Source organism: Bacteroidetes bacterium GWF2_43_63 (assembly GCA_001769275.1).
Classification (GTDB): Bacteria; Bacteroidota; Bacteroidia; order Bacteroidales; family DTU049; genus GWF2-43-63.
This window is the reverse complement of the sequence record MEOQ01000050.1, coordinates 113,866-159,143: the sequence shown is the minus strand read 5'-3', so window position 1 is coordinate 159,143 and position 45,278 is coordinate 113,866. Positions and strand designations below refer to the sequence as shown.

At 42.7% G+C, this 45,278-nt stretch carries 37 protein-coding genes (1 of these 37 running past the window's edge); 23 read left to right on the top strand and 14 right to left on the bottom strand.

The window, feature by feature from the left end; genetic code table 11:
* The first annotated feature begins 892 nt into the window (after window positions 1-892).
* The 6 genes from A2W93_14750 to A2W93_14725 all read left to right on the top strand — a co-directional run bounded on the left by A2W93_14750 (window position 893) and on the right by A2W93_14725 (window position 9,174).
* Window positions 893-1,708 (top strand): 3-methyl-2-oxobutanoate hydroxymethyltransferase, encoded by an 816-nt coding sequence (locus tag A2W93_14750; protein OFY52598.1) that lies wholly within the window; start codon window positions 893-895, stop codon window positions 1,706-1,708.
* A gap of 172 nt (window positions 1,709-1,880) precedes the next feature.
* Window positions 1,881-2,585 carry an RNA pseudouridine synthase gene (locus A2W93_14745; protein OFY52597.1) on the top strand — a complete coding sequence of 235 codons (705 nt, stop codon included), beginning with the start codon at window positions 1,881-1,883 and terminating at the stop codon, window positions 2,583-2,585.
* A gap of 362 nt (window positions 2,586-2,947) precedes the next feature.
* Window positions 2,948-4,378 (top strand): fucose permease, encoded by a 1,431-nt coding sequence (locus tag A2W93_14740; GenBank protein ID OFY52596.1) that lies wholly within the window; start codon window positions 2,948-2,950, stop codon window positions 4,376-4,378.
* Window positions 4,375-5,322, top strand: a complete 948-nt coding sequence (locus A2W93_14735) for a glucokinase (GenBank protein OFY52595.1) — start codon at window positions 4,375-4,377, stop codon at window positions 5,320-5,322. Before A2W93_14740 ends, A2W93_14735 begins: the two co-directional genes overlap by 4 nt.
* 143 nt (window positions 5,323-5,465) lie before the next feature.
* Window positions 5,466-8,381 carry a hypothetical protein gene (locus tag A2W93_14730; GenBank protein OFY52594.1) on the top strand — a complete coding sequence of 972 codons (2,916 nt, stop codon included), beginning with the start codon at window positions 5,466-5,468 and terminating at the stop codon, window positions 8,379-8,381.
* A gap of 169 nt (window positions 8,382-8,550) precedes the next feature.
* On the top strand, window positions 8,551-9,174 hold the full coding sequence (locus A2W93_14725) for a zinc transporter ZitB (GenBank protein ID OFY52593.1): 624 nt from the start codon (window positions 8,551-8,553) through the stop codon (window positions 9,172-9,174).
* 81 nt (window positions 9,175-9,255) lie between these two features.
* Here the strand turns inward: A2W93_14725 and A2W93_14720 are convergent, their stop codons facing one another.
* Window positions 9,256-9,720, bottom strand: coding sequence for a hypothetical protein (locus A2W93_14720; GenBank protein OFY52592.1), 465 nt, complete (start codon window positions 9,718-9,720; stop codon window positions 9,256-9,258).
* A 96-nt stretch (window positions 9,721-9,816) separates the two neighbouring features.
* On the opposite strand from A2W93_14720, the gene A2W93_14715 reads away from it, so the two are divergent.
* Genes A2W93_14715 through A2W93_14695 form a run of 5 tightly spaced genes read left to right on the top strand, consistent with a single transcriptional unit; the run spans window position 9,817 to window position 16,461 of the window.
* A complete protein-coding gene (locus tag A2W93_14715) occupies window positions 9,817-10,608 on the top strand; it encodes an AMP nucleosidase (GenBank protein OFY52591.1) in 792 nt (263 codons plus the stop codon).
* Window positions 10,605-11,612, top strand: a complete 1,008-nt coding sequence (locus A2W93_14710; protein OFY52590.1) for a DNA polymerase III subunit delta — start codon at window positions 10,605-10,607, stop codon at window positions 11,610-11,612. The genes A2W93_14715 and A2W93_14710 overlap by 4 nt, the downstream gene beginning before the upstream one ends.
* Window positions 11,609-12,727, top strand: coding sequence for a hypothetical protein (locus A2W93_14705; protein OFY52589.1), 1,119 nt, complete (start codon window positions 11,609-11,611; stop codon window positions 12,725-12,727). Before A2W93_14710 ends, A2W93_14705 begins: the two co-directional genes overlap by 4 nt.
* 29 nt (window positions 12,728-12,756) lie before the next feature.
* Window positions 12,757-15,081, top strand: a complete 2,325-nt coding sequence (locus tag A2W93_14700) for a hypothetical protein (protein OFY52665.1) — start codon at window positions 12,757-12,759, stop codon at window positions 15,079-15,081.
* Window positions 15,082-15,090: 9 nt separating this feature from the next.
* A complete protein-coding gene (locus A2W93_14695) occupies window positions 15,091-16,461 on the top strand; it encodes a tetrahydrofolate synthase (GenBank protein ID OFY52588.1) in 1,371 nt (456 codons plus the stop codon).
* A gap of 566 nt (window positions 16,462-17,027) precedes the next feature.
* Here A2W93_14695 and A2W93_14690 read toward each other — a convergent pair.
* The 4 genes from A2W93_14690 to A2W93_14675 form a co-directional block, all read right to left on the bottom strand.
* The gene (locus tag A2W93_14690; GenBank protein ID OFY52587.1) at window positions 17,028-18,026 is read right to left on the bottom strand and encodes an ornithine carbamoyltransferase; all 999 of its coding nucleotides are present in this window, start codon (window positions 18,024-18,026) and stop codon (window positions 17,028-17,030) included.
* 9 nt (window positions 18,027-18,035) lie between these two features.
* A complete protein-coding gene (locus tag A2W93_14685; GenBank protein ID OFY52586.1) occupies window positions 18,036-18,917 on the bottom strand; it encodes a hypothetical protein in 882 nt (293 codons plus the stop codon).
* Window positions 18,918-18,934: 17 nt separating this feature from the next.
* Window positions 18,935-19,537 (bottom strand): hypothetical protein, encoded by a 603-nt coding sequence (locus A2W93_14680; protein ID OFY52664.1) that lies wholly within the window; start codon window positions 19,535-19,537, stop codon window positions 18,935-18,937.
* 214 nt (window positions 19,538-19,751) lie between these two features.
* Window positions 19,752-20,693, bottom strand: coding sequence for a carbamate kinase (locus tag A2W93_14675; protein ID OFY52585.1), 942 nt, complete (start codon window positions 20,691-20,693; stop codon window positions 19,752-19,754).
* A gap of 62 nt (window positions 20,694-20,755) precedes the next feature.
* Between A2W93_14675 and A2W93_14670 the strand changes: the two genes are divergently transcribed.
* Window positions 20,756-22,045 carry a tRNA (N(6)-L-threonylcarbamoyladenosine(37)-C(2))-methylthiotransferase MtaB gene (locus A2W93_14670; GenBank protein ID OFY52584.1) on the top strand — a complete coding sequence of 430 codons (1,290 nt, stop codon included), beginning with the start codon at window positions 20,756-20,758 and terminating at the stop codon, window positions 22,043-22,045.
* Here the strand turns inward: A2W93_14670 and A2W93_14665 are convergent.
* Window positions 22,038-23,054 (bottom strand): hypothetical protein, encoded by a 1,017-nt coding sequence (locus A2W93_14665; GenBank protein ID OFY52583.1) that lies wholly within the window; start codon window positions 23,052-23,054, stop codon window positions 22,038-22,040. The two genes, A2W93_14670 and A2W93_14665, sit on opposite strands and share 8 nt — an antisense overlap.
* A gap of 90 nt (window positions 23,055-23,144) precedes the next feature.
* On the opposite strand from A2W93_14665, the gene A2W93_14660 reads away from it, so the two are divergent.
* Window positions 23,145-23,939 (top strand): hypothetical protein, encoded by a 795-nt coding sequence (locus A2W93_14660; protein OFY52582.1) that lies wholly within the window; start codon window positions 23,145-23,147, stop codon window positions 23,937-23,939.
* A 152-nt stretch (window positions 23,940-24,091) separates the two neighbouring features.
* Here the strand turns inward: A2W93_14660 and A2W93_14655 are convergent, their stop codons facing one another.
* Window positions 24,092-25,870 carry a hypothetical protein gene (locus A2W93_14655; GenBank protein ID OFY52581.1) on the bottom strand — a complete coding sequence of 593 codons (1,779 nt, stop codon included), beginning with the start codon at window positions 25,868-25,870 and terminating at the stop codon, window positions 24,092-24,094.
* A 41-nt stretch (window positions 25,871-25,911) separates the two neighbouring features.
* Window positions 25,912-27,441 carry a glutamine-hydrolyzing GMP synthase gene (locus A2W93_14650; protein ID OFY52580.1) on the bottom strand — a complete coding sequence of 510 codons (1,530 nt, stop codon included), beginning with the start codon at window positions 27,439-27,441 and terminating at the stop codon, window positions 25,912-25,914.
* A gap of 152 nt (window positions 27,442-27,593) precedes the next feature.
* Here A2W93_14650 and A2W93_14645 point away from each other — a divergent pair, with 152 nt between their 5' ends.
* Window positions 27,594-28,295, top strand: coding sequence for a hypothetical protein (locus tag A2W93_14645; protein OFY52579.1), 702 nt, complete (start codon window positions 27,594-27,596; stop codon window positions 28,293-28,295).
* Here the strand turns inward: A2W93_14645 and A2W93_14640 are convergent.
* Both A2W93_14640 and A2W93_14635 read right to left on the bottom strand, forming a co-directional pair.
* Window positions 28,280-28,759 carry a hypothetical protein gene (locus tag A2W93_14640; GenBank protein ID OFY52578.1) on the bottom strand — a complete coding sequence of 160 codons (480 nt, stop codon included), beginning with the start codon at window positions 28,757-28,759 and terminating at the stop codon, window positions 28,280-28,282. The genes A2W93_14645 and A2W93_14640 overlap by 16 nt on opposite strands.
* Before the next feature lie 99 nt (window positions 28,760-28,858).
* Window positions 28,859-29,449: a hypothetical protein gene (locus A2W93_14635; protein ID OFY52577.1), complete on the bottom strand. Its 591-nt coding sequence runs from the start codon at window positions 29,447-29,449 to the stop codon at window positions 28,859-28,861.
* Between the two features lie 231 nt (window positions 29,450-29,680).
* Between A2W93_14635 and A2W93_14630 the strand changes: the two genes are divergently transcribed.
* The 3 genes from A2W93_14630 (at window position 29,681) to A2W93_14620 (ending at window position 33,626) form a co-directional block, all read left to right on the top strand.
* A complete protein-coding gene (locus A2W93_14630; GenBank protein ID OFY52576.1) occupies window positions 29,681-30,874 on the top strand; it encodes a selenium metabolism hydrolase in 1,194 nt (397 codons plus the stop codon).
* 18 nt (window positions 30,875-30,892) lie between these two features.
* Entirely contained in the window at window positions 30,893-32,080 is a 1,188-nt protein-coding gene (locus A2W93_14625) for a knotted carbamoyltransferase YgeW (GenBank protein ID OFY52575.1), read from the top strand.
* Between the two features lie 289 nt (window positions 32,081-32,369).
* Complete coding sequence (locus tag A2W93_14620; GenBank protein OFY52574.1) at window positions 32,370-33,626, top strand: hypothetical protein; 1,257 nt, start codon at window positions 32,370-32,372, stop codon at window positions 33,624-33,626.
* A 185-nt stretch (window positions 33,627-33,811) separates the two neighbouring features.
* On the opposite strand, the gene A2W93_14615 is transcribed toward A2W93_14620, so the two are convergent.
* The 4 genes from A2W93_14615 to A2W93_14600 form a co-directional block, all read right to left on the bottom strand.
* Window positions 33,812-36,253, bottom strand: a complete 2,442-nt coding sequence (locus A2W93_14615) for a hypothetical protein (protein ID OFY52663.1) — start codon at window positions 36,251-36,253, stop codon at window positions 33,812-33,814.
* 83 nt (window positions 36,254-36,336) lie between these two features.
* Window positions 36,337-37,278, bottom strand: coding sequence for a phosphoribosylaminoimidazolesuccinocarboxamide synthase (locus A2W93_14610; protein ID OFY52573.1), 942 nt, complete (start codon window positions 37,276-37,278; stop codon window positions 36,337-36,339).
* 7 nt (window positions 37,279-37,285) lie between these two features.
* Window positions 37,286-37,813: a hypothetical protein gene (locus tag A2W93_14605; protein OFY52572.1), complete on the bottom strand. Its 528-nt coding sequence runs from the start codon at window positions 37,811-37,813 to the stop codon at window positions 37,286-37,288.
* Window positions 37,779-38,747, bottom strand: a complete 969-nt coding sequence (locus A2W93_14600) for a phosphate starvation-inducible protein PhoH (protein ID OFY52571.1) — start codon at window positions 38,745-38,747, stop codon at window positions 37,779-37,781. The genes A2W93_14605 and A2W93_14600 overlap by 35 nt, the downstream gene beginning before the upstream one ends.
* Before the next feature lie 18 nt (window positions 38,748-38,765).
* Between A2W93_14600 and A2W93_14595 the strand changes: the two genes are divergently transcribed.
* From A2W93_14595 to A2W93_14570, 6 genes are all read left to right on the top strand, one after another.
* The gene (locus tag A2W93_14595) at window positions 38,766-39,584 is read left to right on the top strand and encodes a hypothetical protein (GenBank protein ID OFY52570.1); all 819 of its coding nucleotides are present in this window, start codon (window positions 38,766-38,768) and stop codon (window positions 39,582-39,584) included.
* Between the two features lie 311 nt (window positions 39,585-39,895).
* Window positions 39,896-40,627 (top strand): gliding motility-associated ABC transporter permease subunit GldF, encoded by a 732-nt coding sequence (locus A2W93_14590; protein ID OFY52569.1) that lies wholly within the window; start codon window positions 39,896-39,898, stop codon window positions 40,625-40,627.
* A gap of 5 nt (window positions 40,628-40,632) precedes the next feature.
* Window positions 40,633-42,348 carry a gliding motility-associated ABC transporter substrate-binding protein GldG gene (locus tag A2W93_14585; GenBank protein ID OFY52568.1) on the top strand — a complete coding sequence of 572 codons (1,716 nt, stop codon included), beginning with the start codon at window positions 40,633-40,635 and terminating at the stop codon, window positions 42,346-42,348.
* Window positions 42,345-43,445, top strand: coding sequence for a hypothetical protein (locus tag A2W93_14580; GenBank protein ID OFY52567.1), 1,101 nt, complete (start codon window positions 42,345-42,347; stop codon window positions 43,443-43,445). Before A2W93_14585 ends, A2W93_14580 begins: the two co-directional genes overlap by 4 nt.
* Before the next feature lie 63 nt (window positions 43,446-43,508).
* Complete coding sequence (locus A2W93_14575) at window positions 43,509-44,633, top strand: DNA polymerase III subunit beta (GenBank protein OFY52566.1); 1,125 nt, start codon at window positions 43,509-43,511, stop codon at window positions 44,631-44,633.
* Window positions 44,634-44,724: 91 nt separating this feature from the next.
* Window positions 44,725-45,278 carry the 5' portion of a hypothetical protein gene (locus A2W93_14570; protein OFY52565.1) on the top strand. Its footprint extends 106 nt past the window's final position, so 554 of the gene's 660 nt are visible here — the first part of the coding sequence; its start codon is at window positions 44,725-44,727; its stop codon lies beyond the right edge, outside the window.

The following is a 45,278-nucleotide window of genomic DNA, read 5'->3' as shown; positions in this document are numbered from 1 at the left end:
TTGTCCCTAACGGGACATTTGCGGATTACAATGTTTCTAATACACCAATATTTTGTCCCTAACGGGACATTTGCGGATTACAATGTTTCTAATGCACCAATATTTTGTCCCTAACGGGACATTTGCGGATTATAATGTTTCTGATGCACCAATATTTTGTCCCTAACTGGACATTTGCGGATTATAATGTTTCTGATGCACCAATATTTTGTCCCTAACTGGACATTCTTGGTTTATAACTCTATTGATGCACCTGTATTTTGTGGATAGCAGGACATCCATTGTTTATATTGTTCTTGATGTACCAAAAAAATTTGCATGCCGGGACATCGATACATTATAATGCTATTGTACCTATTTTTCGTCCCCAACTGAAATTCTTGAATACAATTGCTGATTCATATTTTTTATCCCCAATAGGATAATCACCTGTTCAATAATACCTTTGCCCTGTTGTAACTCATTCGTTTCTGACAGAAATAGCTTTTAAATGAGTTCACAAACATGAAAATAATACATCACGAATTTTTGATTTCTGCAGAAATAAATTTTATCTTTGTCACAACAAATCCAAAAACATCAAGCTATGTCAAAGGAAAAAACACTTAAGGAAAAATCGGTGAAAAAAGCTCCGACAAAGACTTTAAAAGAAAAACGTCTCGATAAAGCTGCCAAGAAAAAAGATAAAGCCAGCAGAGATCAATAGTTCAAAACTTTTAATTAAGACTATCGGTTTGCCGAACTGAATTTTCAGAAAATTGCCAGATGAATAGAAGCAGTTTTCTGATTGAAATTGTGTTTTGCTATTTTAATCATATATCATCGCCCTGGAATATCGGGCTGTATTTGTATTTCTTATAATCTCTATCTTTGTTGCATTAAATAAATTGAAATGACTGATTTCAGAACATTGCCAAAAATAACGACCCATGTGCTGCAGGAAATGAAGCTCAAGGGTGAGAAAATCGCCATGCTGACAGCTTATGATTTCTCTATGGCGAAAATCATTGATAAAGCCGGCATCGATATTATTCTCGTGGGCGATTCAGCCTCGAACGTCATGGCTGGAAACGAAACAACATTGCCAATCACGCTTGAGCAGATGATTTATCACGCCATGTCGGTGGTGCGTGGAGTAGATCGCGCGCTGATTGTCGTTGATTTACCTTTCGGGACCTATCAGGGTGATTCGAAGGAAGCTTTGCAATCGGCCATTCGCATTATGAAAGAAGCCGGTGCCAGCGCCATAAAAATGGAGGGCGGCAAAGAAATTATCGAAAGTGTGAAGCGTATTCTGTCGGCTGGAATTCCTGTTATGGGACATCTTGGGCTCACACCGCAATCCATCTATAAGTTTGGCACTTATTCGGTCCGTGCTCAGGAAGAGGAAGAAGCAAAGAAACTAAGAGAAGATGCTTTATTGCTCGAAAAAGCCGGATGCTTCGGAATTGTTTTGGAAAAGATTCCGGCTAAATTGGCTCAGGAAGTTAGTCAGAGTCTTAAAATTCCAACCATCGGCATCGGAGCCGGCCACCATTGCGACGGTCAGGTGCTGGTGCTGCATGATATGCTTGGAATCAATCAGGACTTTTCTCCACGTTTTTTGCGTCGCTATCACAACCTTTTTGCTGAAATAACCGGTGCGGTAACCAATTATATTCATGACGTTAAAACTGAAGATTTTCCGAGCGATAAAGAGCAATACTAATATGCTGATGTGCTGATGTGGTATTGTGCTGATAATTTGAAAATTTGTAACGTCTGTATTGTGTAACAATTGTAACGTGTAACGTTTGTAACAAAATGATGTGGAAATATGGAGATGTGAAAATGTGTCAAGAGAAATTTAATCTGAAAATTTGTAACGTGTAACGAAGATAATGTCTGAAAACAAATCAATAAAATCCCGCATTCTTTACGAAGACAATCATGTAATGGTGATAATCAAGCAGCATGGCGAGATTTCGCAGGGTGATAAGACCGGAGACGAGACGTTGCCCGATCTTTTAAAAGAATATATTAAAGAAAAATATAACAAGCCCGGCGAAGTGTTTTTGGGCGTAATACACCGGCTCGACAGGCCTGTAGGTGGCGTGATGGTTTTTGCCCGCACTTCGAAAGCACTTGAACGGCTGAATGAATCGTTCCGCGAAGGAATGGCCAGAAAAACATATTTGGCTGTCACAAGCGCTAAACCTGCGCCGGAAGAAGGAGAACTGATAAATAATCTTGAGCGGAACGAAAAACTGAATAAGTCATTTATTGTTGACAACCCGTCAAAATCCAGCAAAGAAGCCGTTCTGCGTTATCGCTGGTTGGGAAGCTCAGATCACTATTCGCTGGTTGAAATAGATTTACTTACCGGAAGGCATCATCAGATCCGCGCGCAGCTGGCTCATATTGGTTGTGTTATTAAAGGCGATCTGAAATACGGAGCAAAGCGCTCAAACCCCGATGGGAACTTGTCGTTGCTGTCGTGGAGACTTACCTTTCCGCATCCAGTTTCAAAGAAAATGCTCACCTTCTCAGCTCCCCTGCCCGAAGTGCAGCCCTGGATTGAGCTTGCAAAGTACATTGAGGCATAGCCCTCGATGGGTTTTACCACCTGGAGAAGGTCTCAAAACGACAGCATTGTTACGACATTCCACCGTTCTGGCAAACTTTTGAGTTGACGAATGACTTGCATGCCGGAACATGGAACCGTCGTAACACAGCAAAATCAACGGTTCCATGTCCTACAGCTCCTTCGTCGCTTTCGGACGGTGGAATGTTGTTTTTGCAGAAAGGTTCTTTTTGAGACAGCCTTCTGTCTAGTACCCTTCGAGGACTATGAAGCCGTTCCATTTCATCAAAAAATCATCCTTTCGTCATATAAGAATTCATTTTGATAAAAAAGGACTGTCTGCCCTTTATTTAATATCCTATTTTTGTCAATAAATTCCCTTGTATGAACAATACAACATCTTCAAAACAAAAAGTGATTTTCGCGCTGGTGACCACCCTGTTTTTTCTTTGGGGTTTTATCACCTGCATGAATGATATTTTGATTCCGTATTTAAAAAAGGTTTTTGAACTAAATTATGCGCAGGCCATGCTTGTACAAATGGCATTCTTTGGAGCCTATTTCATCGGATCACTGTTGTATTTCATCATTTCTTCTGCATTTGGCGATCCAATAAATAAAATCGGCTATCGCAAAGGAATTGTTGCGGGATTACTACTGTCGGCGATCGGTTGTTTATTGTTCTATCCGGCCGCCAACATGCATCTGTACGGATTTTTCCTGGCTGCCTTATTTGTGCTCGGTCTCGGATTTACAATTCTGCAGATTGCTGCCAATCCTTATGTTGCCATTCTGGGAAGTCCTGAAACAGCTTCGAGCCGGCTGAATCTTTCGCAGGGTTTTAATTCCTTCGGAACGACCATTGCACCTATCGTTGGCGGCTATCTCGTTTTTCATTTGTTTGCGCAATGGGGCACTCCCCTTTTGACAAACAGCGGAGCGCAAGTGCTCACCGAAGGTGGAACCACAGTTTCTGCATCCAGTGTACAGCTTCCTTATTTGATATTTGCCGGAGTTTTTATTCTGATGGCATTGGTATTTGCATTCTCTCACCTGCCCCGCATCGAAGCCGAAGAAGTGAAAAGTGATGGCGGCAGCGCGCTGAAATACAGGCATCTCGTTCTTGGAATTATTGCTATTTTCTTTTATGTAGGCAGCGAAGTGGCCATTGGCAGCACCATAATCAACTATCTGAACGACCTGGCGGGTTATGCCGAAATGGAAGCAAAACTATTTCTTGCTTTTTATTGGGGTGGCGCCATGATAGGCCGTTTCATCGGAGCCATCTCGCTAAACGGAATGCCAAATAGTATTAAAAAGTATTTTTGGATGGCTCTGGCAGCTATTCTTGGATTCCTTGTCATATACACCGCTGGCTATCTCGAAAGCGGACTCGACATTCAAAGAGTACTCTGGTTCTTCGCACTCATGGCTGTGAATTTTGGAGCCTTCATGCTTGGCTGCTCGAAACCCGCACGAACACTTGGAATTTTCTGTCTTTTTATAATAACGTTATTGCTGATCACAGTATTTAGCACTGGCGAATTGGCTCTGTGGGCTATTATCGGTATAGGCCTGTTCAATTCAATCATGTGGTCAAATATTTTTACGCTGGCTATTGACAAACTTGGAAAATACACAAGTCAGGGCTCATCGCTGCTTGTGATGGCAATTCTCGGAGGCGCTCTCATACCGCCATTTTTGGGAATTGTGGCCGATCAGACCGGACTTCAAATGTCGTATCTGATTCTCATTATTCCTTATGCTTATCTGGCTTATTATGGTTTCAAAGGATATAAACCCCGTTCATTATGATTGAAAATAAATTGGTTTGCGGAATTGATATAGGAGGCACCAATACCACTGCAGGACTGGTTACTCCCAGCGGAGAAATAGTGCTGAGAAAAAACATGCCCACCGTCGGTCTTGATACTGCTGAAGAATTTATTGACGCAGTTTCTGCCATGGTACTAAGCATGGTAAGTGAGACAGGATGCGTACTTAAAGGGATCGGCATTGGCGCTCCAAACGGGAATTTCTACAATGGCACCATCGAATTCGCTCCGAATCTTCCATGGAAAGGGGTCATTCATTTTGCCGATCTTATAAAAAAACATTTTCCCGATGCTGAAGTATTGCTAACCAACGATGCCAACGCGGCCGCATGGGGCGAACGAATTTACGGCGCAGCCAAAGGTGAAAACGATTTTATAATGATCACCCTGGGAACCGGCGTTGGTAGCGGCATTGTAGCAAATGGTAATCTTATTTACGGTCACGATGGTTTTGCGGGTGAAATCGGACACACCATAGTTGATCCTTACGGACGGCAGTGTGGATGCGGTCGCAAAGGCTGTCTTGAAACTTACACCTCGGCATCTGGAATTGTAAAAACAGCTCTCAAATTAATCGCAGAGAACGGCCAAAACTCTGTTCTTAGCAAAATTCCGAAAGATCAACTATCATCTAAAACAATTGCTGAAGCAGCATTACAGGGCGACCATATTGCCGTTGAAGTTTTTGATAAAACCGCATGGCACCTTGGGTTGAAACTGGCCGATGCAGTAGCCCATACCAGTCCGTCGTCGATTTATATTTTCGGAGGCGTAGCCAAAGCTGGAGATTTGCTCATGCTGCCGTTGAAAAAATATTTCAATGAATTTCTGTTGCAGATTTACAAAAATAAAGTTGCACTAAAATGGTCAGCCCTGCCCGGCAATGATGCTGCTATTCTTGGCGCTGCTTCGCTTGTTCAATAAACCCAATGAATCATGAACACTGAACAAGGAATTACGAAGTAAGAAGTGAAGCTTGGATTGAAGTATCCTGCATTATTCTAATTTCTTTGTTCGCTCAAACTTGACTTTAACCTTGACCTCAACCTTGACCTAAAAATACTAAGATGAGACCAATATTCACAACGCTGCTTTTTCTGCTTACTGTCAGCACTTTTGCCCAAAACGATTATGTAAAATATGTCAATCCATTCATTGGAACCGGCGGCCACGGCCACACGTATCCGGGTGCGCAATATCCATTTGGCATGATGCAGCTGAGTCCCGATACCCGCAAAGAAGGCTGGGACGGCTGTTCGGGCTATCATTTCAGCGACTCCGTGATTTTTGGTTTCTCACACACACATTTAAGTGGTACAGGCGTATCGGACTACAGCGATCTGCTCATTATGCCCTACTCCGACAAAGCCGTTGAAGCATATCCGAACCTATCCAAACTGAATACTGCCGGCCGGTTTTCGCACCGGTACGAAGATGCATCTCCGGGATACTACGAAGTGCTGCTCGAAGAAAATCAAATCAATGTTGCCCTGACTGCCACCGCCCGCTGCGGGATGCATCAGTACAACTTTACGGAGAAAAATAAAAATAAAATTCTGATTGACCTGCAATACCGCGATGAAGTAACCTTTTCGAAAATCACATTTGAAAACGACAGCACCATCAGCGGTGTGCGCTACAGCAAGGCATGGGCGAACAATCAGAAATTTTATTTTGTTATTAAACTGTCTCAGCCGATAAGACATAGGTTTCTGTATCTCAACGACACATTGCAAACCGGCATCAATACTGCCATTGGAACAAACCTGAAAGCAGTCCTTTTTCTTTCCGATACATCTTCTTCTATCCTGCTGAAAGTTGGAATGTCAGCAACAGGCGTCGAAGATGCCCGAAATAATCTGAATCTTGAAATTCCAAATTGGAATTTCAAGAAGGTTTTGAATCAGGCAACCGAAGCGTGGAACAAGGAACTGGGGCGTATTGAATATTCAACTCCAAATCAAAACGACAAAATAATTTTTTACTCAGCGTTGTATCATTGCATGATTGTGCCGACTATTTTTACCAATGTTGACAACACCTATCTCGGGCGTGATTTTGAAAAACACACAGCTGAAGGATTTGACTACTATTCTGTTTTCTCGCTCTGGGACACTTATCGCGGATATCATCCGCTGATGAGCATAATCGACAGGAAGCGCACCCGCGATTACGTTCTTACATTTCTTGAACAATTCAATCAGTCCGGGTTGCTGCCTGTCTGGGAATTTGCAGCTAACGAGACTTTCTGCATGATCGGAAATCACAGCATTCCAGTTATTTCATTTGCAATCATGAATGACATCATCGTAAATCCCGACACTCAGAAACTGTTGCTGAATGCGATGGTGGAAACAGCAAATACGCCAAGGGGCGGAATCGGAGTGTACAAAGAATGTGGCTACATACCTTCAAATCGCGAATCGGAGAGCGTTTCGAAAACCCTTGAATTTGCGTATGATGACTGGTGTATTGCGCAGGTAGCTCAGAAACTTGGCAACGAACCGGTTTACATAGAATTTATAAAACGAGCCCAGTCGTACAAGAACATATTTAATCCGGAAAACGGCTTCCATGCTCCCAAAGCGAACGGTACATTTCTTTCGCCATTCGATCCGCGCGAAGTAACATTCAATTACACCGAAGCCAATGGCTGGCAATACAACTTCTACATCCCGCAGGACGTCAGCGGTTACATTGATTTGCTTGGCGGAGAAAAAATATTTGCCGACAAACTGGATTCAATGTTCGAAGCCGACCCCACAACTACAGGCCGCGACCAGAGCGACATTACAGGGTTGATAGGACAATATGCGCATGGAAATGAGCCCAGCCACCACATGGCCTACCTGTATGCATGGACGTCGCAGCCCTGGAAAACACAATATTATTGTGATTCGATATTAAATAATTTGTATTCAAACACTCCGGATGGACTCTCCGGAAACGAAGACTGCGGGCAGATGTCGGCATGGTATGTATTGAGCTCTCTCGGATTCTATCCTGTAAATCCTGCCGACGGAAATTTCGTATTCGGCTCCCCGCAACATCGCGAAGCAACAATACATCTCGAAAACGGAAATTCCTTTTCAATCAAAACCATTGGTCTGAGCGAAGAAAACAAATACATTCAGCAGGTTATTCTCAACGGGGTTCAATACAATAAAAATTATATTTCTTACGACGATATTATTTTCGGCGGAGAACTGAAATTTGTAATGGGTCCAAAACCCGGCAATCGCGGCACCAGCACGGACGACAGACCATTTTCTGCAATAACCGGACTTGTGGTAAATCCTATGCCATTTGCAACTCTGCTTCATGGAAAATTGTTCCCCAAAAAAAATATGATGACCTTGCATTCAGCAACCGGTTGTAATATGGAATATCGCATTCATCCGGGTGAACAATGGACTCCATATAGAAAGCCATTGAAGATGAAGAAGACAACAATGGTTGAGTACAGAAATGTGGGTCAAACGTTGTCTGAACTTACGCAGGTTATAAAAAAGAATATTCATCTTAATGTTGAATTATTTCAGCCATACAATTCGCAATACACTGCCGGCGGACCATCCGGACTTGTTGACGGGCAGCGCGGTGGCGAAGATTTTCGAACCGGCGGCTGGCAGGGCTATGAAGGAACAGATTTCACCGCAGTGGTTGATCTTGGCAAAAAACAAATGGTACACCGCGTTACACTGGGCTGCTTACAGGAAGCGCGCTCGTGGATCTGGATGCCAACCAGTGTTGAATACTATTATTCGCTCGATGGTGTAAATTACACAAAACTCGGCGCGCTCGGACACACTGTCCCAGACACAGATTTAGGAGCTTTCGTGATGGATTTTCCGCTTGATTTCGAACCAGTAGAAGCGCGTTACATCAAGGTGTTTGCAAAGAATTACGGAGTGTGCCCCGACTGGCATTTAGGCAAAGGTGGAAAAGCGTGGATTTTTGTGGATGAAATCATTATTGAGTAGTTAACGGTTAATAGTTAACGGTTGATAGTTATCGGTTAATGGTTAATGGTGTGCGGTTAACGGTGTGCAATATACGTCACCTTTCAACTTTGTGAACCTGATGAACTTTCAACTTCCGACGCATTGCGCGTTGTGCGTTGCGCATTGAGCAATTTTGTATTTTTGCATTATGGATGAAAAGCATCTCCATAAACACGAGAAGAGAACACTGATTGTTGTTTTGCTGACTGCAGTAACAATGGCGGTAGAAGTCGTTTTCGGCGTAATCACGAATTCGATGGCGCTGCTTGCTGATGGTATTCACATGGGTTCGCATGTGCTGGCTATTGGATTAAGCTGGGTGGCCTACATCATTGTCCGCAGAGTTTCGCATATCGAAAAATATAAAGACAAAGGTGACCGCATTCTTTCGCTTTCGGGCTACACCAGCGGGCTACTGCTGCTTGTGTTTGCCTTTGGAATTGCCTGGGGTGCTATTCAACGCATCAATAATCCGGTTGACATTCAGTTTCGCGAAGCCATTTTAGTGGCCTGTATCGGGCTTGCCATCAATATTCTCAGTGCAATATTGCTTCGTCACGATCACGAAGAAGAGAAAGATCATAACCTGCAGGCCGCATATTTACACGTTCTGGCAGATGCGCTCACCAGCATTCTGGCTATTGGAGGTTTGATAGTTGCCATGACATGGGACATCATCTGGATCGACGGAGCATGTGCTCTGGCAGGTGCAGTCATCATTTCGCGCTGGTCAATCAAACTGATAGTGCAGAGCGGGAAGAGTTTGATTTAAAAATCTTCCTTAAAATATTTTTATTTTTTACCGGACACTGATTAAAATCAGCCACAGACTAATTTCCCATTCAACGAAAAATCAACCATTGAGTGTTGCATAGTCTGGAATTTCCTGCAGAAAAAGCATTTTTTTTGAAGCGGCATCTGTCCTACAGACAAAATGCGATAAGCCATTGGTAATCATAATATAAGCATTCCCTAAAACCGAAGTATAAGTGGCAGCCTGCAGAAAAGTTTTTTCATCGATGGTAACATCTGGTTTCTTGCATTCGATGACCATCAATATCAGCCCATTGCGGCCTGAGATCACAGCATCGGGCCTACGCGTCATGCCATTATAGGTGAGCGATTTTTCCACCGCGATAGCAGTTGCCGGGTAGCCAAGATGAATGTGCAGATACATCAGAAACTGCTGCCTGACCCATTCTTCAGGAGTCAAGCGCACCCACTTTTTACGAAATTCATCAAAAATAGCATCATTACCATCAACAATTTGAATCCGGGAATTAAAAAGCGGAAGATTGAGGGCAATATTTGAGTTCATGCAAAAATGTACCTTAAAATTGTTATTTTTGTTGGTTGAAACCTGTTTGCAAAATTAGTGAATATGAGCAAACGAGTTGATTAAAAACAGAAAAGCATGAAAACCAAACCCGAAATCGTTGAGAACTGGCTTCCACGTTACACCGGACTGCCATTGGATAAATTCGGTGAATATATTCTGCTGACAAATTTCAATCAATACGTAGATTTGTTTGCGCAGATGCACAATGTTCCGGTCGACGGACTCGATCGAAGCATGCCGAATGCCACTGCTGAAAACATTACTATTATAAACTTTGGAATGGGCAGTGCCAATGCGGCTACCATCATGGATCTGCTTGGCGCAATCAATCCAAAAGCCGTTTTATTTCTTGGTAAATGTGGCGGAATAAAAAAAATCACTAAAGTCGGAGATTTGATTCTCCCAATTGCAGCCATACGGGGTGAAGGAACATCGAACGATTATTTTCCGCCTGAAGTACCAGCATTGCCTGCATTTGCATTGCAGCGGGTAATTTCATCTTCGGTGCGTGACCATCACAACGATTACTGGACAGGTACTGTATTTACCACTAACCGTCGCGTTTGGGAACACGATGAGGCTTTCAAGGAATATCTCATAAAAGTAAGAGCGATAGCTGTTGATATGGAAACGGCCACACTTTTTTCAGCCGGTTTTTATAATCATATTTCTACAGGAGCATTGTTGCTGGTGAGCGATGAACCAATGATGTCGGAAGGAGTCAAGACTGCGGTCAGTGACAAAACTGTAAACGAAAATTATGTGGAAGATCATCTGCAGATTGGAATTGGCGCCCTGCAGCTCCTCATCAACAATAGCGTATCGGTGAAACACCTGTTATTCGACAACGACAATCCAAACAGATGACCCACACCGACATTATAAATGAAGTCAATAAAAAAGTTTTCAGACCCGTGTATTTTCTGCACGGAGCTGAGCCTTATTTGATTGATGTGGTGTCGAATCATTTGGCCAATTCCATTCTTGAGCCGGCAGAGCGTGAATTCAACCAGACCGTAATTTACGGACGCGATGCCAATATAAGCGATCTTGTATCTACGCTCAAGTGCTTCCCGATGATGAGTAATTATCAGGTTGCTATTCTCAAAGAAGCGCAGGATGTCAAAGATAAAGAATTTGAGCATCTGGCCGCTTATATTGCAAATCCGCAACCCAGTTCAATTTTAGTTATCTGCTACAAGAAACAGGCTGGCAAAAGGCTTCAGACCTTGTTTGCCAAAAACCCTGCAGCAGTGCTGGTTTTCGAATCTCCTGAGATAAAAGAAGCTGCGTTGCCGGATTGGATTATTAAATATCTTTCGCAGAAAAAAATTGTCTGCACTCCAAAGACTGCGCAGATCATTGTAGGATCATTAGGCAAGGATATGAGTAAAATTGCCAATGAGCTTGACAAAGTAATGTTGAATTTGCCCGAAGGGGGAACACTCACTATGGATGTAGTTGAGACGAATATCGGGATTTCGAAAAAATACAATGTGTTTGAATTGCAGTCGGCCATTACCAGCAATAAGAAAGCAAAAGCACTTGAAATTGCAAATTATTTTGCGGCCAATACGAAGGAGGTATCGCTGTTTGCTGTGATTGGAATTCTGTATTCGTATTTTGAAAAATTATTTATCTATTTACAACTCGGAAACTCAAAAGGCAGTGCTGCTCTGGCTGCCGAGATGGGTGTGAAACCATTTTTTCTTGATCAATACAAAAATTCAGCTGCATTCTATAATATGAAAAAAGTTCTTGATGTTTTCAAGCTTCTTCGTTCATATGATTTGAAAGCGAAAGGCGTTGACTGTTTAACACCTGAAAGTGAGCTAATGCGTGAAATGATCTACAAAATAGTACATTTATGATGACCATAAAAAAAGTAGAAAGCCGAAACGAACAGAAAGCATTTATCATGCTTCCGTTTGAATTATACAAAGGAAATTCTTACTGGATTCCGCCACTTATCAAAGATGAATACAAGATTTTCAACAAGGACACCAATCCTGCAATGAATTTCTGCGATTCATGCTTTTGGATAGCAGAGGAAAATGGCAAAACCATCGGGCGTATTGCAGCTATAATCAATCACAAATACAACGAAAAAGTCGGTGAAAAACTGGGACGTTTTTCGAGACTTGAAGCGATTGATGATGCAGGGGTTGTTGCTGCTTTGTTGCGCACCGCCGAAAACTGGCTGCGCGACAGAAGCATCACCCGGATTCACGGACCGCTGGGTTTTACCAACCTCGATTTACAGGGATTGCTGATTGAAGGCTTTGATCATTTGCCTTCGATTGCATCGGTGTATCATCATCCCTATTATCAGCAATACATTGAGAAATGCGGATATGAAAAAGAAAACGACTGGCTCGAATTCCGTCTGAAACTCGATGATCACATTCCGGAGAAGGCTACGCGCATGGTGGATTTGATAAAAACCCGCTTCAAACTTAAAGTCGTTGGCTTTAACAGCAGAAAAGAAATGCTGCCCTACGCACATAAATTATTTACATTGCTGAATCATGCATTCGAGGAACTACCCTATGTTTCAGCATTTGATGAGCCTACAAAAGCATTTTACATTAAGAAGTATTTCAGTTTTCTTAATCCTGAATTCGTCAAAGTTGTTTTAGATGAAAACAACGAACTCCGTGCATTTATTGTTGGCTTGCCCAGTTTGTCGCGCGCCATGCAGAAATGCAATGGTAAATTATTCCCGTTTCGTTTTCGCCATATCCTGCACGCGCTCAAACACCCAACTGAGATGGATCTGCTGCTAACAGGCGTCGATCCGGCATTACAGAGTCAGGGTGTTGCAGCTGTGCTTATTTTCGAGCTTCAGCAAGTATTGCTCAAATACAAAGTTCCGTACGTTGAAACAACCGGAATTTTTGAATCCAACAACAAGGCTATTACCACCTGGAAAAACTACGAGCATATTCAGCATAAGCGCCGCCGGTGCTTTGTGAAAAATATCTGACAAAAAACAAAACCAGCCAATTTCGTCCAATGAAAAGAATATTAATACTGCTGACACTCTCATTGATAACCTTTGCCTCTTTTGCGCAAAAAGGAACCATCCGTGGTTTTGTTTATGACAAAGGAAACAGTGAGCCAGTTATTTTCACTAATGTGTATCTCAAGGGAACAAGCTTTGGATCCCCGACCGACATAAACGGATACTTCACCATTATGCAGATTCCACCCGGGACCTATGAACTAATGATTACCTATCTCGGTTACGACACTTTGCGTGAAACTGTCACAATTAAAGGAAACGAACTGCTTACCAAAAAGTATTATCTCGAAAAGGGAGCACGAACTATTGGAGAAGTTCAGATCATCGGCAACCGCGGTGATGATACCACGCAGACATTAATCAGTAAGGAAACAGTGACACCTATCGAGATCAAACAAGTACCCATGTTTGGATCACCCGATATTGTACAGTATATCACCAATATTCCTGGAATCATTACCACCGGAGATCAGGGCGGACAGCTGTATATCCGCGGTGGATCAAGCATTCAGAACAAAGTATTGCTGGACGGAATGGTGGTTTACAATCCGTTTCACAGCATTGGTTTGTTTTCTGTTTTCGAAACCGAAATCATTCGTAATGTTGATGTTTACACCGGTGGTTTTGGTGCCGAATATGGCGGACGCATTTCATCGGTAATGGACATTACAACCCGCGATGGGAATAAAAAGAAATACAGCGGCGTTTTTCTTGCCAATCCATTTGGAGCCAACCTTGTGTTTGAAGGCCCCATCGTAAAAGACAAAGGAAAAGGTTTCAATTCGTCTTTTGTTATTGCAGCAAAAAATTCATACCTGAGCGAGAGTTCGAAAATTTTCTACAATTACATTGATACGGCAGGGCTGCCATTTGATTTCCGCGACATTTACGGAAAGATCAGTCTTGCCACTGACAACGGATCAAGAATTAATTTTTTCGGGTTTAATTTTTCCGATGATGTGACCTACCGTTCAATCGCCAACTTCGCATGGGATGCCAATGGCGGTGGCACCAACTTTGTAATCATTCCAGGATCATCCCCAACTTTGATCGAAGGTATTCTGGCCTATTCCGACTACAAACTCATGTTGACTGATCAGACAAATCTTCCAAAAACTTCATCTATTAATGGTTTCAACATAGCCCTGACGTTTACATATTTTGCCGGAAAAAACACCGATGTAAAATATGGAATTGAAATGCTCGGGTTCAACACCGATCTTTCATTTTACAACAGCGCCCGCAGACTTATTACACAACAAGACAACACTACTGAGTTTGCCGGCTATGTAAAGTATAAAACTATTATTGACAGTTCATTTATTATTGAACCATCATTCCGTCTTCATGCGTATCCAAGTCTGTCCGAATTTTCGCCTGAGCCACGGCTGGCTGTGAAATACAATATGGCCAGAAAATTCAGGATCAAAGCCGCCGGAGGTCTATATTCGCAAAATCTTATATCAGCATCTTCGGACCGTGATGTTGTAAATCTTTTTTACGGATTTTTATCCGGCCCCGATAATCTGCAGGATGAATTCGATGGAAAAGAAGTGACATCGCGACTGCAGAAAGCACAGCACGCCATTTTTGGTTTTGAATTCGGTGCTTTTGATTTATCGAAGGACAACACCAGGCAGCGAACATTGACATTCAATCTTGAATTCTATTACAAGAATTTCTCGCAACTCACCAATATGAACCGAAATAAGGTTTACGATGATATTGGAGAGTATTACGACAAGCCAGACTATCTGAAAAAGGATTTCATTATTGAAAATGGCAATGCAGAAGGCGCCGATCTTTCGGTAAAATACAACAGCAATCATTTGTATTTGTGGGGTGTTTATTCATTCGGGTTCATTCATCGCTACGACGGCATCATCAATTATACACCACACTTCGATCGTCGTCACAATGCGAATCTTGTTGCTTCGTATCGCTTCGGTGAATTCAATAAATGGGAAATAAGCTTCCGCTGGAATCTGGGATCAGGATTTCCATTCACCCAGAATGCTGGTTTTTATCCTTCCGTCAATTTCACAGATGGTCTTGACACCGACATTTTTACTGCTGAAGAAGAACTTGGAGTATTGTATGATAATTACAATGCCGGCAGACTGCCCTACTATCACCGTCTTGATTTCAGTGCTAAGCGAGTTTTCTACCTAAGCGAAGAAACAAAGCTTGAAGCCAATCTTTCGGTCACAAATATTTATGATCGCGACAACGTGTTTTATTTCGACCGCATCACAAACGAACGTGTAAATCAGCTTCCGTTGATGCCAAGTTTTGGAATATCGCTTCGCTTCTGATATTCAATCATGTCCGGGAAACCAACTTACAGCGATGCATTAAATTACATCATGTCTGCCCTGCCGATGTTTCAGCGGGTTGGAAGCGCTGCCTATAAGGCCAATCTCGACAATACCATTGCCCTGCTCGACCATCTGAATAATCCGCAGAACAAATTTAAAAGCATCCACATTGCAGGTACAAACGGCAAAGGAAGTGTTTCGCACTATCTGGCTTCGATATTTCAGGAAGCCGGCTACAAAACCGGACTCTACACATCGCCCCACCTGACCGACTTCAGAGAGCGTATCCGCATAAATGGGACGATGATTGAAAAATCATATGTAGCAACTTTCATTGAGAAAAACAGTACGTTTCTCAATATACTAAAGCCATCGTTTTTCGAGATGTCGGTCGGACTTTGTTTTCAATATTTTTCGGACCGGAAAATTGACATTGCCATTATCGAAACCGGCATGGGTGGCCGCCTTGACAGCACCAATGTGATTTCGCCAGAATTGTCAGTCATCACCAATATCGGACTTGATCACACGCTGTTTCTTGGTAATACCCTGGAGAAAATAGCACAGGAAAAAGCGGGAATAATTAAGCCTGGAGTCCCTGTTATCATCGGTGAAACACAAAGTGAAACCAGGAAAGTTTTTATTGATGCTGCAAAAAAAAATACTTCGGAAATCATTTTTGCGGATAAAGAAATATTTACTCAAACTGATGTTCATACACTGGTTCCACCCGTACTTCGGATTCGTGCCGGCATTGATGAACAGGAGCACATCTTCGAATCGCCACTGGCAGGAAGTTATCAGATAAAAAATCTGAAGACTGTAATTGCAGCTGCAGTTCAACTTCGAAAAGCTGGATTCAAACTGTATATTCAGCATATCCGAAAAGGAATCCGAAACGTGATTGACAATACCGGCCTGCGTGGACGCTGGATGGTATTTGGCTCCAGGCCAGCCATCATCATGGATACGGGTCATAACGCTGATGGAATTACAAGCATTTCGAACATGCTGAAATCGCTTTCATACCAGACATTACACATGGTGATTGGCATGGTCGACGACAAAGACCATGAAGCAATGCTGAAATTATTTCCGCCAAATGCTAAATACTATTTCTGCAAACCATCGGTCCCACGCGGATTTGATGCAAAACAATTACTGACGAAAGCCCGTAAGACTGGGATATCAGGAAGTGCATATGACACAGTAGAAGCTGCAGTGAATGCCGCTATCGGTAATGCCTCGAACAACGACATTGTTTTTATCGGAGGCAGTACCTTCACCGTTGCCGATGCATTGACGATGAAAGAATTTTCATATACAAAGAAACCTGGTCGAAAAAATAGCGACCGGCAGATGGCGCTGAAATTTTAAGAAACGTTTATTTTTCGAGACTTCAATCATTGACTCTTTGAATCGAAGGTCAATTCAACCTATATTCTAAAGTTCGCACGCTTGCCACTTTTTTTAAAGTGCAACTCCTCTTCATTTTGCTGAACCTAATAATTCAAATTGGCGATGGCGATCGGATAAATCGGCATTGTGCGTTTTATTGTCGGTTCGATTATCACATTTTATGCTCGTCGGGCTTCCGGACCAACGTGAGCATCTAATGTATTTTCTTGTTTTTAGTGGAACAAAACTAATGAATTATTCGACGCATTGTTGTGTTATTACATTGTATTTCAAACATATAAAATTTTTATTTTTATACAAAAGTGTGTTTTCAAAATCACACTTTTGTATAAAATAAATCAGCTTAAAGCCGATTTCAAACAAAGCCGTGGACGCCCAGTCTGAGAAGCTGTGTCCAGAAATGAAAAATCGGAGAAAACTGGGAATGCGTTCACTGCAAACTCATTTGAATTTGGAAGACCGAACAATCGGGCACAAAAAAAGCCCACCAAACAGGCGGGCTTAAATGCAAGTTTTGTTGCGACTTATGCCAGTGTGGCAACCATCACAGCTTTGATAGTGTGTAGACGATTTTCAGCTTCGTCGAACACGATAGAAGCGGGAGATTCAAATACTTCCTCGGTCACTTCCATAGATTCAATGCCAAATTTCTGGAAGATGTCTTCACCAACAGCAGTTTCGCGGTTGTGGAAAGCCGGGAGGCAATGCATGAATTTTGCATTTGGATTTCCAGTGAGATCCATCGCTTTTTTGTTCACCTGATAAGGCTTCAGTAAGTTGATGCGTTCAGCCCACACTTCTGCAGGTTCGCCCATGCTAACCCAAACATCGGTATAAAGAAAATCGCAGCCTTTCACGCCTTCTTCAACATTTTCGGTAAGCGTGATTTTCGCTCCGGTTTCTTTGGCTATTTCGCGACATTTAGCCACCAGACCTTCTTCCGGCCAGATGCTTTTGGGAGCGCAAGCACGGAAATCCATTCCCATTTTGGCTGCACCAACCATGAGTGAATTACCCATGTTGTTACGGGCATCGCCCATGTAGCAGAAAGCCACTTTGTTCAGCGGTTTGTCGGTGTGTTCCATCATGGTGAGGAAGTCAGCCAGAATCTGAGTTGGGTGAAATTCGGTGGTAAGTCCGTTCCAGACAGGAACACCGGCATATTTACCAAGGGTTTCTACAATTTCCTGTGCATATCCGCGGTATTCGATACCATCGTACATACGTCCAAGAACGCGGGCGGTGTCCTTCATCGATTCTTTTTTACCAATCTGCGAGCCACTGGGGCCAAGATAAGTTACGTGAGCACCCTGATCGAGGGCTGCCACTTCGAAAGCACAACGGGTACGTGTGCTGTCTTTTTCAAAAAGAAGAACGATGTTCTTGCCTTTCAGTCTCTGGACTTCGGTTCCGGCGTATTTTGCCTTCTTGAGGTCTGCTGAGAGCTGGAGTAAAAATTTAATTTCCTGTGGAGTGAAATCCAGCAGTTTGAGAAAATTTCTGTTTTTCAGATTAAATGCCATAATTCGGTATTAATTTACAGAGTATTGAACTTCCATCAGGCGAAGTTCATAGCCTTTCTTTTCAAAGTCCTTTTTGATGTTATCTCTTTCATCGAGCGCTTTTTTGCGATCGTTGAAAGTTTTGGTCGTCATGTTCTTGGTCAGATGGAAATAATCCTTGGAATAATTGATGCGGGCGAATTCCAGAAAGGCTGTTTCAGCACCGGCTGCATTGGATTTAGCTGAATTTGCCGGATCCATTACTGATGAAATGATGACCACCTTTTTGTTATTAATCAGTCCGTAGGAATATGTGACATAGAATGTCTGTTTCGGAGCAACAACAGTTGTGCTGCTGTCTGATTTCTTATTGGCCGGAGTGAGCATTTCAAGAACACTTTCAGGCAAAAACGAAACTTTGTCTTTCGGAAGCGTGCCGTTGTAAATCAGAAAAGCTCCTACTCCACCTCCAACGAGAATAACGCCCAGCACTATAAGTAAAATCACGAGCCATGCTTTTGATTTCTTTTTTGGCGGCACATATTGCTGCTGCGGAGATGGCTGGTAGGTTATTGGTTGAGGTTTGGGCTGTGGAGGCATAACCGGCGAGGCCTGTTGATTTACAGGAGGCGGCGGTGTTTGCATTACTGGAGGAGTCTGCTGACTAACCGGCGGCGGAGTTGTGACAGGTGGCACCGATGGAGTCTGCTGAATCACTGGTGGCGGTGTTACAGGTGGCGGAGCCACGGGCGGAACCTGTTGCTCAACCTTGGGCGGAGCTACAGGAGGTGCGGGAGGCGGTGCTACCGGCGGTCTTTCTGCCAGTTTAAAACCACAAGAGGGGCACAAAAACTCGTCCCCCTCCAGTTTGTTTCCGCACTCCGGACAGAATGCGTATTCGTGGGCTTTCATAAATAAGTGCTTTGACTCTAGTTAAACATCCTATTTAATTCGCGAAGACCTCTCAATTCATCTGGCTCAAAAATTCTACCAATTGTAATTCCCAAAATGTATCCGATAATTATGTAAACAACAATCAGAACAAGTAAAGAAACAACAAAATACCCAACTTTTTTCTCAGTAGTTGGTTTCATTGTGAAATCAAGGCCAATGTATAAATGATACAAAGAATATATGCCAATGAGGGAGCTAATAATAGCAAGAGTTGGTAATACCATGAAAATACCACCAACCCACATTGGAATCATTGAAAAAACAACAAGTTGAAAGGCTCTTCCTGAATTTTTCTGGACACCAAAGCTTGGTGCAAGTGCATTAATTACAAAAGATGTAACAAAAACACTAATAATTGAGGTTAAGTAAGAATTGATAGCCATTCCTAATCCCCAACTAACGCCACTAACCTTAATCCATCCATAATTAATCCCAATCAAACCATAACCAATAAATGCTGCAACTGCAGGAATTAGGGCTAGAAGGAGAACATACTCGGTGAATAATTTCGTTTGATTTGGAGTTTCTTTTTCAATTAATGACCATTCTGATTTAGGCTTTGTCAAAATTCCAATAATCCTACTAACAAACGGAGATTGAGCAGTAGGCTGTGGAGGTGTTGGGTTTGTGTTTTGTTCCATAGTATTTTGTGTTTGAGTTGGGTTTACGGGAGTTACTGCAGGAGCTGATTGCATGTCAAATCCGCATACATGACAGAAACGGGCTCCAGGTTTTAATTCAGCATTGCATTTAGTGCAGTTCATACGTTTGATTTTTTAATTTGCCGCTAAATTAAGCAATTATTTTGGTTCCGGCTGCTGAATTTTTCAATTGTGTAGCTTCGGTAATGATCGCTTCTTTACCACCATTTTTCACGAACATAATACAGGCACGTACCTTAGGTGCCATGCTGCCTTCGGTGAAATGTCCGTCGGTCAGATGCTTTTCGATATCCGGAACCGAAATGGTCTCCAGTTTCTGCTCACCTGGCTTGTGGAAATTGATATACACATTCGAAACATCTGTAAGAATGTAAAAATCGTTGGCTTTGATTTTACACGCCAATGTTGCAGATGCAAGATCTTTGTCAATAACTGCATCAATTCCATGCATATCGCCGTTTTCGTCTTCAATCACCGGAATGCCACCCCCACCAACGGTGATAACGATGTTGCCTTCACGGGCGAGACGTTCAACAATTTCCCAATTGACAATGTCAACCGGTTTTGGAGAAGCTACAACCCTGCGGTATCCACGGCCACGCGGATCTTCCTGAAAAACCCAGCCGTATTCTACGCCATGTTTATCGGCCTGTTCTTTTGTGTAATATGGCCCTACCGGCTTGGTCGGATTCTGAAAAGCGGTGTCGTTTTTATCAACAACAACGCGTGTAACCAATGAGAGAATATTTTTCTTCAGACCATGTTTTCTCAACACATTCTGTAATTGCTGTTCAATCAGATAAGCAATGGAACCCTGTGTTTCGCTTACACAGAAATGCATAGGCTGGGCAATAATTCCATGTTTTTCCTCACCGCCATCGTGCTGCAAAAGCACATTCCCTACCTGAGGTCCGTTTCCGTGACCAATAACAATATCAAATCCCTGCTTAATAAGATCCACAAGGTTTTCGCAAGTGGCTGTTACATTGGCAACCTGTTCGGCATAGGTTCCCTTCTGATCTCCCCGGAGCAATGCGTTGCCGCCAAAAGCTACTACTGCAAGTTTATTCATAACAAGACTAAATTGGTTAATTTTGCAAAACTAATCATTCTTTTCAAATACCAATAACAGACATGTCCGGACACCCACCTCTCTGTTTTTACATTACCACACTGGGCTGCAAACTCAACTTTGCAGAATCTTCAGCGCTGGTAAAGGCTTTTACTGATGCCGGATTTCAACAGACAAAACAATCAGCCGAAGCCGATTGGATTATTGTGCATAGCTGCGCTGTTACTGCTGTTGCTGAAATGAAGACAAGACAAACCTTGTCAAAGCTCATGAAATCAGCTCCGAATGCCGCAGTGGCAGTAACAGGATGCATGGCCGATGTTAATGCGAAGCCATTAATGGAAATCCTTGCCGATCGGAAACATTTAATTGTTAATCATTCGCAAAAAATGAATCTGGTTGAGCTTTTGACGGATAACATAGTATCAAATGATACTACTGAAACATTTCAAAGTGCATACAGCCTCGAACAACGCACACGCAGTTTTCTCAAGATTCAAGACGGTTGTGACTACTTCTGCACCTATTGCACCGTTCCCTATGCACGTGGAAGGAGTACAAGCAACACCATTTCCGGCGTCCTGAGCGATATTGAAAAGATTGTCTCCAAAGGATTTCGCGAAATAATATTAACAGGCGTCAACATCGGCACTTTCGGACTTAATAACAATGCAAATTTTTTTGGACTGCTGAAGGCCATCGATGAACAATGCTCCAATGTCAGAATACGCCTTGGCAGTACCGAACCGGAGCTGATGTCGCCAGAAATCATTTATCTGGTCGCCGGATCCAAAATTATTATGCCCCATTTTCACCTGCCGCTGCAAAGTGGCTGCGATGACACACTGAAACGTATGCACCGTCGTTATGATACCGCACTTTTTCGCGATCGTGCCGAAACAATCAAGAAGCAAATACCGCATGCCTGCATAGCCGCCGATGTTATTACCGGATTCCCGGGCGAAACCGATGAAGAATTTGAGCAAACATACAATTTTATAAAGTCGCTTGAAATAAGCTATCTGCACGTTTTCCCCTACAGCGACCGTCCACTGGCCAAAGCCAGTCTGTATCCTGACCATGTACATCCGCACGTAATCAGACAGCGCGTAACAAAACTGCTTGAGCTTGGTCTTGACAAACAACAAATTTTCTTCAGGAAAAACCTCGGAACAATACGCCCTATGCTGGCTGAAGGAACCCGCAAAAACGGACTGAGATTCGGATTTACTGATAACTATATTAAATGTGCGGTGGATGAAACTGCGATGAAGGAAAATGAAATCCGACCTGTAAAACTATCATCTGTTTCACAAAACAACGAGTACGTCCTTAGTGAAATATCTAATTGACAACGTATTTCCCAGCGCTTTTCCATTCTCTGCCTGAAGCTCTGATATATTCAGCATCAGCTCTGCTTTTCATGAATGACATAAAAAGCTCTTCTCTGTTTACATAACGCCCCCATGCCGACTGATTCTGCAATATTCTTGTCCAATCATCCTGTTTTGATTTTTTTATTCCTGCGATTCTTATAATCCACATAGAATAAGCCTGCAAATACTTTGTAGAAACACCTCTCATACTTTTTCTGATATAAGTATCAAGTTCCTTGTGTAGCTTGTCGGCCTGCCTTACATCAAAGCGGTTAAACGGCAACTCGGGCTTGAATAAAGTAAATCCGAGATTTTTGGTTTTGGAAAATTCATAAACAGGCCTGTTCCAGGGCGCAATGACAATCGCATTACCTTTAAGCTTTTCGTCCAATGCAGCCGGAAAATCAACTGGCCTCAATGAGCCAACACTCAACAACGTCAATTCCGAATTGTCACTGTAATCCGCCACTGCCAAAACATTAGCACTTAATGAAGATTCCTTAATATTCTGTTTGTGATTTTTAAGTCCTTTTCTGCTAAAGGCTACAAGCCCTGGGTTGAAATCTGTTATGCCATCATACTTTTTTACCGAGGCATTCATCGCACTTAAGATTTTATGCCGCCATTGAAAGGCCGTCGAGACTGTAACGCCGGTTATTTCAGCCATCTTGTGTAACGTCTGATACCCATCACTCATCACTTGAAAAAAGTGAATGAATTTTCCCGGAAGCTTGATTGCGTGAATTGGAGTTCCGGTTGTCTCTGAAAATGTCTTATGACACTTTTTGCATCTGTATCTTGATTTACCTGTTGGACCATGACCGTTGTGGCTGAACTTTTTTGATTGACAAAAGGGACAAGAAATATCGGGCTTTTGGTTGTGCGCTTGACTACTTTCTTGACCTTTATGTGCATGTTGGAGCTGCTTCAGAAGCTGTTTCCTGGAGTTTGCCGGGAGGTTTAGGAAATCGGAAATGGAAAACATTTTTATGCAAAAGTGTGATTTATTTTTCACATTTTCGCATAAAATAAAAAATATTTCATCCTTTTCCCTACTTTTGCACAAACATCCCTAATGTCTCCAAACAATTCCCTTGTCGAATCCATCATTCAGGCCGCATCGCGCGCTGGATCATTTCAGCTGGATTCAGTCAAAAAACTGCAGAAAAGCGATGTCGAATCAAAAGGTCTTAACGATTTTGTTTCTTTTGTCGATAAGCAATCCGAAGAAATGCTACTTAATGATTTGAGTATGATAATCCCTGGCAGCGCGTTCCTGGCAGAAGAAAGCGGTGAAAAAGCCACCGGGTCCGAATGGACCTGGATCGTTGATCCGCTTGACGGGACAACCAATTACATTCACGGAATTCCACTGTATAGTGTAAGTATTGGCTTGATGAGAAACGGTGAGTTATATGCTGGCGTCGTGCACGAACCTAACCTGAACGAAATCTTTCATGCGGTGAAAGGTGAAGGTGCTTTTCTGAATAGACAGCCAATTCGGGTAACCAACACGGCCGCCATGAAGGATTCGCTCTGGGCAACTGGGTTTCCCTATCATGATTTTGAGAAGATTGACCAATACATGGATTTCATAAGGTATTCCATCAGGCATACGCATGGATTAAGACGACTCGGCAGTGCGGCTGTGGATCTGGTTTATACTGCCGCCGGGCGTATGGATGGGTTTTTCGAATTTGGGTTGAACCCCTGGGATGTAGCGGCAGGAGCTCTGATTGTGCAGGAAGCTGGCGGTGTTGTTACAGATTTCAGCGGCAGCGATGGCTATGTTTTCAACAAAGAGATAATCGCATGCAACCCAGTGTTGTTTAAAGAATTCTTCGAAAAATTCAGGGGAATCTATTTTTGATTTGCGTCCGCCGCGGCGGATCAGATTTTTGATATACCTCGCGATAATTATCGTGATTTGAAGTGATTTTCCGTATCATCATTCATTAAAATCGTCAATCAAATCAAAAATCTGATATCTCAAATCTAAGATCTAAAATCTCAAATCTTATATCACTTTACTTTCCACAACTGGAAATCCTTCATTTTATAGATGGATATATAGGTGTTGCGAAATCCGTCTGCGGGCGAAAAGCTGAAATTCAGCTCAGTGGCCAGCATTGGCGCTTTATGCTTGTCAATGCATTTGTAAAAATCCGGACCATAATTGTTCAGTGCCGACAGGAAATAAAGTCCCAGATCATAGCCTGCATATGCAAGTCGCTCGGGATCGGCTTTATAGCGTTTTTGAAAACGTTCTGCATAATCTCGTACATCCTCGTTTTCGAAATCCGTAAATGAACTGCTGAAAAAATGGGTGTTCTGAAATTCAAGGAATTCAAGGTCGAGCACTTCGTAATTTAGCCACGACGGTAAACCATACAGCGAAATTGAATATTTGTCCTTGTATTCATTCAGCGAACGTATAATGTTTTCAACATAAAGCTCTCCGCTGGCCAGCATAACAAGAATATTTTCGCGCTTTCCGCCAACAAATTGTCCGGTGGCTCCTTTTAGGCCCGACTCGGTAATATTGACAAGTTTCCAGGAGGGATAACTATTTGCTTTGAGAAATGAATCAAGCATCAACGCAGCTTTTTCTTCAAATCCGCCTTGCTGGTAGGCAATAATTACATTGGATTCCGACCGCTCAGCTTTGAAAAAATCGGCGAGGCCTTTCATCTGAAATTCAACGCTGGTAATTGGATTGAAGAAGTATGGATTGATCTCTTGCAGCTCAGTCTGACCTGAAAGATAGCAATTGACCATCGGAATTTTATTCTCGTAGCTGAATTTACTAATGGTGTCAATGTGTTTCCCGAGAAAAGGACCAATAATCAGATGCATATTTCTCATGGCAGGATCATTCAGGACCTTATTTAGTTTTGCATCTGAATCATCCAGATCAAAAACATGAAGATTTACATTCATGCCACTTGATTTCAAAGTGTCAAGCGCAAATTTTAATCCCTCGTAAAACTGAATAAAACTAAAGGACACATTGTGGTACCACTCGTTTTCGTCGTGCCGGTCTTTGTTGAAATCTTTAAAACTGCCCCTGTCGAGATACAAGGGAATCAGCAGTGCAACATTATATTCATTTAGCTTTTTAGGATTCTCGCAATTGCAGGTCGAATCTGTTTTTATCAAACCAACTTCATCGCTTTTATATCCTACAATAATTTGTTGTCCAATCGAAAGAGTCTCGGTCAAACCCGGATTCATTGCTTTGATTTCGCTCAATCGCAGTAGGTATTTCTTCGCTATTCCAAATAGGGTTTCTCCTTTGGAAACTGTGTGGTAGAGCGCAGAATCAACTGGGATTGGCTTTGAAATAACCGGAACTCTGATTGTTTGTCCGATCGAAATATTATCACCAATTCCCGGATTCATTTTCCGAATATTTTCGACTGTGGTATTATGTTTCTGTGCTATCACAGTCAACGATTCTCCACGCTGAATAATGTATTCGGCACTCTCTATATTTCCGGCATTTGTGTTTAGAATGTCTGTTTCACTGATTTTATTATCCTGTGTCGGAATTTTCAGCAGATATCCGGCCTGAAGTGAATTATCTTTAATGTGATTGGTAGATTTTATTTCATCAACCGTGCACTGATAGACCTTTGATATTGAATATAGGGTCTGACCTTTCTGAACTTCATGAATATAAAATGTTTTACCATCAATGATTTGAATTTCAGTGGATTTAGTCACTGGTACCTGTGCATAGGCCTGTTCCGACAAGAATCCGGCAAAAATCAGGAAAATAATAATACTTACTTTTCGCATAGCGGCCGCAATTTACAAACTTTATACCAATTGAGCCTCACCTACTCCCACTCAATGGTGGCTGGTGGTTTGGAACTGATGTCATAAACGACTCTGTTGATGCCTCGCACTTTGTTGATAATCTCCGAAGAAACGGAAGAAAGAAATTCATGGGGTAAGTGCGCCCAATCAGCAGTCATTCCGTCAACCGAAGTTACGGCTCTGATGGCGAGAACATTTTCGTAAGTCCGCTCATCGCCCATCACTCCGACTGAATTCACCGGAAGCAGCACGGCAAATGCCTGCCAGACTTCGGAATATAAGCCAGTCTCATGAAGTTTCGAGATAAAAATGTCGTCAGCTTCCTGCAAAACACGAACGCGTTCAGCTGTGACTTCGCCCAGTACCCGAATTCCCAATCCTGGTCCCGGAAAAGGATGTCGCGACAACATTTTGTCCGGAATATTCAGCGTCTTACCTACCCGGCGAACTTCATCCTTGAAAAGCAGACGCAACGGTTCGACAATTTTTAGTTTCATTTTGTCAGGAAGTCCTCCAACATTATGATGACTTTTGATGGTCTGCGAAGGACCATTTACAGAAATACTCTCAATCACATCCGGATAGATAGTGCCTTGACCAAGCCATGACGCGCCCTCTATTTTGGCTGCTTCTTCTTCAAATATCTCAATAAAGGTTTTTCCGATGATTTTTCTTTTTGTTTCTGGATCTGAAACGCCTTTCATGTTTCCAAGAAAACGCTCTCCCGCTCTGACGCCTGTAACATTCAATCCCAGCGTGTTGTAAATTTCAATTACCTGCTCAAATTCAGCTTTTCGCAACAGACCATTATCGATAAATATTCCATGAAGCCGGCCGCCGATTGCCTGATGGAGCAATGTGGCTGCAACAGTACTGTCAACACCACCCGACAAACCCATTATCACGCTTTCATCACCAATTTTTTCCTTGAGCTCGGCCACGGTGGTCTGCACAAATGATTCCGGAGTCCAATCACGCTTGCATTCACAAATATCAAGAAAATTCGATAACAATTTCTGACCATCGGTGCTGTGATACACTTCAGGATGGAATTGGATTCCAAAAGTGTTTTCGCCTTCGATCTGATACCCCGCAATTTTCACATCGTTGGTGCTGCAGATAATTCTGAATTTTTCCGGAGCCGCCATTATGGTGTCACCATGCGACATCCAGACTTGAGAGCCTGTCAGAATACCATGCATTAAAGAATTTTCTTCAACCGAAATCAGATTGGCCCTGCCGTATTCACGACTTTTGCTGGGATATACTTCGCCACCAGAAACCGATGCAAGATATTGAGCGCCATAGCAAACACCCAAAACAGGCAATTTGCCTCTGACTTTCGACAAATCGGGATTCGGCGAACCGGCATCACGCACAGAGAAAGGGCTTCCACTGAGAATGATACCACAAATGTCCGGATCATCAATTAATGAAGTTGACCATGGTTTGATTTCACAAAAAACATTAAGCTCGCGTACTTTGCGGGCAATTAATTGTGTGTATTGGGACCCGAAATCGAGAATGAGAATTTTCCTGTCTGATGTCATAAATTGAATATCTACGGCAAAGATAGGTATTTTGCTTATAGATTGGTGCGTTCAGACTTTAGGAAAAAGTTTTCAACTTTTAAACTTTTAGCAGTGCATTGACCTCTAATAATTTAATAAAGGGTATAACCTAAAGAGTCAAGTTTTCAACAATGAAGAAACGCTACAGCATTCTTCTGGTTTTTTTTGTTGTTCTGTTCTGTCGCAGTCACGCGCAGCAAATGGCTATGCCCGATCCTGTCAAAGAATCCAGCTCAAGCATCTACAAAGACATTGATGATCTTTCTTCTGAAATCCGCAGCAACCCTTCGGATGAAAATCTATTGAACGAAAGGGCTAATCTTTATCTGAAGATCAACGAATTCGAAAGAGCACTGGATGATATCGAGCGCGGATTGTCTTCAAACCCGAAAAGTGATAAGTTGTATTATTCTCAGGCATTGGTCTATTACAAGAAAAAAAGATACGATAGTGCCATTGAGTCTGTTGGTGAAGCGATCAAAATTTCCGGATCGGAACGGAACTATTTTCTGCGCAGCAACATCTATTATGCCCGTGGTGAAATCAGAGAGGCTATCCGTGACCTTAATAGCATCCTGGAACTCAACCCCCGGGCGGACTATATTTATTTGCAAAAAGCGTTCTGGTGCAATGACTTGAATATGTTTTACGAAGAAATAAAAAACTATTTGTTTTATATCGGTATTTCTAAAGATAAAGTCAATGTAGATCAGGTCAAAAAACGACTGAATAAAATAAAAAAAGCGGATAAATACTACGCAAATCTGATAAAAGCTGCAAAAAAGGATGTCCGGAAAAATGGCTATCCCTGGGAATATCAGGTCTGGCAATAAAACGCATCGGCTCCCGGATACAGAAATTTGTTTTTTGCTTCTTCTTCACCAAATACATAATATACACACTTCGCTTCGGCTCGCAAAATATCTTTCGAGTACAGCTGAACATCAATTGTAGCAAGCGATCTGTTCACTTCCTTCAATCTGGCGCGACAAATAACTTTCCCATCTGAAACCATTACAGATTTACGGTATTTTACAGTCATTTCTCTGGTGACTCCAGCTGTTTTGAGCTTTGTAAAGACTACCCAACTGGCAATTTCATCAATCATTGTGGCCTGAATGCCTCCGTGCAGCACATCGGTCCAGCCTGTGTAATTTTCATCCGGAGTCCATTCAGAAATAATCTCATCACCTTCTTCAATAAATGTAAGATGCAGCCCGATCGGATTGCCAGGTGAACAACCAAAGCAATTGTAGCCCTCGACTTTGCGATATGGATTATATAAGTTCTTTGCCATAATACCCTTTTTGAAATTTCGTTGACAAATATAAAACAATAGGCTGCCATTTCTGGCAGCCTATTGAAATTTCTACATTTTTTTCAGTTTTTTGCCCGATTAAAACTTGGCTGTAACACCAAATTCAAGCAATCCACCACCTCCAAGTCCAATTTCAAATTTTGCACCGATGACATCGCTGAAAAAATATCGTCCACCAAAAGCAAGTCTGAAAGCAATTGGTGATATCCCTGCTACTTCGAATCCAGTGTAATCTGGATCATCAGACTCATACTTATATGTGTGGGATCCATAACCCGCAGCAATTAAAAAATACGGATCGAAAACATCAGACTGACCGAAATGGACAGAAAACTTAGGCATAAATCTAACCCGCGGCACAGAAAGATCATAATAATAACCCGAGTCAATGTCTTTATAAGAGACACTGGAATTCGAATAGCCGAAAATTAGTCCAAAACCAATTTTATCAGATACCATGTACTCAAATTGTGCACTCAATGGTCCAATGGAGCCAACTTTAACATCGGTACTGTAGGAATCGGTAACTGCAGTTTTAAAAACTGAAGTCCACAAATTTGGCCAGCCATAAGAAGCATCAATCAAAATGTTTCCTTCTTCAACTGGTTGTGAATAGCCAAAACGGCCAAACATGCAAAGAATCATCACGAAAAATAAAGTTTTTTTCATAAGAGTTTGTTTTAGATTAAGCGTTCAAATTTACAATTTTCCTGCCAAAATCAAAATATTACAGTGCTAAATTTAATATATATTTCTAATCGAAATACAACTAATTGAAAATGAGACATTAGGTTTATTTTCACAAATGCTTATGATGGATTAACTTTGTTTAATACATAAAATATATTAGGGTTTCGTATCTTTGCAGGCTATTTTTGAATCTGAATTAATCCTAATGATATGAATAAAAAAGAACTTGCTGCTATCATCAACGAAAAAGCAGCGCAGTACAAAGACTACACAGCTGAGAATCTTTCTAAGCTGGTGAAAATCAAATCGCTCAGCGGTGATGAAAAAGCCGTACAGGAAGAAGTCATGCGTCAGATGCAAGAGGCCGGATTCGATGAAGTGAAAATGGACGGACTTGGAAACGTGCTCGGCCGTGTCGGATCAGGAAAAAAAGTACTTGCCATCGACGGTCATATCGATACAGTTGATGTCGGAAATCCTGAAAACTGGAATATGGATCCATTTTCCGGACTCATCGCCGACGGCTTTGTTCATGGGCGCGGAACCGTTGACCAGAAAGGCGGTATTGCATCTGCAATTACAGCTGGCCGTATTCTGAAAGAAATTGGTCTGCAAAACGACATTACCGTTTGGGTGGTGGCCAGCGTGATGGAAGAAGACTGCGACGGCCTTTGCTGGAAATATATTATTGAAGAAGATAAATTCCGTCCCGATTTCGTTATTAGTACCGAACCAACTAATCTGAATGTATATCGTGGTCACCGTGGACGTATGGAAATTCATGTTTCCTTCCGCGGATTATCGGCTCATGGTTCAGCGCCCGAACGTGGCAAAAATGCCGTGTACATGGCTTCCAGTGCAGCTCTCGAAATTGAAAAATTGCATGAACGTCTCAAATACGATGAATTTCTTGGAAAAGGGAGTGTTACTATCAGCGAATTCATCAGCGGCAGCCCGTCGTTGTGTGCTGTTGCCGATTTTGCCCGCTTCCACCTCGATCGTCGCCTCACCTGGGGCGAAACCAAAGACAGTGCTGTGGCCGAAGTGAAAGAAGCTGTCAATAATCCGGACTCAAAAGTAGAAGTACTCTGGTACGACGGTCTTGCTTTTACAGGATTGAAATATGGAATGGAGAAATATTATCCAACCTGGAAAATGCCAGAAGACCATCCAGCTGTGCAAACTGGTGTGACAGCATTTTCAGAGCTTTTCGGCAAAGCCCCGATTGTAGATAAATGGACCTTCTCTACCAACGGAATTGCTACCAATGGAATTCATAAAATTCCGACCATTGGCTTCGGACCTGGCAATGAAGTGATGGCGCATGCCCCCAATGAAAAAACACCGGTAAGCGATCTCGTTGCTGCATCGGCATTTTACGCACTCTACGCTCAGATTCTGTAATCAATAAAAAGAAATACAATGGGAAAATTCAAAAAACTCATTCGCGACATTGAAAAAACAAATGCCAGTCTTTATCAGAAAGATTTTCTGCTGACCTGGGACAAATCGCGCGAAGAACTTGAGCTCGTGCTCTATGTGGCCGATGCCTTGCGCAAATTGTACAATAAAAATATTTCAACACGCGCTTTCGAAAGCGGACTGGCCGTTTCGCAATTCCGCGACAACAGTACCCGTACCCGCTTTTCGTTTGGCTCTGCTGCCAACCTGATGGGCCTGACTATTCAGGATCTTGACGAAGGAAAGTCGCAAATCTCGCACGGAGAGACCGTTCGCGAAACTGCCAACATGATTTCATTCATGACAGAAATTATCGGTATCCGCGATGATATGTATCTCGGTGCAGGGCATGAATATATGCTCGAAGTGGCTTCAGCTCTCGATGACGGCTTTGCAAACAATGTGCTTCCACAACGTCCGGGTATTGTCAATCTGCAATGCGATGTCGATCATCCGACTCAAAGCATGGCCGATCTGGCGCATCTGAAAAACATGTTCGGTTCGCTCGACGCATTGAAAGGAAAGAAAATCGCTATGACCTGGGCTTACAGTCCAAGCTACGGAAAACCGCTCTCCGTACCGCAAGGCATCATTGGCTTGATGACGCGTTTCGGCATGAATGTGTCTCTCGCTTATCCTGAAGGATACGGACTGATTCCGGATGTGGTCGAACGTGCTGGAAAACAAGCCGCCGAAAGTGGTGGCAAATTCGAAGTCGCAAACAGCATGGAAGAAGCTTTTGCCGATGCAGACATCGTTTATCCAAAAAGCTGGGCACCGTATCACATCATGGGTCGTCGCACCGAACTGCTGCGTGCCGGTGACAGCGCAGGGCTCAAGGAACTTGAAAAAGAAGCACTTGCAAATAATGCAAAATACATGAACTGGGAGTGCACCCGCGAAAAAATGAATCTCACCAAAGACGGAAGCGCGCTCTACATGCACTGTTTGCCAGCCGACATCACTGATGTAAGCTGCAAAGCTGGCGAAGTTTCAGCCGAAGTGTTCGAACAATATCGCCTCGATACTTACAGAGAAGCTGGCTACAAGCCGTTTGTAATTGCCGCCATGATGATGACCAACCGCTTCGACGATGTGGCCAATATGCTCAGGTTTATGAAAAAAAGAGCAACCCCCAGAGTTCGGTAATTCCAGATTTTTATTGAAATAATAATTTTCAATTCTACAAATCTGCAGTGCTTCAAATAATGGTCCTGACCATTTTGAAGCACTGCAGATTTATATTTCTATTCGATTAGAAAAATGTGTTTGCAAATATAAATAAAGATGAGTTTGGCTCTAATCACTAATAATTTTCAAAAAAACCTTATTCATAAACAGTGTGTTACTGTGAATGGAGAAATTATTATTCATACGGGACACTGAGATTTATTTACTTTTTCGCCAGCATCAATATCTTAGCTGAAAATTTGTATCAATGAAAAAGAGTCTTGTATTTTTGGTTTTGCTTTTACTGTTTTTTTCGTCCAAATCTCAAACTACGTTGAAAGTACTTTTTTTAGGTAATAGCTACACCTCTGTGAATGACCTTCCCGAACTTATTTCGCTCGTTACCAAATCGGCGGGTGATTCGCTGGTTTACTCATCAAATGTCCCCGGTGGCTACACGTTTAACCAGCACAGCACTAATACTACATCATTATCATTGATTAATCAGGGTGGCTGGGACTATGTTGTATTGCAGGAGCAGAGCCAGCTTCCATCGTTCACTAATGCCGAAGTACAGTCAATGGTTTTCCCTTATGCAACAACGCTCGATAACATGATTCATGCTGCCGATAGTTGCACCGAAACCATTTTCTACATGACCTGGGGTCGTAAAAACGGCGATGCGTCGAACTGCGCGGTTTGGCCTCCCGTCTGCACTTACGAAGGGATGGACAGTCTGTTGCATCTGCGCTACATGATGATGGCCGAAGACAATAATGCTGAAGTTTCACCTGTTGGTGCGGTCTGGTATTATCTGCGACAAAATTCACCTGGTATTGAATTATATAGCTCCGACGAAAGTCACCCATCGCCAGCCGGCTCCTATGCTGCGGCTTGTACGTTTTACACTTCGATGTTTCGCGAAAGTCCGGTAAGTATTACATACGATTACACGCTTGCTGCTACTGATGCAAGTATAATCCGCAATGCGGTCAAGGCGGTCGTTTTCGATAGTCTGGCTCATTGGTTCAATGTTGATGAAATTCCGGTGGCATCGTTCAACACCGGCAATACAGGATTACTAGTAAATTTCACCAGCACATCTGTCAATGCGCATCATTTTAACTGGTCCTTTGGAGACAGTGCAACTTCAACCGAAGAAAATCCGGTTCAAACTTACAGCACGCCTGGAACATATACAGTGACATTAATTACCGAATACTGCGGATTGTACGATACAGCTTCACAGATAATTGCTGTAGCCCCGGTTGGTATTGAAACTCACAGCGCGAAAGTTTCCTTCTTCCCAAATCCGGTTAGAAATATTTTAAGCATTTCAGCAGAAAACGAAATTTCCAGCATCACAATTTCAGATGCCAATGGAAGAATCGTATTGGTTAAAAACCTCATCAGAAGCCAGAATGTGGAGGTTGATCTGTTATCGCTCGAAGACGGAATTTATTTCGTACGTGTCCAAACTCAGACAGGAAATGCGCTGCAGAGAATTGTAAAAAATTCGAAATAATAATACTGCAAGCCTTGATGAGATAATGCGAATTTGATTTGTCGTTTTATAGCCATATCGCATAATCGCTTGTAACGTCTGTAACGCAAAACGTTTGTAACGCCACGCTCCCAGCGTGATAAACTCCACGACAGCAACGTCTGCATAAAATCTGAAATCAAAAATCTAAAATCGGATATCTAAAATCACTCGAGCTCTTTCTGCATCGCCACCATCACCCAGCGGATTTCATGGAATTCGATGTCGTTGCCCAAATAATCTTTAGCCTCTTTAAGCGAAGTAAATTTATAGTCCACAAGCGCAGTTGCAATGCGATCGAGCTTTTCGCGGGGCAACAGCTGCAACACTGTAATTTCTCCGCTTTCAACATATTTCAGCAAATGTCCGGCAATGGTCCCTTCCGTCAGATTGCGCTCCAGTGCGATTTTGGCAACACTGTAACCATCACGCAACATTTCGAGCGACACTTCGGCCGACACGCCTTTCTTTTTCTTCGAAGCTTTCGGAACCGGCTCGTCTGTTGGGAATTCAACCGTTTTCAAATCATGATCAATGCAATATTTTGCGATTATTTTCAATAATTCGGTTCCAAAAAATTCGATTTTCTTTTTGCCGAGGCCTTTTACTTTCTTTAATTCTTCAAGCGTTGTGGGCAGCATGTTGGCCATTTCTTCCAGCGCCTTGTTAGGCATAACACGATAACGCTCCATGTTTGAATTATCGGCCAGATCGTCTCTCCACGCTTTGAGTATGTTATACAATTCAGGGTATTCAATGACAGAACTTATCTTTGAATCTTTTCGCACAGCGTGTTCCCTGCGCGAAACAAAACGGAAATCGAGATCGGCATCGGAACGAATACGCAACAACGCAAACACATCGAAGTCCTTCAACAGCGCATCGAAACAAGTTCGCGCAATCACTGTCATTTTTTGCAGATCCTCGGCCAATTCTTTCAGCTCCTGTTCTTCGCTGTGGTTATCGGAATCAAAATCAGTGTATGCTGTATAATCAAAAATTGTCGCCAGTTTTTCTTTGAAGTAAGCTGCTGCAGCCTGCACCCGCTCTTTCAATTGCCGCTCCCCTTCTTCGTTTCCTGCCAGCGAAAAAAGTGCTTCAAGCTGTCGTCGAAATTTAGAAGCAACATCAATAATATTTTTATTGATGAATTCTGCAGTATGTTCTGTGTCAGGAACTAACGCGGATGTAACGCTCAAGCCAGCATCCACAGCCAATCTTCGCAGGTGAATGATGCGATTCAACATATCCTCAAAGCTGAATAATTGAGCCAAAATATCGTTTCGGAATTGCGTTTTCGACACTTCAAGCTCCCTGTCATCAGGAATATAATCCTCGCTTTTTTTATTGAAGTCAACTACATTGTGGTCGGTAATCACACTTCCGTAGCCGATGGCGGAACTTAGCACCAGCCCATCGAGCGTGCGGCAGCGACTAAGCGCAACATACACCTGACCGTGCGCAAATGCCTGCGCTGCATCGACCACTACTTTGTCAAATGTCAATCCCTGACTCTTGTGAATTGTGATAGCCCAGGCCAGCTTCAGCGGGTACTGCGTGTAGGAGCCGATTTCCTCTTCTTCAATTTCTTTGGTAGCTTCGTTCAGCGTAAAGCGCACATTGCTCCAGGTGGCAAGCCCTACATCAATGGTATCGTCGTCTTCGGGGCATTGGACCACAATAGTGTCATCTTCAATGTGAACAACTTTTCCGATTTTACCATTGTAATATCTTTTTTCCGGAGCCAGATCATTTTTTACAAACATCACCTGCGCACCTGGCTTCAGAGCCAGCGATTTGAAAGTAGGGAAATTGTATTCCGGGAAATCACCCTTCACTTCAGCGTCGAAAGTAAATTCATCGCCAGCCAGCTCATCGAGCCGCTTATCGTTGATCTCCGCCGATTGTGAATTGTGCGTTGTAAGAATTATATAGCCCGGATGAGCCGATGGATTAAAGTGTTTGTTGTAGCGCTGATTCAGCAATTGCATGGTATTGGCATCCATGCCGTTGGTGCGGATTTTTTCCAGCAATAATATAAAATCAAGATCACTCTGACGAAAAATCTGTTGCAGTTCAATCACCACCGGACTGGCATTGGCAAAAGCTTTACTGCTGAAGAAATACATGTTATTGTAGTAAAACCGCAACATCTTCCATTCGTCTTCCTTCACTACAGGCGGCAACTGGTGCACATCTCCGATCATCAGCACCTGCACTCCGCCGAAAACCAGATTGTGATTTCGGTAACGTCGCAACAATGAATCAACGGCATCGAGAATATCTGCGCGCACCATACTTATCTCATCAATCACCAACAGATCGATGCTCTTCAATAATCGAATCTTTTGTTTGCGGTAGCGGATGGCATTGAGCGGATTGTTATGCAATCCTGCAGATTCCGGAAAAAACGGAGAAAAAGGGAGCTGAAACATACTGTGAATGGTCACTCCGCCCGCATTGATAGCGGCGACACCCGTGGGAGCAACTATCACCATTCGCTTCGGACATTCTTTGCGTAAACGATTCAGAAAAGTGGTTTTTCCTGTACCGGCACGACCTGTTAAATAGACATTGCGGTTTGTGCGGTACACAAACTCAAACGCCATCTCAAGCTCTTTGTTAGACTGTATTTCCTGCGAATTCACAGGTCAAAGTTAAGGAAAATTCTATTTACAAAGTTGTGCGAAGTTTATAAACTTCGCACAACTTTATTTACAGCGGCTTCAATATCTGCAGCCAAGTTGTCGAGCGGCTGACGAACAAATTTTTCGCCGGTAATGCTTTCGTACAATTCAATATAGCGATCGGTTACGCTGGCAACAAAGGCATCGTCCATTTCCGGGACATGCTGTCCTTCCTGGCCCTGGAAGCCATGTTCCATCAACCATTCGCGAACAAATTCTTTCGAAAGCTGTTTTTGTGCCTGGCCATTTTTCTGACGATCTTCGTATCCATCAGCATAGAAATAACGCGAAGAATCGGGTGTGTGAATTTCATCAATCAGAATAATTTCATTCCCGATTTTTCCAAATTCATATTTAGTGTCCACAAGGATCAGTCCCATCTTTGCAGCTATTTCGGTTCCGCGTGCAAATAATTTCAGGGTGTATTCTTCAAGCTTTGCATAGTCCTCTGCCGAAACAAGACCGTGTTTTATAATGTCTTCGCGCGAAATATCTTCGTCGTGTCCGATGTCTTCTTTGGTAGTTGGCGTAATGATCGGCTTTTCGAATTTCTGATTTTCAATCATTCCATCAGGCATCGGTTCGCCGCACAGCGAGCGTTTTCCGGCTTTGTATTCGCGCCAGGCGTGGCCTGTAAGATATCCGCGAACAACCATTTCGACTTTAAAAGGCTCGGCGAATTTCCCGATTGTTACAGATGGATGTGGCACTGCCAGTTTCCAGTTGGGGACAATGTCCCTGGTTGCATCGAGAAATTTCGAAGCAATGAGATTTAGCACCTGTCCTTTGTAAGGAATACCGCGCGGTAAAACGACGTCGAAAGCCGAAATACGGTCGCTCACGATCATTATTAATAAATCACCGACACGATATACGTCGCGCACTTTGCCATTATAAACGGTCTGCGACGGACTGAATTGAAACTGTGTTTTTACGAGATCTTTCATAGGGTTTTTATGGATTGAAAAGATATTGTTCGATTTTGCTCAGTTGAAGATTGTATATCTGTTCCTGATAAGTAGCGCTGATCCATAGTTCATTGACAGACAGCCGCTGAATAGTCCATGTGTTTTCTTCTTTTAATGCAGGAATCAAGGCGTAAAAATACTGAGTGACATCGGTGTACAAAGGACTTTCACTCAGGCACAAAGTAAATTCTGTACTTTTGTCATTCAGCTCCAGCAGCGACGTTGACAGCTGTGATGAATTTCTGTTGTCTTCAACCAGAATTGCAAATATTTCATCACGCGTTCCTGTCATCGATATCTTGAGGTCTGTTGAATCATTAAAATAGCTTGTGATATATTCAATGCCATCAACTTTGATGGATGAAAATTCCCACAGGCCAATCAATCGTTTTGCTGATGAGCGGAAACTAACAGCAGGGCCTTCCTCGTATTTGCCGCACGACGACAATACAACGACCGAAGCCAGGATCAGAAAAATGTTACTTATTGTTTTCATTGGCTGTTTCAGTTTCATATGCATTAATAATTTTTGTAACAATCGGGTGGCGGATTACATCATTTTGGTCTAGCACGACAACCGCAATTTCCGGAATATTTTTCACCATGTTCACTGCATGAATAAGGCCACTGGACTGCGTTCTCGGAAGGTCAATCTGAGTCATGTCTCCTGTGATAATGAATTTTGAATCCTGCCCCATTCGTGTCAGAAACATTTTCATCTGCATGCGGGTGGCATTCTGAGCTTCATCGAGAATAACAAAACTTTTTTCGAGCGTGCGTCCGCGCATAAAAGCAAGAGGTGCAATTTCAATGGTGCCATCATCGAAATAGCCGAGAAGTTTTTGCTGCGGCAGCATGTCGTTGAGCGCATCATATAATGGTTGCAGATACGGATCGAGTTTTTCGCGCAAATCGCCCGGAAGAAATCCAAGGTTCTCCCCTGCTTCAACGGCAGGCCTGGTAAGCACAATTCGTCGCACCTTCTTTTCCTTGAGCCACTTCACCGCCAGCGCAACTGCTGTATAAGTTTTTCCGGTTCCTGCAGGACCAACAGCAAACAACATATCGCAAGAATTGATTTTCTCAACCATCTTCACCTGATTGCGTGTCCGTGCTTTAATGGGCTGACCGCTGCGTCCGTAAACAATCACATCAGCAGGCATCTGGGCCATCGGCTCAGTAAACACCGCTTCAACACCCATGATTTGTGCAATATCATTGGATTTCAGATCACCAAAAACATCAAAATGCTTCAAGAGATTTTCGAAGCGACGAGAAAAATCTTCAATTTCAGCTTTCGGGCCGAGAACTTTGAGCATATCGCCACGCGCAACAATTTTCAGCTTGGGAAACAGCTCCCTGATTTGATTTATATGCGCATCGCCTACTCCATAAAACGAAGCGTGATCAATAAATTGAAGGTCAAAAACACGTTCAGTGACAGACATTTGATTTCAGAATTCGTTATGAACTACAAAATTTGTAATTTTGAAACAAAAATACTGATTTTGAATTTAAAACCTGTAACAATTACAAGTGATTTCGGGATTCGCGATTTTTACGCTGCAGTCGTCAACGGGAGAATGCTTTCGCTCCAGCCAAAACTTAATATTGTTACCGTAACGCATCAGATTCGCCAGTACGATGTGTTCCAGGCCTCGGTGATTGTCCGGAATATGTGGGAAAGCTTCCCCGAAGGAACGGTTCACCTTGTACTTGTAAACGGAACATCAGGCAATCAGGACAGGCAAGTTGCCATCAAATATAAAAACCACTTTTTCGTCGGGCCTGATAATGGACTCTACGGACTGGTGTTCGATGAAAGCCCCGAAGTTATCGTACAATTGGATCCGGGCAACATTGAGCACGAAACATTTCCGGAACTGGATGTCTGCACCAAAGCGGCTGTGCATCTGGCTGAGGGAAAAGATATCAACGAGCTTGGTGAAAAAACAGCCACTCTGCTTGAATCAATGCCATTTCGCCCCACCAGCGACAACAATACCATTAAAGGTATGGTGATTTACATCGATAATTATCACAATGCCATTACAAACATCACCAAAAAGATGTTTGACAAAATGAATAAAAACAATAAATATATTATTCGCTTCGGAAAATATTTTACTCAGAAAATTTCGCCGACCTACCATTTTGCTCCGGAAGCTGAGCTGGTTGCAGTTTTCGGCAGTACCGGACTTTTGGAAATCGCACTTTATCAGACCTCTGCCAGAGAGCTGCTCGGCATTCGGGTGAATGATGTTGTGCGGATTGAGTTTGAATAGACTAATTAAAAGGTTGAGGTTGAGGTTAAGGTTGAGGCTGAGGTTGAGTAGCTATTAGCTTCCAGCGAAGTCCTGTCCGCAGGATACGCGATCATCAGCTGGTAAGCTTTGAGATGTTTTTTTGAAATTCACATGCCTTGTTCGTTGTGCGTTTTGCCTTGTTGCATTCTCTCCAACGCTCACGATAGCAATCGTGACAGGTCTCTTTCAGCGACGCAGAGAGGTTGGAGAAAACATCTCGATCAATTCATCAAATTTACCTTTTACCTATAACAAATTCAATTAACTTTGCACCGCTAAAATAAATCCTGATGTACGCTCTATTCAAAAAGGAAATAAGTTCATTTCTGCATTCGCTGATCGGCTATATAGTCATCTGCGTCTTTTTGGCAGCCAACGGACTTATTCTCTGGGTTTTCCCCAACAATTTCAATATTCTTGGCTTCGGCTACGCCACGCTCGATGGGCTCTTTATTCTGGCGCCATTCGTTTTTCTGTTTCTACTGCCTGCAATCAGCATGCGCAGTTTTGCTGATGAAATCAACACCGGAACCATCGAGCTTTTGATGACCAAACCCATCAGCGAAATGAAAATCATTGCCGCCAAATATCTTGCAGGCATTGTCATACTGGTTTTCTCACTGCTGCCAACTTTGATTTATCTCAATACCATTTCCCAGCTTGCTGTTCCGAAAGGCAACCTCGATTTCGGTGGCATCTGGGGTTCGTATATCGGGCTGTTGCTGCTTGGTGCATCATTTCTCGCCATCGGGATTTTTGCGTCGTCAATATCAAAAAATCAAATCGTTTCCTTTGTCATTGCAGTTTTTCTGACTGCTTTTATGTATATGGGATTTGAATTTATATACGACAGCGGAATTTTTCACGGTGCGGAACTGTTCATAAAATCAATCGGCATCAACGAGCATTACATTTCGATGAGTCGCGGTGTCATTGATTCACGCGACCTGCTCTATTTTCTCAGTCTGATTTCTCTGTTTCTGATGTTAACCCGACTTTCGCTCGAAAGACGCAAATGGTAAGAAGTATGGAAAAGAAAACGAATCACGGGACAAACAGAAAGAGAAGCCTGATCCGGCTTTTTGCTGGAATTGCAATTCTAATAGTCCTCAATCTGGCCGGTACACTGGGCTTCTTTCGCCTGGACCTCACACAGGAAAAGCGTTACACCCTTTCCGACAACACCATCGATCTGCTGCGAAAAGTAGATGACATCGTATATTTCCGGATTTACCTGGATGGAGAACTGCCGGCATCGTACACTAAATTGCGCAATTCGATCCGCGAAACCCTCGATGATTTCAGGGCTTACAACAAAGCCAATATTCAATATGAATTTATTGATCCTGCTGAAGGTAAAGATAAACGCACGCTCAATGATTATTACAACGAGCTTGTCGAAAAAGGCCTTCAGCCTGCAGTTGATCGTCAGCAAAACAACTCTTCGAGCGAACAGCGGATCATCTGGCCTTGTGCTTTAGTCTCTTATAAAACCAGCGAAACACCCGTTAATTTTATTCAAACAGGCCAGCAAACCGATAAGGAAGTACTGATTAATGAATCGCTCGAATCGCTCGAATTCAATCTGATAGATGCAGTTCGCCGGTTGTTTGTGCGAGAGAAACCCAACATTGCCTTTATCGACGGTCATGGAGAATCCAGTGCCATGATGACCGAAGATATTACCCGCAGTTTGTCCGATTACTACAAAGTTCAGCGGGTAACAATAAATCAGCAGCTGAAATCGCTTGATAATTTCAAAACCATCATTATTGCGGGCCCTGATTCTGTTTTTGATGAAAAAGATAAATTCGTAATTGACCAGTTCATCATGGACGGTGGTCGCGTGTTGTGGCTTGTTGACGGCACCGCAACCAATATGGATTCGCTGCAGTCAAGCTCGGAAACGGTAGCCATTGCCAATGAGATCAACCTGGAGGACATGCTCTTTAAATATGGGGTCCGGATCAACAACAATCTCCTGCTCGACATGAACAGTTGCCCGATTCCAGTAAAAACCGGTCAAATCGGCGATCAGCCTCAGTTTGAATATTTCAATTGGTTCTATTTTCCAAGTGTCTCCAATTCGGAAGGACATCCGATTGTGAAAAACCTGAATGCCATTCGCTTTGAATTTGTTTCAGGAATCGATACCGTGGGTACGGGCGGCGTAAAGAAGACCATATTGCTTTCAACTTCGGAGTACAGTAGAATAATGAATACTCCTGCTGTGATCAGTTTGCGAATGCTTACCGAAACGCCGGGACGTGAATTTTTCAATAAACCAAAAATTCCGGTTGCAGTTCTGCTTGAAGGAAATTTCAACAGCGTCTTCACAAACCGCATTCCACCTGAAATTGCCGAGGATAAAGAAATTGGTTTCTCTGAAACGGGTAAGCCTTCAAAAATGATTGTGATTTCCGATGGCGATATCATCAACAATCAATTTGTTTACCGCAACGGACAGAACTATACTTATCCGCTTGGCTATGACCGTTTCACGGGAATAAACTACGGCAATAAAGACTTCCTCTTAAACTGTGTGAATTATCTTACAGATGAATCAAACCTGCTTGAAATTCGTTCACGCGAACTGAAGATCCGGTTGCTTGATAAATCCAGAATAGCTTCAAACAAAGCCTACATCCAATGGTCGAACGTGCTTGGGCCGGTACTTATTATTGTAGCAATCGGACTTGTTTTGATGATTTTTCGTAAAATTAAACTCAGAAAAGGCTTATGAAAAAATGGCTGAAAAAATGGTATTTCTGGATCCCCTTGTTGCTCGTGTTGGCGCTATTCCTCACCGTTTTCCTTACCAATCGTTCAAGCACAACCCTGAATCCCGGTGAGAAAAACTTTGCCATTTCGGATACGGCAACCGTGACAAGAGTTTTCCTGGCAGATAAAAGAAAAAATTCCGTTCTTCTCGAGCGTACCGACAGCAACGGATGGATGCTCAATAAGAAATATTCGGTACAGCCCGAAATGATGGAAGAATTGCTTTACACGCTTATGTACGTAACCGTCCGCAACCCTGTTCCGAAGACCCAATATGACATGGTTTTCAAGCAGCTTGCAGGATTTTCTACAAAAGTTGAAGTGTACGCTACTGTTTATCGGATAGATTTGATGGGGATCAGGCTTTTCCCTTATGAAAAATGTATCCGCACTTATTATGTCGGCTCTGCGACGATGGATAATACGGGAACCTATATGATGATGGAAGATGCTGAAATGCCCTTTATCATGCATATTCCGGGTTTTCGCGGGTTTCTTGAACCCAGATATTCGCCCCGTGAATATGACTGGCGCGATCATAAGGTTTTTCGCTACACGCTGGCGAGCATTGCCAAGGTCAGTGTCACTTATCCGAAATATGCCGACCGATCATTCGAGCTGCTCAATCCTGATAATTCGAACTTTTCCGTTACAAACGAAGTAGTTGGAAAACTAAAAAATATTGACACGGTTAAAGTGATCAATTACCTGAATGCCTTTACAGATGCACGATTTGAGGAGTTTCTTAACAAACTTCCTATCGAAAAACAGGATTCAATTCGCAAATCAACCCCATTCTGTATTATTTCGGTTACTGATAGAAAAAATGAAACCAATAGCATCACTTTGTATCGGATAAAATTGCCTGAAGGCAGTATCAATTTAACCGGCGATCCCATCGAATTTGACCCGGAGCGACTGTATGGCGTGGTTAACGGAAAGGACCTTGTGATGGCTCAGTATTTTGTTTTTGGTTCCCTGATGCGCTATGCAAGCGAATTTGCCCCTTCCGATAATACGCAACCAGTGAAAATTGACAAATTCGACACACTTTTGTAAAAAAACGGTTTCTATTATCCGTTAAATTCATTAATTTTGCACGAACAATAATAATAAACTGCTATGAATTTCATTATTTCAAGCAATATTCTCCTCAAAGGACTGCAAAATGTAAGTGGTCTGCTTTCCAGCAACAGTCTGGTTCCTATCATTGAGAATTTTCTGTTCAGTACCGACGGATCCAAACTCCTGGTGACTGCCACGGACAACGAGACCAGAGCTGTGGTTGAATTGAGCCCTGAGAAAATCAGTGGTAAAGGTGCCGTTGCAATTCCACCGCGCGTACTGCTGGAAACGCTCAAAACTTTTCCGAATATTCCTATTACCATCAATGTAAACGAAGAAACCTTTGCCGTTGAAATCAATGCAGGGGAAGGCGTTTACAGACTGGCCGGCTACAATCCTGAAAATTACCCAACTATTGCAGCTATTGAAAATGCGAAATCCATTTCAATGAGCAGCATTGTACTTCAGAATGCCGTCAGCAGCACCATTTTCGCATGTGGAAACGACGAGATCCGCCCGCAGCTGATGGGTGTATTTTTCGAGATTACTCCGGACTACACCAATTTTGTGGCTACTGATGCTCACAAACTGGTTCGTTTCCGCCGCAATGATATTAAATCGGACGAAGCTCATTCATTTATCGTTCACAAAAAACCGCTGAACCTGCTCCGAAACCTGCTCAGTGGTTTCGACTGCAATGTTGGTGTTGAGTTCAATAATACCAATGTTTCGTTCCGTTTCGAAAACTATCAGATTGTTTGTCGTCTGCTCGATGGCAAGTATCCGGCTTATGAAGGCGTCATTCCAAAAGACAACAACTACAAACTGGTTATCAACCGTAATTCGCTCATCAGCACTCTGAAGCGTGTGGCTATTTTTGCCAATCAGGCCTCCCATCAGGTTCGCTTCGACGTCAAAGGGCAGGAACTCAATATTTCAGCTGAAGACATCGACTACTCAAACGAAGCAAAAGAGCGTCTGAACTGCATCTATGATGGAGCTGACATTGAAATCGGCTTCAATTCAAAATTCTTCCTCGAAACATTACAGACTCTGGCTTGTGAAAACATTACAATGACTTTGTCTTCGCCTACCAGAGCCGCTCTGCTTATTCCTGAAGAAACCAATTCGGCTGAGGAAGACATCCTTATGCTCATTATGCCTATCATGCTCAACGCATAAAAATTCATCGTATTTTTTAAATGTCATCCCCCAAATGGATGGCATTTTTTTTTAATTTCGCTACGGCATAGTTTTTAGTAAACGCAAACACATGAAAACATTATCCGCAATCTTTGCTGCCTTCCTGCTTACCATTGCTGTGTCAGCTCAGCAGGAAAAACTTCAGGAAGTTCTGGCTTCCGATACCATTTTGTATAAGATATATCATCATTTGCCCAAGGGCTGGACCATGAATATTGACGATACCAGCATAACTGTTTACAGGATTGATAAATACGCTCATATTGAATCTGAGTGCAGTAATTTCAGTCCCGATAGTCTTGCTGCTTTTCCAAGAACTGAAACAGCTATGATCCATTTTTTATATGAAGATAAATGGGAATCTGAGCGACTGTTCTGGATAAGAGAATCCAATGATAGTTTGAATATGATGCTTGGGAGTTTACCGCAACAAATGGGCGTATCTCATCTGTACGATGCAGAAAAGAGTACACGTTCGAACCGTGTTTATACCGGTAAAACAAAGGCTGAAAAAGAAAAAATAAATGCATACTACAAGCGTCGGGCTCAACTTGCTCAGCAAATCACTGTCATACCTACATTCAACTCAAGTTTATATAGTCTGAAACAACGCAGGCAGACAGC

Coding starts and splice junctions, on each gene's coding strand:
- A2W93_14625 (OFY52575.1), top strand. CDS start 30,893: ATGGGAAAATTCAAAAAACTCATTCGCGACATTGAAAAAACAAATGCC.
- A2W93_14655 (OFY52581.1), bottom strand. CDS start 25,870: ATGCGAAAAGTAAGTATTATTATTTTCCTGATTTTTGCCGGATTCTTG.
- A2W93_14630 (OFY52576.1), top strand. CDS start 29,681: ATGAATAAAAAAGAACTTGCTGCTATCATCAACGAAAAAGCAGCGCAG.
- A2W93_14620 (OFY52574.1), top strand. CDS start 32,370: ATGAAAAAGAGTCTTGTATTTTTGGTTTTGCTTTTACTGTTTTTTTCG.
- A2W93_14645 (OFY52579.1), top strand. CDS start 27,594: ATGAAGAAACGCTACAGCATTCTTCTGGTTTTTTTTGTTGTTCTGTTC.
- A2W93_14575 (OFY52566.1), top strand. CDS start 43,509: ATGAATTTCATTATTTCAAGCAATATTCTCCTCAAAGGACTGCAAAAT.
- A2W93_14700 (OFY52665.1), top strand. CDS start 12,757: ATGAAAAGAATATTAATACTGCTGACACTCTCATTGATAACCTTTGCC.
- A2W93_14695 (OFY52588.1), top strand. CDS start 15,091: ATGTCCGGGAAACCAACTTACAGCGATGCATTAAATTACATCATGTCT.
- A2W93_14725 (OFY52593.1), top strand. CDS start 8,551: ATGGATGAAAAGCATCTCCATAAACACGAGAAGAGAACACTGATTGTT.
- A2W93_14595 (OFY52570.1), top strand. CDS start 38,766: ATGAACTACAAAATTTGTAATTTTGAAACAAAAATACTGATTTTGAAT.
- A2W93_14745 (OFY52597.1), top strand. CDS start 1,881: ATGTCTGAAAACAAATCAATAAAATCCCGCATTCTTTACGAAGACAAT.
- A2W93_14650 (OFY52580.1), bottom strand. CDS start 27,441: ATGACATCAGACAGGAAAATTCTCATTCTCGATTTCGGGTCCCAATAC.
- A2W93_14715 (OFY52591.1), top strand. CDS start 9,817: ATGAAAACCAAACCCGAAATCGTTGAGAACTGGCTTCCACGTTACACC.
- A2W93_14605 (OFY52572.1), bottom strand. CDS start 37,813: ATGAAACTGAAACAGCCAATGAAAACAATAAGTAACATTTTTCTGATC.
- A2W93_14635 (OFY52577.1), bottom strand. CDS start 29,449: ATGAAAAAAACTTTATTTTTCGTGATGATTCTTTGCATGTTTGGCCGT.
- A2W93_14685 (OFY52586.1), bottom strand. CDS start 18,917: ATGAAAGCCCACGAATACGCATTCTGTCCGGAGTGCGGAAACAAACTG.
- A2W93_14580 (OFY52567.1), top strand. CDS start 42,345: ATGAAAAAATGGCTGAAAAAATGGTATTTCTGGATCCCCTTGTTGCTC.
- A2W93_14720 (OFY52592.1), bottom strand. CDS start 9,720: ATGAACTCAAATATTGCCCTCAATCTTCCGCTTTTTAATTCCCGGATT.
- A2W93_14640 (OFY52578.1), bottom strand. CDS start 28,759: ATGGCAAAGAACTTATATAATCCATATCGCAAAGTCGAGGGCTACAAT.
- A2W93_14750 (OFY52598.1), top strand. CDS start 893: ATGACTGATTTCAGAACATTGCCAAAAATAACGACCCATGTGCTGCAG.
- A2W93_14585 (OFY52568.1), top strand. CDS start 40,633: ATGGAAAAGAAAACGAATCACGGGACAAACAGAAAGAGAAGCCTGATC.
- A2W93_14705 (OFY52589.1), top strand. CDS start 11,609: ATGATGACCATAAAAAAAGTAGAAAGCCGAAACGAACAGAAAGCATTT.
- A2W93_14690 (OFY52587.1), bottom strand. CDS start 18,026: ATGGCATTTAATCTGAAAAACAGAAATTTTCTCAAACTGCTGGATTTC.
- A2W93_14740 (OFY52596.1), top strand. CDS start 2,948: ATGAACAATACAACATCTTCAAAACAAAAAGTGATTTTCGCGCTGGTG.
- A2W93_14665 (OFY52583.1), bottom strand. CDS start 23,054: ATGTTTTCCATTTCCGATTTCCTAAACCTCCCGGCAAACTCCAGGAAA.
- A2W93_14670 (OFY52584.1), top strand. CDS start 20,756: ATGTCCGGACACCCACCTCTCTGTTTTTACATTACCACACTGGGCTGC.
- A2W93_14660 (OFY52582.1), top strand. CDS start 23,145: ATGTCTCCAAACAATTCCCTTGTCGAATCCATCATTCAGGCCGCATCG.
- A2W93_14590 (OFY52569.1), top strand. CDS start 39,896: ATGTACGCTCTATTCAAAAAGGAAATAAGTTCATTTCTGCATTCGCTG.
- A2W93_14730 (OFY52594.1), top strand. CDS start 5,466: ATGAGACCAATATTCACAACGCTGCTTTTTCTGCTTACTGTCAGCACT.
- A2W93_14735 (OFY52595.1), top strand. CDS start 4,375: ATGATTGAAAATAAATTGGTTTGCGGAATTGATATAGGAGGCACCAAT.
- A2W93_14610 (OFY52573.1), bottom strand. CDS start 37,278: ATGAAAGATCTCGTAAAAACACAGTTTCAATTCAGTCCGTCGCAGACC.
- A2W93_14710 (OFY52590.1), top strand. CDS start 10,605: ATGACCCACACCGACATTATAAATGAAGTCAATAAAAAAGTTTTCAGA.
- A2W93_14615 (OFY52663.1), bottom strand. CDS start 36,253: ATGGCGTTTGAGTTTGTGTACCGCACAAACCGCAATGTCTATTTAACA.
- A2W93_14675 (OFY52585.1), bottom strand. CDS start 20,693: ATGAATAAACTTGCAGTAGTAGCTTTTGGCGGCAACGCATTGCTCCGG.
- A2W93_14600 (OFY52571.1), bottom strand. CDS start 38,747: ATGTCTGTCACTGAACGTGTTTTTGACCTTCAATTTATTGATCACGCT.